Source organism: Sinorhizobium sp. NFACC03 (assembly GCF_900103435.1).
Classification (GTDB): domain Bacteria; phylum Pseudomonadota; class Alphaproteobacteria; order Rhizobiales; family Rhizobiaceae; genus Ensifer.
This window is the reverse complement of record NZ_FMXF01000035.1, coordinates 1-57,671: the sequence shown is the minus strand read 5'-3', so window position 1 is coordinate 57,671 and position 57,671 is coordinate 1. Positions and strand designations below refer to the sequence as shown.

47 protein-coding genes and 1 riboswitch (1 of these 48 running past the window's edge) are annotated in these 57,671 nt (G+C 63.0%); of the genes, 17 read left to right on the top strand and 30 right to left on the bottom strand.

Translation table 11 applies throughout. The features are described 5' to 3' along the window. From BLU35_RS29515 to BLU35_RS29485, 7 genes are all read right to left on the bottom strand, one after another. Window positions 1-1,476, bottom strand: partial view of an ABC transporter substrate-binding protein gene (locus tag BLU35_RS29515; protein ID WP_093235707.1) — the 5' portion only. Its footprint begins 69 nt before the window's first position; 1,476 of the gene's 1,545 nt are visible here — the first part of the coding sequence; it begins with the start codon at window positions 1,474-1,476; the stop codon falls past the left edge of the window. A gap of 31 nt (window positions 1,477-1,507) precedes the next feature. Continuing rightward, window positions 1,508-2,365 carry a serine hydrolase gene (locus BLU35_RS29510; protein WP_093235706.1) on the bottom strand — a complete coding sequence of 286 codons (858 nt, stop codon included), beginning with the start codon at window positions 2,363-2,365 and terminating at the stop codon, window positions 1,508-1,510. A 1-nt stretch (window position 2,366) separates the two neighbouring features. Then, window positions 2,367-4,010: an ABC transporter ATP-binding protein gene (locus BLU35_RS29505; RefSeq protein WP_093235705.1), complete on the bottom strand. Its 1,644-nt coding sequence runs from the start codon at window positions 4,008-4,010 to the stop codon at window positions 2,367-2,369. Beyond that, complete coding sequence (locus BLU35_RS29500; RefSeq protein ID WP_093235704.1) at window positions 4,007-4,825, bottom strand: ABC transporter permease; 819 nt, start codon at window positions 4,823-4,825, stop codon at window positions 4,007-4,009. Before BLU35_RS29500 ends, BLU35_RS29505 begins: the two co-directional genes overlap by 4 nt. After that, entirely contained in the window at window positions 4,822-5,766 is a 945-nt protein-coding gene (locus BLU35_RS29495) for an ABC transporter permease (RefSeq protein WP_093235702.1), read from the bottom strand. Before BLU35_RS29495 ends, BLU35_RS29500 begins: the two co-directional genes overlap by 4 nt. Window positions 5,767-6,000: 234 nt before the next feature. Beyond that, on the bottom strand, window positions 6,001-6,903 hold the full coding sequence (locus BLU35_RS29490) for a LysR family transcriptional regulator (RefSeq protein ID WP_093235716.1): 903 nt from the start codon (window positions 6,901-6,903) through the stop codon (window positions 6,001-6,003). Between the two features lie 156 nt (window positions 6,904-7,059). After that, window positions 7,060-7,446, bottom strand: a complete 387-nt coding sequence (locus tag BLU35_RS29485; RefSeq protein WP_057251743.1) for a BRA0787 family protein — start codon at window positions 7,444-7,446, stop codon at window positions 7,060-7,062. A 395-nt stretch (window positions 7,447-7,841) separates the two neighbouring features. On the opposite strand from BLU35_RS29485, the gene BLU35_RS29480 reads away from it, so the two are divergent. Continuing rightward, the gene (locus tag BLU35_RS29480) at window positions 7,842-9,059 is read left to right on the top strand and encodes an SfnB family sulfur acquisition oxidoreductase (RefSeq protein WP_093235701.1); all 1,218 of its coding nucleotides are present in this window, start codon (window positions 7,842-7,844) and stop codon (window positions 9,057-9,059) included. 80 nt (window positions 9,060-9,139) lie between these two features. Then, window positions 9,140-10,537, top strand: a complete 1,398-nt coding sequence (locus BLU35_RS29475) for an LLM class flavin-dependent oxidoreductase (RefSeq protein WP_093235700.1) — start codon at window positions 9,140-9,142, stop codon at window positions 10,535-10,537. 87 nt (window positions 10,538-10,624) lie between these two features. Here the strand turns inward: BLU35_RS29475 and BLU35_RS29470 are convergent, their stop codons facing one another. The 7 genes from BLU35_RS29470 to urtA form a co-directional block, all read right to left on the bottom strand. Further along, a complete protein-coding gene (locus tag BLU35_RS29470) occupies window positions 10,625-11,854 on the bottom strand; it encodes an acyl-CoA dehydrogenase family protein (protein ID WP_093235699.1) in 1,230 nt (409 codons plus the stop codon). Window positions 11,855-11,955: 101 nt separating this feature from the next. After that, a complete protein-coding gene (locus tag BLU35_RS29465) occupies window positions 11,956-12,414 on the bottom strand; it encodes an RrF2 family transcriptional regulator (protein ID WP_093235698.1) in 459 nt (152 codons plus the stop codon). A gap of 313 nt (window positions 12,415-12,727) precedes the next feature. Further along, complete coding sequence (gene urtE / locus BLU35_RS29460) at window positions 12,728-13,423, bottom strand: urea ABC transporter ATP-binding subunit UrtE (protein ID WP_093235696.1); 696 nt, start codon at window positions 13,421-13,423, stop codon at window positions 12,728-12,730. A 35-nt stretch (window positions 13,424-13,458) separates the two neighbouring features. Further along, window positions 13,459-14,223, bottom strand: a complete 765-nt coding sequence (gene urtD, locus BLU35_RS29455) for an urea ABC transporter ATP-binding protein UrtD (RefSeq protein ID WP_093235695.1) — start codon at window positions 14,221-14,223, stop codon at window positions 13,459-13,461. Window positions 14,224-14,228: 5 nt separating this feature from the next. Next, complete coding sequence (gene urtC, locus BLU35_RS29450) at window positions 14,229-15,389, bottom strand: urea ABC transporter permease subunit UrtC (protein WP_093235693.1); 1,161 nt, start codon at window positions 15,387-15,389, stop codon at window positions 14,229-14,231. Next, window positions 15,386-17,002: an urea ABC transporter permease subunit UrtB gene (gene urtB, locus BLU35_RS29445; RefSeq protein ID WP_093235692.1), complete on the bottom strand. Its 1,617-nt coding sequence runs from the start codon at window positions 17,000-17,002 to the stop codon at window positions 15,386-15,388. Before urtB ends, urtC begins: the two co-directional genes overlap by 4 nt. Before the next feature lie 179 nt (window positions 17,003-17,181). Then, entirely contained in the window at window positions 17,182-18,474 is a 1,293-nt protein-coding gene (urtA, locus tag BLU35_RS29440) for an urea ABC transporter substrate-binding protein (protein WP_093235690.1), read from the bottom strand. Window positions 18,475-18,824: 350 nt separating this feature from the next. Between urtA and BLU35_RS29435 the strand changes: the two genes are divergently transcribed. Next, on the top strand, window positions 18,825-20,174 hold the full coding sequence (locus tag BLU35_RS29435; protein WP_093235689.1) for an adenylate/guanylate cyclase domain-containing protein: 1,350 nt from the start codon (window positions 18,825-18,827) through the stop codon (window positions 20,172-20,174). Between the two features lie 15 nt (window positions 20,175-20,189). Here BLU35_RS29435 and BLU35_RS29430 read toward each other — a convergent pair whose 3' ends face one another. Continuing rightward, window positions 20,190-22,124 carry a DUF5054 domain-containing protein gene (locus BLU35_RS29430; RefSeq protein ID WP_093235687.1) on the bottom strand — a complete coding sequence of 645 codons (1,935 nt, stop codon included), beginning with the start codon at window positions 22,122-22,124 and terminating at the stop codon, window positions 20,190-20,192. Between the two features lie 11 nt (window positions 22,125-22,135). Next, window positions 22,136-23,176: a LacI family DNA-binding transcriptional regulator gene (locus BLU35_RS29425; RefSeq protein WP_093235686.1), complete on the bottom strand. Its 1,041-nt coding sequence runs from the start codon at window positions 23,174-23,176 to the stop codon at window positions 22,136-22,138. 230 nt (window positions 23,177-23,406) lie between these two features. On the opposite strand from BLU35_RS29425, the gene BLU35_RS29420 reads away from it, so the two are divergent. The 8 genes from BLU35_RS29420 (at window position 23,407) to BLU35_RS29385 (ending at window position 34,237) form a co-directional block, all read left to right on the top strand. After that, entirely contained in the window at window positions 23,407-24,768 is a 1,362-nt protein-coding gene (locus BLU35_RS29420) for an extracellular solute-binding protein (protein WP_093235684.1), read from the top strand. Window positions 24,769-24,884: 116 nt separating this feature from the next. Continuing rightward, window positions 24,885-25,793 (top strand): carbohydrate ABC transporter permease, encoded by a 909-nt coding sequence (locus BLU35_RS29415; RefSeq protein WP_093235683.1) that lies wholly within the window; start codon window positions 24,885-24,887, stop codon window positions 25,791-25,793. Further along, window positions 25,793-26,623 (top strand): carbohydrate ABC transporter permease, encoded by an 831-nt coding sequence (locus BLU35_RS29410; RefSeq protein ID WP_065373233.1) that lies wholly within the window; start codon window positions 25,793-25,795, stop codon window positions 26,621-26,623. Before BLU35_RS29415 ends, BLU35_RS29410 begins: the two co-directional genes overlap by 1 nt. A gap of 13 nt (window positions 26,624-26,636) precedes the next feature. Beyond that, complete coding sequence (locus BLU35_RS29405) at window positions 26,637-27,740, top strand: ABC transporter ATP-binding protein (RefSeq protein ID WP_093235682.1); 1,104 nt, start codon at window positions 26,637-26,639, stop codon at window positions 27,738-27,740. A 7-nt stretch (window positions 27,741-27,747) separates the two neighbouring features. After that, window positions 27,748-29,151 carry a CehA/McbA family metallohydrolase gene (locus BLU35_RS29400; protein WP_093235681.1) on the top strand — a complete coding sequence of 468 codons (1,404 nt, stop codon included), beginning with the start codon at window positions 27,748-27,750 and terminating at the stop codon, window positions 29,149-29,151. A 185-nt stretch (window positions 29,152-29,336) separates the two neighbouring features. Then, window positions 29,337-32,723, top strand: a complete 3,387-nt coding sequence (locus BLU35_RS29395; protein ID WP_093235680.1) for a hybrid sensor histidine kinase/response regulator — start codon at window positions 29,337-29,339, stop codon at window positions 32,721-32,723. After that, on the top strand, window positions 32,716-33,639 hold the full coding sequence (locus tag BLU35_RS29390) for a response regulator transcription factor (protein ID WP_286161661.1): 924 nt from the start codon (window positions 32,716-32,718) through the stop codon (window positions 33,637-33,639). The genes BLU35_RS29395 and BLU35_RS29390 overlap by 8 nt, the downstream gene beginning before the upstream one ends. Window positions 33,640-33,736: 97 nt before the next feature. Then, window positions 33,737-34,237 carry a hypothetical protein gene (locus BLU35_RS29385; protein ID WP_093235677.1) on the top strand — a complete coding sequence of 167 codons (501 nt, stop codon included), beginning with the start codon at window positions 33,737-33,739 and terminating at the stop codon, window positions 34,235-34,237. 43 nt (window positions 34,238-34,280) lie between these two features. On the opposite strand, the gene BLU35_RS29380 is transcribed toward BLU35_RS29385, so the two are convergent. Then, window positions 34,281-34,892: a glutathione S-transferase family protein gene (locus tag BLU35_RS29380; RefSeq protein WP_093235676.1), complete on the bottom strand. Its 612-nt coding sequence runs from the start codon at window positions 34,890-34,892 to the stop codon at window positions 34,281-34,283. Between the two features lie 91 nt (window positions 34,893-34,983). Between BLU35_RS29380 and BLU35_RS29375 the strand changes: the two genes are divergently transcribed. Next, complete coding sequence (locus BLU35_RS29375; protein ID WP_093235715.1) at window positions 34,984-35,703, top strand: helix-turn-helix transcriptional regulator; 720 nt, start codon at window positions 34,984-34,986, stop codon at window positions 35,701-35,703. A 79-nt stretch (window positions 35,704-35,782) separates the two neighbouring features. Here BLU35_RS29375 and BLU35_RS29370 read toward each other — a convergent pair whose 3' ends face one another. Continuing rightward, window positions 35,783-37,108: a dicarboxylate/amino acid:cation symporter gene (locus BLU35_RS29370; RefSeq protein WP_093235674.1), complete on the bottom strand. Its 1,326-nt coding sequence runs from the start codon at window positions 37,106-37,108 to the stop codon at window positions 35,783-35,785. 228 nt (window positions 37,109-37,336) lie between these two features. Between BLU35_RS29370 and BLU35_RS29365 the strand changes: the two genes are divergently transcribed. The 3 genes from BLU35_RS29365 (at window position 37,337) to thiC (ending at window position 42,708) form a co-directional block, all read left to right on the top strand. After that, complete coding sequence (locus BLU35_RS29365) at window positions 37,337-39,205, top strand: sensor histidine kinase (RefSeq protein ID WP_176907486.1); 1,869 nt, start codon at window positions 37,337-37,339, stop codon at window positions 39,203-39,205. A gap of 3 nt (window positions 39,206-39,208) precedes the next feature. Continuing rightward, window positions 39,209-40,573, top strand: coding sequence for a sigma-54-dependent transcriptional regulator (locus BLU35_RS29360; protein ID WP_093235673.1), 1,365 nt, complete (start codon window positions 39,209-39,211; stop codon window positions 40,571-40,573). A gap of 95 nt (window positions 40,574-40,668) precedes the next feature. Continuing rightward, window positions 40,669-40,797, top strand: a riboswitch (TPP riboswitch). A 90-nt stretch (window positions 40,798-40,887) separates the two neighbouring features. Continuing rightward, a complete protein-coding gene (gene thiC, locus BLU35_RS29355; RefSeq protein ID WP_093235671.1) occupies window positions 40,888-42,708 on the top strand; it encodes a phosphomethylpyrimidine synthase ThiC in 1,821 nt (606 codons plus the stop codon). Window positions 42,709-42,762: 54 nt separating this feature from the next. Here the strand turns inward: thiC and BLU35_RS29350 are convergent, their stop codons facing one another. From BLU35_RS29350 to BLU35_RS29335, 4 genes are all read right to left on the bottom strand, one after another. Then, entirely contained in the window at window positions 42,763-43,284 is a 522-nt protein-coding gene (locus BLU35_RS29350) for a hypothetical protein (RefSeq protein WP_176907484.1), read from the bottom strand. Window positions 43,285-43,676: 392 nt separating this feature from the next. Continuing rightward, the gene (locus tag BLU35_RS29345) at window positions 43,677-44,927 is read right to left on the bottom strand and encodes a Zn-dependent hydrolase (RefSeq protein WP_093235668.1); all 1,251 of its coding nucleotides are present in this window, start codon (window positions 44,925-44,927) and stop codon (window positions 43,677-43,679) included. A gap of 29 nt (window positions 44,928-44,956) precedes the next feature. Continuing rightward, window positions 44,957-46,132 (bottom strand): M20 aminoacylase family protein, encoded by a 1,176-nt coding sequence (locus BLU35_RS29340; RefSeq protein ID WP_093235667.1) that lies wholly within the window; start codon window positions 46,130-46,132, stop codon window positions 44,957-44,959. A gap of 3 nt (window positions 46,133-46,135) precedes the next feature. Then, window positions 46,136-47,341, bottom strand: a complete 1,206-nt coding sequence (locus BLU35_RS29335) for a diaminopropionate ammonia-lyase (RefSeq protein ID WP_093235666.1) — start codon at window positions 47,339-47,341, stop codon at window positions 46,136-46,138. Window positions 47,342-47,502: 161 nt separating this feature from the next. Here BLU35_RS29335 and BLU35_RS29330 point away from each other — a divergent pair, with 161 nt between their 5' ends. Both BLU35_RS29330 and BLU35_RS29325 read left to right on the top strand, forming a co-directional pair. Then, the gene (locus BLU35_RS29330) at window positions 47,503-47,985 is read left to right on the top strand and encodes an Lrp/AsnC family transcriptional regulator (RefSeq protein WP_093235665.1); all 483 of its coding nucleotides are present in this window, start codon (window positions 47,503-47,505) and stop codon (window positions 47,983-47,985) included. Window positions 47,986-48,229: 244 nt separating this feature from the next. Continuing rightward, complete coding sequence (locus tag BLU35_RS29325; RefSeq protein ID WP_093235664.1) at window positions 48,230-48,679, top strand: pyridoxamine 5'-phosphate oxidase family protein; 450 nt, start codon at window positions 48,230-48,232, stop codon at window positions 48,677-48,679. Window positions 48,680-48,729: 50 nt separating this feature from the next. Here the strand turns inward: BLU35_RS29325 and BLU35_RS29320 are convergent, their stop codons facing one another. From BLU35_RS29320 to BLU35_RS29285, 8 genes are all read right to left on the bottom strand, one after another. After that, window positions 48,730-49,566, bottom strand: coding sequence for a universal stress protein (locus BLU35_RS29320; RefSeq protein ID WP_093235663.1), 837 nt, complete (start codon window positions 49,564-49,566; stop codon window positions 48,730-48,732). 268 nt (window positions 49,567-49,834) lie between these two features. Beyond that, window positions 49,835-51,079 (bottom strand): Gfo/Idh/MocA family protein, encoded by a 1,245-nt coding sequence (locus BLU35_RS29315; protein WP_093235661.1) that lies wholly within the window; start codon window positions 51,077-51,079, stop codon window positions 49,835-49,837. An 81-nt stretch (window positions 51,080-51,160) separates the two neighbouring features. Then, complete coding sequence (locus BLU35_RS29310) at window positions 51,161-52,180, bottom strand: LacI family DNA-binding transcriptional regulator (RefSeq protein WP_093235660.1); 1,020 nt, start codon at window positions 52,178-52,180, stop codon at window positions 51,161-51,163. After that, complete coding sequence (locus tag BLU35_RS29305) at window positions 52,177-53,133, bottom strand: ABC transporter permease (protein WP_093235659.1); 957 nt, start codon at window positions 53,131-53,133, stop codon at window positions 52,177-52,179. Before BLU35_RS29305 ends, BLU35_RS29310 begins: the two co-directional genes overlap by 4 nt. Then, window positions 53,130-54,122, bottom strand: coding sequence for an ABC transporter permease (locus BLU35_RS29300; protein WP_093235657.1), 993 nt, complete (start codon window positions 54,120-54,122; stop codon window positions 53,130-53,132). The genes BLU35_RS29305 and BLU35_RS29300 overlap by 4 nt, the downstream gene beginning before the upstream one ends. Next, complete coding sequence (locus tag BLU35_RS29295; RefSeq protein WP_093235656.1) at window positions 54,122-55,627, bottom strand: sugar ABC transporter ATP-binding protein; 1,506 nt, start codon at window positions 55,625-55,627, stop codon at window positions 54,122-54,124. The genes BLU35_RS29300 and BLU35_RS29295 overlap by 1 nt, the downstream gene beginning before the upstream one ends. Window positions 55,628-55,792: 165 nt before the next feature. Further along, window positions 55,793-56,818 carry an ABC transporter substrate-binding protein gene (locus tag BLU35_RS29290; protein ID WP_093235654.1) on the bottom strand — a complete coding sequence of 342 codons (1,026 nt, stop codon included), beginning with the start codon at window positions 56,816-56,818 and terminating at the stop codon, window positions 55,793-55,795. Between the two features lie 399 nt (window positions 56,819-57,217). Next, window positions 57,218-57,671 (bottom strand): transposase (locus tag BLU35_RS29285; RefSeq protein ID WP_143033017.1); only part of this gene is annotated, 454 nt, incomplete at its 5' end.

Here is a 57,671-nt window from a genome sequence, read left to right as displayed (position 1 = left end):
TGTGGCGCCCCAGATGTCGACCATGTCGTACATGAAGATGCCGGGGACCTCGTCGAGCATCAGTTGATGGAACTCATCGAAGATCGCCTGACGCTTGGCCTGGTCGGCCTCGATGTAGGCCGCCTTCATCAGCTCGACCGCCTTCGGGTTGTCCCACATCAGCGAGGCGTTCTTGTCCTTGTTGCCGACATAGAAGCTGTACATCAGCGCGGGATCGAGGCGCGGCGAGACCGACTGCGAGATCACCTGGTAATTGCCGGAGCGACGGCGATCGACCTGAGTCGCATAATCGAGCACCTCGATCTGCACGTTGAGGCCGACCTGCTGCATCATCGCCTGGGCGACGACGGCGGCCGGGAAGCTTGGCACGTTTCCGCGCTTGTTGGCGATGATGGTAATCTGCTCGCCCTTGTAGCCCGCATCGGCAAGGTTCTTCTTCGCCTTTTCGAGGTCCATCGGAATCTTCTTCTTCTGGACGTCGGAATAGAAGACCGAGTCAGCCGAGACCATTGACGAATTGGCCTCACCGGTCCCGTTGGAAACGGCGGCGACGAGCTGGTCGAGGTCGAGTGCTTCGGCCATGGCGCGGCGCACCGCCACATTGCTCAGCACCTTGTCGCGGGTCTGGAAGTAGAGCAGGTTCTTGCCGTTGTTGCGGTGCACGATGAGCTGCATCGTGTCGCTGTCCTTGAACTCGGCGATGAGATCGGCCGAGACCTCAGCGGTATCGAGCGCGCCCGAGAGCAGACCCGTCTTCACCGTCGAGGCATCCGGGATTACCATGAACTTGATGCCGTCGACGAGCGGCCGCTTCGAGCCGACCATGCCATCGGGCTTGCCATCATTGGCGGGCGAGACGTAGTCAGCGTTCTTCTCGAGCCGGACATACTCGCCCTTCTTCCATTCCGCCCACTTGAACGGGCCGGTGCCGATCGGCGCGACGAAGGCGCTATCAGCGCCGACAGAATCCTGTGAGACGATGCCGGTGTAGCCGCATTCCGGCCGGGCCATGAGGCCGAGGAAGACGGCAGACGGCTTCTCGATGCTCATGGTGACGGTGGAAGCATCGGCTGCGGCAACGTTCGTCACCTTGATCGACTTGCTGCCATCGAAGTCGCCGGCGCAGGTCCACTTGGTCTCCGGCTTCATGTAGCGGTTCCAGTTCCAGACCACGTCTTCGGCGGTCAGCGGCTTGCCGTTATGGAACTTCACGTCGTCGCGCAGCTTGAACGTATAGGTCAGGCCATCGGCCGAAACCTCGAAGCTTTTCGCGAGCAGCGGCTTCACTTCGCCGTTCTCGGCATAGCCGACGAGACCCTCGACGATGTGGAAGATCACCGAGTCGGTGTTGCCGTCGCGGTTGACGCCGGGCTCGTTGCTGCGGATGTCCGAGCTTTGCGCCACCGTGAGGTCGCGGGCATGGCCGAGCGTGATCGCGCTCATCAGCATTGTGCCGGCAAGAAGTATGGTTTTCATGGGTTCCTCTCTCTTGTTGTTGGTTGTCGGTTCAAAAGTCGCGCCAGCAGGCCTGCGACAGCTTGCCGATCGTTTCGAGCGCGATGGTGTAGCCGGGCGTACCGTCAGGCATCAGCACCGGCACGCCGTCGGTAAAGGCAGCGATGGCGTAGAGGGGCTTGCCGTCGCGATAGACGACGCCGGCATCCATGCGGCCGCGTTTTCCCCGACCGCCCTTGCAGGCGGCCACCACCTCGAAGGGAAGCCGCGCACGAATGCCGTAGCGCAGAACCTGGTTCTTCAGCGTCTGCAGGGCGAATGCCGCGAGCTCGAAGGAGATGCCGAGCCTGACCGCTGCCGCGGCGTCTTCCTGAGCGGCCAGGATCAGCTCCAGCAGCATTACCTGGTCGGCCGCCGTCGTGGTCGTCACATCGGCCAGCGAATGATCGGGTCTCAGCGCCAGTGGCGGAATAAGGAAGCGGTGGTGCGTTCCCGCCATGCCGAGCGCCTTGCAGTAGCTGTCCACCTCCTCGAGCGTCAGCCGTTCGAACACCATCTTGGTGCAGACATTGTCGCTCAACACCATCATGCCGACGATGGCGTCGCGGAGCGAAATGACGATGCCCGGCGTCAGGTAGCGGAACATGCCGCTTGCCACTTCCTGGGCGAGGCGTTCCGCGTAGGTGATCCGCTCATCAAGATCGAGCCGCCCGTCAGCCACAGCCTTCAGCGCCGCCATCATGATCGATGTCTTGCGGGTGCTGGCGGATGGCGTTTCTTCACGCTCACCACGACCGATCGTTTCCCCGGTTTGCAGATTGCGCACGAGGAAGCGCGTGACAAAGGGCTGGGCATCGGCAATCGCGTTCAGTTCCGCTGAGATCGCGCCGGTCTTGATTTCGTTGCTCATCTCAGGCCTCCAGCCGCCATTTGAGGGTGACGCCACCGGTCTGGTTGAGATCGAGCGCCGGGATCGCGGAGAGGAGCTTGCGGGTGTAAGTCTCCTGCGGCGCGTCGAAGATCCGGTCACGGTCGCCTTCTTCGATGATGCGGCCGTCCTGCATGACGATGACCCGGTCGGCGACCTGCTCGACGACGCCGAGGTCGTGGCTGATGAACAGGCAGGAGAAACCGTAGCGCTTCTGCAGGTTGGAAAAGAGCTCCAGTACCTGCGCCCGGACCGTGACGTCGAGCGCGGAGACAGGCTCGTCGGCGATCAGGAACTTCGGCCGCCGAGCGATGGCGCGGGCAATCGCCACGCGCTGGCGCTGGCCGCCGGAAAGCTCATGCGGGTAGCGGTTGGCGAAATCGGCGCCGAGACCGACTTCCTCCAGGGTTTCGAGCGCGCGGCGGCGCCTGCCCGGCGTTTCGAGATCCGGCACCAGCCGCAGGGCTTCCTCGACGAGCGCCTGGATGGTCATGCGCGGATCGAGCGAGGAATAGGGATCCTGAAACACCATCTGGCAGTTCAGGCGATAGTCGCGCCAGTCGGCACTGCGCTCGCGGCCCTGGAATAGGATCTTTCCTTCCGTCTGCTCAACGAGGCCGGCGATAGTGCGGCCGAGCGTCGTCTTGCCGGAACCGGAACCGCCGACAAGGGCCACGACTTCGCCGGCATGGATATCGACGCTGACGCCGTGCAGCGCCCGCTTCGGTTCGTGCCTGCGAAAGAGCCCCTTGCGACCGCGGTATTCGACCACGATGTTGCGTGCCGAGACCATCGGCGTGCGCGTCAGGTCGAGCTTGCGCGGCGCGCTTCGGAACGGCAGCGAGGAAAGCAGCTTGCGGGTGTAGGGATGCCGCGGCGCCTGCAGGATCTCTTCGGTCAGACCCTGCTCGACGACGACGCCCTTTTCCATGACGACGAAACGGTTCGTGTAGCGGGCGACCATCGGCAGGTCATGGCTGATCAGAAGCACCGCCGTGCCTTCGGCCTGGGTGAGTTCGACCATCAGCTCCATGACGTCGCGCTGGACCACGGCATCGAGCGCCGTCGTCGGCTCGTCGGCGATCAGCAAGGCCGGTTTCAACAGCATCACCGAGGCGAGCATGATGCGCTGGCGCATGCCGCCGGAAAACTCGTGCGGATAGGCGGCCAGCGCCCGCTCGGGCTCGCGGATGCCGACCCGCTTCAGCATCGAGAGGATCGCCGCGCGGCGCTCTTCGACCGACATCTTGGTGTGCAGGATCAGCCCCTCTTCGAGCTGCCGGCCGATGGTCATCGACGGGTTCAACGAGGTCATCGGCTCCTGGAAAACGACGCCGATCTCGCCGCCGCGCAATTGCCGGAGGTCGCGATCCTTCATGCCGAGCACGTCGCGGCCCCGGTAGAGGATCGTGCCACCGCCATGGCGGACGGCCGGCGGGATGAGGCCGACGATCGCTCGTGTGGCGAGCGTCTTTCCGGAGCCGCTTTCGCCGACGATGCCGACGATTTCGCCCGGCGCGACTTCGAAGCTCACATCCTTGACCACCTGGTTGCCGGAATGGGCGACGGCAAGCGAGAGGCCCCGGACGCTGAGAAGGGGTGCGCTGAGAAGAGATTTTCCGGTCATTTCAGGCCTCGCATGCGGGGGTCGAGCTTGTCGCGCAGCGCATCACCGAGCAGGTTGATGCCGAGCAGGGTGAGCGCGATGCAGAGACCGGGGAAGAAACCGAGCCAGACGGCCTGTTCGATGAAGGGGCGGCCGGCGGCCAGCATGTTGCCCCAGGTCGGCGCCGGTGGCGGCACGCCGAGGCCAAGGAAGGAAAGTGCGCTTTCCGACAGGATCGCCCAGCCGAACATCGAGGTGGCAAGCACCGTGATCGGTGCCACGCAGTTCGGCAGGATATGGCGCAGCATCGTATAGATCTCGCCATTGCCCATGACGCGCGACGCTTCGATGAACTCGCGCTCACGCAGTGAAAGGACTGCGCCGCGCACCACGCGCGCCATAGACGGCGTATAGGCGATGCCTAGCGCGAAGATGATGCCGTACTGGTTGGCGCCGAAGACAGCGAGCAGGCCGAGGGCGAGCAGGATGCCGGGGAAGGCCAGCAGCGCGTTGTTGATCGCCATGATCACGCCATCGACCCAGCCGCGGGCATAGCCGCTGACGATGCCGATGAAGGTACCGCAGACGACGGCGAAGGTGACGGTCAGGAAGCCGATCCAGACGCTGGCGCGGGCGCCGACCATCAGCCGGCTGGCGACATCGCGGCCGAACTCGTCGGTGCCGAGCCAGTGCGCCGCACCGGGTGCAGCGAGGCGCGAGGTGAAGCCGAGCGCCATCGGATCATAGGGCGTCCAAATGAGACCGATGAGCGCGATGACGACGAGCAATCCGATCAGGCCGCCGCCGATGACGCCATTGAAAGTGAACTTTCTCATTCTGCCACCACCCGCGGATCGAAGAGAGGATAGAGAAGGTCGACCACGAGGTTGACGACGACATAGGAGAAGGCGACGAGCAGCAGGCAGCCCTGGATCACCGGATAGTCGCGCTGGAAGATCGCATCGACCATCAATCGGCCAAGGCCGGGGATGGTAAAGACCGTCTCGATGACGGCAATGCCGCCGAGCAGGTTGCCGAGGATAAGGCCGATCATCGTCCAGGTGGGTCCGAAGGCATTCTTGAAGGCGTGGCGCCAGAGAACGGCACTCTCCGAAAGACCCTTGGCGCGGGCGTGGGTGATGTAATCGAGTCTCAGCACTTCGAGCGTGGAGGCACGCGCCATGCGAATGATCACGCCCATCTCGTGGATGACAAGGGTCATGACCGGGAGGACTAGATAGAGAAGCCCGGCCTTCCAGTTCTCGGTGATCGGCACATAGCCGACCACCGGCAGCCAGCCGAGCTTGAGGCCGAAGGCGAGCAGCAGAAGCAGACCGAGCCAGAAGGTCGGGATCGACAGAAGCACCGTCGCCGAACCGACCAAAGCAAGATCGGTCAGGCTGTTCTGCCGCCAGGCGGCGATGACGCCAGCCGGTACCGCAATGAGGCTTGCGAGAAACACGGCGATCACGACGATCTCGGCGCTCACCATGAAGCGGCTGAGGACCAGATGCAGCACCGGCTCGCCGGTGACGATCGACGTGCCGAAATCGCCGGAGAGGATATTGCCGGCCCAGATGACGAATTGCTCGGGGATGCTGCGGTCAAGACCGAGCTCCGTGCGCATCGCGGTAATCTGCTGCGGCTCGGCCATGTCGCCGAGCATCAGTGCTGCCGGATCGCCGGGAATGAGGCGGATGAGCGTGAAGACGGCCACCGAGACGATAACGATCGTCGGTATCGCCATCACGAGGCGATTGAGAATGAACTTGATCATGGGTTCCCCGTACTGAGGCAGGCCGCACGCGTTACCGCGATTCTCCCGCCCGTCGGCTCTTGTTGATGGAACTATGATCGATTGGAAAAAATCGCGCAATATTATGAGTAATCGTCATACCTCTATGACAAGGACATGACACGTCGGGCGAGCGGCGATGGATCGCTCGACGAACAGGATACTGAATATAAAACAAGGCATTACTTGCTGCCCTGGGCCGAGGCGACCCACCGTCTACAGGTCGTGGACGGCGGCGACCTGACGCTTCAGGCAATCGATCATGGCCTGGGCCGCAAGCGACAGTGGAACGCCGGCCGCGGTGGCGACGCCGAAATCCTGGGTGAGATGCGGCGAGAAACGACGGATCTCGATCGGCAGATGCCGATGCAAACTGGCAAAGAAGCTGCTGATGATCGCGACCCCGAGGCCGTAGGCAGCATAGGCGCAGGCCGAGCTGTTGCTGTGGGTCTCGATCTTGACCTTCTGCGGCACGCCGGCATTGCGGAAGATCTCGTCGAGCATGACGCGCGTCGGCCGGCGCCGGCCGATGAGGATCAGCGGCACCCCGCGCAATTCCTTGGGCGTGATGGTATCGAGCGCAGAGAGCGGATGCCCCTTTTCCATCACGCAGACGCTGACGCCTGTGGCGACCGGCTGCATTTCGATGCCGGCGCTGAGTTGCCCCTCATACCGCAGAAAGCCGAAGTCGATGATGCGCTGCTCCACCAGCCGCGCGATCGCGACGGTCGTATCGAAGAAAGTCTCGATGCGCACGCCCGGAAAATCCTTGGCATAGTCGGCGAGCATCGCCGGCGCGAAAGTCTCGGACATGCTATTCGGCAGGCCGATGCGCACGACCTCTGGCCCGACGGCGCCGCTGCGCAGATCCTGCGCCAGATTGGTGAAGCGGTCGATGCCCAATAGAATGTGTTCGGCATCCTCGGCGAGTTTCATCGCCTCCGGCGTCGGGATCAACCGGCCCTTGTCGCGGGCAAAGAGCGTCAGCGACAGGTCTTCCTCGAGCTGCTGCAACAACCGGCTGACACCGGACTGGCTGAGGCCCATGGTCTTGGCGGCAGCAATCGTCGATCCGGTCGCAAGAAGCGTGCGCAGCACTTCCAATTGTCGAAAATTCACGCCGCCCCCGGTTCGTTCGAACATCCGCTAGCTCCCGTGTTTACGGGAAGGCGATCCGGCAAGAAAGGGGTGCGACACCGAGCGTAGCGAAATCGATCGCCGAGCGGCTCGCCATTGATGAGGAGCGCGCGAACGCGCTCCTCAGGGATTCACCGATCAGGCGTTGGCCTGCACCGGATGGTTGAAGCGCTCGGCAAAGACCTCGATCGAGCCACGGCCGAAGCTGCGCAATTGTCGGCGCGTGAGAACAGCCATCACGCGTGCCGCCGTCGAGACGGTCATAGCGTCGAGCGGACCTTCACCGCTCCAAGGCTTGTTCAGCCGGTCCGTGACGATGCCGAGGAGGTTCGCCGGCATGATGTCGGTACAAGGTTTCATCCAATCGAAGACTTCGCTGATCGGAAGCAGCTTACCTTCGAACGCAACGAACGGCTCGGGCATGTTTGCGCCCCAGTCGTCATAGGCCTCCAGAGCATCGCGAAACAGGTTCTGCAGCGTGATGGAGGCGTGCCCTTCATGTAGAGCAGGCAGGAAATTCGTCATTTGTGTCTCCTTCAGTGGTTAAGGCCGGGAAACGCGAATGGCCAATTCTGTCAGCATGTGTTTGTGTTCGTGCCGGGTGGCCGATACTCTGTGGCCACGCGACTGGTTAAACTGCAGGCGATGACGCAATGCGCAAATCGGGTGATAGTTCCCTGAGCCGCAGTCAATTTTGGCGGGAAATCGGCACGCATACACGTCGCGCGCCGCGACCAAGGTTTCCCCTCGCGGCCTCCCCCCGACTCGATATTAACGATCCCGCCCCAAAGGTAAACACCGGGTCGCCATTGCGGCAGAAACGAAAATCTAAAATCGATAATTTCTATAGAATATACTATCTTACCCGGCTCTGCCAGATAATTCACTGATATGCACCTCAATCGATAGGGAGCAGTCACATGGGAACGATCTCGCGGCTTTCCGAGAAAACACGAGCCCCGGCGCACCGGATCGAGAGCGAGGAGGAAGCGCTGTCGATCGCCCGCGAATTGGCGGCGGAATTTGCGAAGAGCGCCAATGAGCGGGATACGGATCGCATCCTGCCCTTCGACGAACTCGATGCGCTGGCCCAATCCGGCCTGCTCGCGATCACCGTGCCGCCGGAATATGACGGCATCGACGTCTCCAATGCGGTTCTGGCGGAGATCACCGCCATCCTCTCGGAAGCAGACAGCTCGATCGGCCAGATCCCGCAGAACCACTTCTACATTCTGGAAGCGCTGCGCACCGATGGCACCGAAGAGCAGAAGGCGTTCTTCTTCGGCCGTGCGCTTGCCGGCGACCGTTTCGGCAACGCCCTTTCCGAGCGCGGCACGAAGACCGTCGGCGACTATGCGACGCGGTTGACGCCTGATGGTCCCGGTTTCCGGCTGAACGGGCGCAAGTATTATTCGACCGGCGTGCTGTTTGCCGAATGGATCGTGGTCTTCGCTCTGGATCCAAACGACAAGCTGACCATGTCGTTTTTGCCGCGCGGCGCCGAAGGATTGCAGATCATCGACGACTGGGACGGCTTCGGCCAACGCACGACCGGCAGCGGCACGACCGTGCTGCAAAATGTCTATGTCACCGCCGATGCGGTGGTGCGCCATCACCGCGGCTTCGAGCGCTCGACGACGATCGGCTCCGTCGGCCAGATCATTCATGCCGGCATCGACCTCGGCATCGCCCGGGCGGCCTTTGCCGAAACCCTCAATTTCGTACGTGATCATGCGCGACCCTGGATGGACAGCGGCGTTGAGCGCGCTGCCGATGATCCCCTGACCATCGCCCGCATCGGCCAGCTCGCCATCCGCCTGGAGGCGGCAACCGCAACCGTCGAACGCGCCGGAAAAAAGGTCGATGTCGCCCAGATCAACGGCACCGAGGAGAGCGTCGTCGAGGCAACGCTTGCCGTTGCTGCGGCGAAGGTCCTGACGACCGAGATCGCCTTGGAAGCGAGCAACACGCTCTTCGAACTCGCCGGAACCGCCTCGACGAAGATCGGCCTCAACCTCGACCGGCATTGGCGCAACGCCCGCACCCATACGCTGCACGACCCGGTGCGCTGGAAGCATCACGTCGTCGGCAACTACCACCTGAACGGCGTCAAGCCGCCGAAGAACGGCGCACTTTGATCCCATTGACCGCGCACAAGCGGCTCGAGGCGTGACCAACGCTTCGGGCAACGCATAAACCTTGCCCGAAGGAGAACTCCATGAGTCGCGAAATCCGGCTTAATGCCTTTGACATGAATTGCGTCGGCCATCAGTCGCCGGGGCTCTGGACCCATCCGCGCGACCAGTCCTGGCGCTACAAGGATCTCGACTATTGGGTGCATCTGGCAAAAACGCTCGAGCGCGGCAAGTTCGACGGCCTGTTCATCGCCGATGTGCTCGGCGTCTACGACGTGCTGAACGGCAATGCAGATGCGGCACTTCGCCATTCGGCCCAGGTCCCGGTCAACGACCCCTTACAACTGGTACCGACGATGGCCTATGAAACGGAACATCTGGGCTTCGGCCTGACGGCGTCGCTTTCCTTCGAGCATCCCTACACCTTCGCCCGCCGCATCTCGACGCTCGACCATCTGACCAAAGGGCGGATCGGCTGGAACATCGTCACCTCCTATCTGAACAGCGGCGCCCTCAATGTCGGCCAGGCGCAGCAGACGCGTCACGACGACCGCTATGATCTCGCCGAGGAATATCTGGAGGTCTGCTACAAGCTCTGGGAAGGCAGCTGGGAGGAGGGTGCCGTCGTGCGCGACCGGGCAACCGGCATCTTTACCCATCCCGACAAGGTGCACCCGATCAATCACCGCGGCCGCCACTTCACCGTCCCCGGCATCCACTTGAGCGAGCCTTCGCCGCAGCGTACGCCCGTGCTCTACCAGGCTGGCTCTTCGAGCAGAGGCAAGGACTTCGCCGGGGCTCACGCCGAATGCATTTTCGTCGCCGCGCCCTCAAAGACCGTATTGAAACGCTATGTCGCCAACATGCGGGAAGCGGCAGAGCGCGCCGGCCGCAACCCGCGCGAAATCCTTGCCTTCAATCTGCAGACGGTGATCCTCGGCGAAACCGATGCCGCGGCGAAGAAGAAGTTCGACGAGTACCGCAAGCACATCTCCTATGAGGGCGCTCTGGCGCTGATCTCCGGTTGGACGGGCATCGATTTCGGCCAGTTCGCCCCGGACGAGCCGCTGCGCCACCGCTACACCAATGCGGTGCAATCGGCCGTCGAGACCTTCACGACGATCGATCCGGATCGCGTGTGGACGGTGCGAGAGATGGCCGACTGGGTGGGCATCGGCGGCTTCGGACCGGTTTTCGTCGGCTCGCCCTCGACCGTTGCCGACCTCATGCAGGAATGGGTCGAGGAGACCGATGTCGACGGCTTCAATCTGGCCTATGCGGTAACGCCCGAGACTTTCGAAGACGCCGTCGATCTGCTGATACCGGAACTGCAGAAACGCGGCGTCTACAAGGCCGACTATCGCGAAGGCACGCTCAGGGAAAAACTCTTCGACGCCGGGCCAAGGCTCGTGGCGCCGCATCCGGGCGCCGGCTATCGGGACATCGGCGGAACGAAATCGGCGATCGCGGCTTCCGCTTAGGGCGGGGCCATCCAAGAAACGCCGCCGGGACCTGGTCCAGGCGGCGTTTTTCTTTCAGGCCGAGGCAATCGCGCCTGCGGGGCAGGCTCAGCTATAAAGGCTTACCGGCGGGATCCGGCCGTTCAATGCGAAATCGCCAACCTCGCGCGCCTTGTAAGCGACCGGATCGTGCAGCGTGTGAGTGCGGACATTGCGCCAGTAGCGGTCAAAGCGATAGTGCCCTGCCGTGGCGCGTGCGCCCATCAGCTCGAAGACCTTCGTCGTCACGTCGAGCGAGACATGGGTCGAGTGCACCTTGGCCGCATAGGCCTCGATCGCCGCTTCGCCGCGCGTCTCGGCCGTCACCGACCTCCCCTGCGACAGTGCCGCCTCGACCGAAGCTGCGGCCACATCGGCCAGCGCGACCGACGCCTTCACGCTCGCCTGGAGTTCCCCGATCCGTTCGAGGATATAGGGGTCATCGCCGGCGCGTTCGACACCCGATGTCACCCAGGGACGTGTCGTGGTGCGAACGTAGTCGAGGGCCGATGCAAGCGCACCTTCCGCCGTGCCGAGGTAGAAATTGACGAAGACGAGCTGGATCAGCGGCGTGTTGAACGTCGCCTGCACCGCTGGCGGATCGGAGGGGTCGGCAAGCGGCAGGATGAAATCACGATCGTAGACCGGGAAATCACGGAACTCGACGCTACCGCTGTCCGAGAGGCGCTGGCCGATATTGTCCCAGTCGTCGTTGGTGATGTAACCCGGCCGGTCGGTCGGCACGACGAAATTGGCAATTTTACCCTCGATCGCAGCGTTGACGTTAATGCGGTCGGAGACATGCGCGCCGGTCGAAAATGTCTTGCGGCCGTTCAGCACATAGTGGCCACCACGCCGTTCCAGCGTGAGGCCGGGATCGCGCGGGTTGACCGCGGCACCCCAATAGAGCTGCCGCTCGACGGTCTCCGCCCCAAGCACCCAGGCCTGCTTCGGATCGGCAGCGGCCCAGTAGACATATTGGCTGTTGACGTAGTGGTAGCCAAGCAATTGGCCGATCGAGCTTTCGCCGCGCGCGATGATGCGCACCAGCCGCAGCCCGTCGACCCAGCTCAAGCCCGCACCGCCAACCTCCGGCGAATGCAGCGCGGTCAGAAGACCGGCCTGACGGAGCGCCTCGACCTCTTCCCGCGGCGGCGCTCCGACGCGGTCGAGTTCGGCGCCACGGCGGGCAAGATCCCTAGACAGCGTCTCGGCGCGGGCAAACAGCTCCCGCCGTTTTTGATCGTGTGCGCTGTTGTCGGCCGCCACCGGCTCTTTGAGGAAATGTACGTTGCTCATCCGCCTCTCCATGGTTGAGGCGAAATAATGCACATATTATATAGATAATAACAGCAATCTAATTCCACAGCGGCGCGGCCGTTGGAAATGTCCTACCCGCCTCAGCCCGCCTCGGCATCGCGCGACGCCACGATCTCTGAGGCGTTGTCATTGGCGGCGAACTGCTCCAGCGTCATGTTGTCGAGGATCGAGGCGATCGCGTCGCGAACATTGCTCATCGACTTGCGCACATGACAGTTGACCGGATCGGCGCAGTCGTCGCAGGCCTCAAACGCGGTGCGGCTGGCACAGCGGATCGGCGCCAAGGGCCCATCCAGCGTCCGGATGACCTGGCCGATGCGGATGTCGGAGGCTGGTCGAGAGAGAGAATAGCCGCCGCCCGGGCCCTTCTTCGAGCGCAGGATTCCGGCATTGCGCAGTTCGAGAAGGATCGCATCCAGGAACTTCTTCGGAATATTGTTCCGCGTGGCGATCTCGGTGATGAAGGCGGTCTCTCCTGGCTCCAGTTGAGCCAGGTCGACAAGGGCCTTGAGCCCGTATTTTCCTTTTTTGGTCAACATGTCACTTCGCTTTCGTGAACAAGAAGGCCGCCACAATTCCGCTCCTCAGGCATTTGCCGGAGGCAACGGGTTGTGACGGCCGCACTCTTTCGCTTAGGATGTCCTACACCCAAACCGCACCATTCTCAAGAAATTACGGAAGTTACTGCATAGATTTAGTGCGCTTTCTTGGCGCTTTCATGGCAGAGACGGCGATTTCTCATAAATGAGCCTTCGGTAGATTGAGGTTCGGTCCGCGGCGCCAGCACCTGCGCACGCGAACGGTGGCGCCGCTTGCAGGACACCTGACACCAGAGATGCCGGTAGCGGGTGATCAAACCGTGAGATGTCGTCGGGCCTCGGGCGTATCCAACGTCTCTGGCGGCCCCTCGTGCACCACGGCGCCGCGATCCATGATGTAGACGTGATCGGCGAGTCCCCGGCAGAAATCCAGATATTGCTCGACCAGCAGGATCGCCATTCCGGTCGAATCCCGGAGGTAGCGGATCGCCCCGCCGATATCCTTGATGATCGAAGGCTGAATGCCCTCGGTCGGCTCGTCGAGCACCAGGATCTTCGGCCGCGTCACCAGCGCCCGGCCGATCGCCAATTGCTGCTGCTGCCCGCCGGAGAGGTCGCCTCCGCGACGCCCGAGCATCGAACGAAGAACCGGAAAGAGATTGAAGACGTCCTCCGGTATCGAGCGATCGCCCCGCTTCAGCGGGGCGAAGCCGGTTTCGAGATTCTCCTTCACCGTGAGCAGCGGAAAAATCTCACGGCCCTGCGGCACGTAGCCGATGCCTTCCTTGGCACGGCGGTAGGGCGCCATACCCGCGAGTGCTACGCCGTTGAAGCCGATCGCGCCGGCGCTAACCGGATGCTGACCGGTAACGGCCCGGAGCAGGCTCGACTTGCCGACGCCGTTGCGGCCGAGCACGCAAGTGATCCTGCCCATCTCGGCGGTGATCGACACGTTGCGCAGCGCCTGCGCGGCACCGTAGTGAAGATTGACGTTTTCGACGCTCAGCATGGCGCGCCCTCCTATGACGTTTGCTGGATGGGGCATTACCGGCCGAGATAGTTCTCGATGACCTTCGGGTCGCTGCTGACGAAGTCGATCGAGCCTTCCGCCAGCACCGCGCCCTCAGCAAGGCAGGTAACCTTGACCCCCAATTCGCGGATGAAGCCCATGTCGTGCTCGACGACCACCACGGATCGGGTCTTTGCGATCTCCTTGAGCAGAACCGCAGTCTCGGCCGTTTCCGCATCCGTCATCCCGGCGACCGGCTCGTCGACGAGCAGCAGTTCCGGCTCCTGGGCAAGCAGCATGCCGATCTCCAGCCACTGCTTCTGGCCGTGCGAAAGGTTGGCGGCGAGATCGTCGCGACGCGTAGAAAGCCGGACGGTCGCAAGGATTTCCTCGATCCGGGCCTTGTCCTCGGCCGTCAGCCGATAGAACAGGGTCGCGAAGACGCCTCGTCTTCGGTTCAAGGCGAGTTCAATATTGTCCCACACCGTATGGCTTTCGAAGACCGTCGGCTTCTGGAACTTTCGGCCGATGCCGAGCGAGGCGATCTCAGCCTCGTCCTTCTTCGTCAGGTCGATCCCGCCCTTGAAGAAGATCTGCCCCTCGTCGGGTCGGGTCTTGCCGGTGATGATGTCCATCATCGTCGTCTTGCCGGCCCCGTTCGGGCCGATGATCGCCCGCAGTTCGCCGGGTTCGATGACGAAGGAGAGCGCGTTCAGCGCCTTGAAGCCGTCGAAGGAGACGGAGACGCCATCGAGATAGAGAAGGCTGGTCGGTTTGGTCTGGCCGATCGTCTGGTTCATGTCGCCTACTCCGCCGCCATGGGTTCAACAGCAAGATTGTCCGGCGTTTCGTCCGCCCGCGCCCTACGCTCAGCACGCCGGCGGGCGAAATAGGCGCTGGCCGTTCCGACGACGCCCTTAGGCAGGAACAGGGTGACGAGCACGAAAAGACCGCCGAGCGCGAAGAGCCAGAATTCCGGGAAGGCTGCGGTGAATATGCTCTTGCCGCCATTGACGAGGATGGCGCCGACGATCGGGCCGATCAGCGTGCCGCGCCCGCCAACCGCCGTCCAGATCACCACCTCGATCGAATTGCCGGGTTCGAACTCGCCGGGATTGATGATGCCGACCTGTGGCACGTAGAGCGCGCCGGCGATGCCTGCCATCATTGCCGAGACGGTGAAGGCGAAGAGCTTGATGTGCTCCACCCGATAACCGAGGAAGCGGGTCCTGCTCTCCGCATCGCGCACCGCCACGAGCACCTTGCCGTATTTGGAACGCACGATCGCCGAGGTGAGAATGAGGCAGAGCGCCAGCATCAGCGCCGAGGCAGCAAAGAGTGCTGCACGCGTACCGTCGGCCTGGATGCTGAAGCCGAGGATATCCTTGAAATCGGTCAACCCGTTGTTGCCGCCGAAGCCCATATCATTGCGGAAGAAGGCGAGCAGCAGCGCATAAGTCATCGCCTGGGTGATGATCGAGAGATAGACGCCGTTGACGCGCGAGCGGAAGGCGAACCAGCCGAAGACGAAGGCAAGTAAGCCCGGAACCAGCACCACCATCAGTGCGGCGAACCAGAACATGTCGAAACCATACCAGAACCAGGGCAGCTCCTTCCAATTGAGGAACACCATGAAATCCGGCAGCAGCGGATTGCCGTAGGAGCCGCGCGCGCCGATCTGGCGCATGAGATACATGCCCATGGCATAGCTCCCGAGCGCGAAAAAAGCGGCATGCCCAAGCGAAAGAATGCCGCAGAAGCCCCAGACAAGATCGAGCGCCAGCGCCAGCAGCGCATAGGTAAGATACTTGCCGAACAGCGAGACCAGGTAGGTCGGCACGTGCAGCGGATGGTCGGGCGGCGTCAAAAGGTTGAGCGCCGGAACGAGGATGGCCAAGCCGACAAGGATCGCCACGACGACGAGGATGCTGCGGTCCAGCGATTTCATCAGAAACGAGGTGATCATGCTTCGACCGCCCTTCCCTTGAGTGCGAAGAGCCCGCGCGGTTTCTTCTGGATGAACAGGATGATCAACACGAGCACGAGGATCTTGCCGAGCACGGCGCCGGCATAGGGCTCGAGGAACTTGTTGAGGATGCCGAGCGAGAAGGCGCCGACAAGCGTGCCCCAGAGATTGCCGACCCCGCCGAAGACGACGACCATGAAGCTGTCGATGATGTAACCCTGGCCGAGATTGGGCGAGACATTGTCGATCTGCGACAGCGCCACTCCTGCCATGCCAGCGATGCCGGAGCCGAGTGCAAAGGTCAGAGCGTCGACCAAGGGCGTGCGGATGCCCATGGATGATGCCATGCGACGGTTCTGAGTCACGGCCCGCATCCGCAGGCCCATCGATGTCCGTTTCAACAGGAACAGCAGAGCGGCAAAGACGGCCAGCGCAAAGACGATGATCCACAGCCGGTTCCAGGTGATCGTCAGCCCGCCGAGATCGAAGGCGCCGGACATCCAGGAGGGATTGCCGACCTCACGGTTGGTCGGCCCGAAGATCGAGCGCACCGACTGCTGCAGGATCAGCGACAAGCCCCAGGTGGCAAGCAGGGTTTCCAGCGGGCGGCCATAGAGGAAACGAATGACGCCGCGTTCGATTGCAAGGCCGACGGCCCCGGTGACGAGAAAGGCAAGCGGCAAGGCGATCGCCAGCGACCAGTCAAAAAGCGCGGGATAGGAATTGCGCACGACCTCCTGCACCATGAAGGTCGTGTAGGCGCCGAGCATGACCATCTCGCCATGGGCCATGTTGATGATGCCCATGACGCCGAAGGTGATGGCAAGCCCGATCGCCGCCAGCAGCAGAACGGAGCCGAGCGACAGGCCGTACCAGACATTCTGGCCGGCGCTCCAAAGCGCCTGGGTCTGTTCGATGCGGGCGATCGCCGCCTCGATATCGGGTTTGAGGGAAGCATCGGCAGTGGCCAGCGCGGATGTCAGAACGGCAAGCCCGTTGCGCCCATTGCCCTCGGCAAGGAGTGTTATCGCCTGGCGCTTTTCATCGTCGCCTCGCTCCGACAGGAGGAGCGTCACGGCTCTCGCCTCGTCGAGAACCCTGCGAACTGTTGCATCCTTTTCGGTCGCAATGGCCGTCTCGATCGCATCGAGCGCATCGGCATCCGGCGTCTGCAGCATCGACTGCGCCGCCTTCAGTCGGGCCCCGGCGTCATCGCTGAAAAGGGTCAGGCCGCCGAGCGCGCTACGAACCGCGCGGCGCACGGCATTGTTGACCTTGACCTTCTGCATCGCCGCTTTCGGCGCTTCGCCGGCTTCCATGCCTGTCGCGGGATCGACGAGCAACAGGTCCGCGCCTTGCGCCTTGACGAGGAAGACCTTGCCGTCGGACTTGCGCTGGTAGAGTTCCCCCTCGCCCAACGCCTCCAACACGGGAATGACTTTGACATTGCCGGTCTTGGCGAGCGCCGAGATCCGCTCGTCCATATCCGAGAGTTTCGCGGCGCCGAGCTGGTCGACCAGCGCGCCAAGGTCGTCCGCCGCACGCAGACCGACCACGTGGGTCGATATCAACAGGCACAGCGCAACAAACAGGATCTGCAGAATTCGGTACATTACCCTCTCGCTCGGGTCTTGCCGTGTCGCGTGGGCGACGGGCGTTTCGGTCGAGGATTTCACGTTAAGATCCCTCCGCCCGGCCGCATCATCGGACGGAGGGATGCTTGCCCCCGGATTTCGTCATGCAAGGATTGGCCGGGCGGACTGCCCGCCCGGTCTATGACTCGGTGACGAAATCAGGAGCCTTTGCCGCCGCATTTGCCGGTGGCGACGTTGAAGTTGCCGCACGACATCGGCGCGCGCCAATCGGAGATCAGGTCCTTGGAGTCGGGCAGATAGTCGGACCATTCGTCGCCGACGACGAGCCCGGGGGTTTCCCAGACGGTCTCGAACTGGCCATCGCCCTGGATCTCGCCGATCAGCACCGGCTTGGTAATGTGGTGGTTCGGCATCATCGTCGAATAGCCGCCCGAAAGGTTCGGCACGGAAACGCCTATCATCGCGTCGAGGACCTTATCCGTATCGGTGGTGCCGGCCTTCTCGACGGCCTTCAGCCACATGTTGAAGCCGATATAATGCGCTTCCATCGGGTCGTTGGTCACGCGCTTGTCGTTCTTGGTATAGACCTTCCAGGTTTTGATGAACTCGGCATTGGCCGGTGTGTCGACCGACTGGAAATAGTTCCACGCCGCGAGATGTCCGACCAGCGGCGTGGTATCGAGGCCGGCGAGTTCCTCTTCGCCAACCGAGAAGGCGACGACCGGGATATCCTCGGCCTTCACGCCCTGGTTCGCCAGTTCCTTGTAGAAGGGTACGTTGGCGTCCCCGTTGATGGTCGAGACGACGGCGGTCTTCTTGCCGGCCGAACCGAACTTCTTGATGTCGGAAACGATCGTCTGCCAATCGGAGTGACCGAAGGGCGTGTAGTTGATCATGATGTCTTCGGGCTTCACGCCCTTGGAGATCAGATAGGCCTCGAGGATCTTGTTGGTCGTGCGCGGATAGACATAGTCGGTGCCGGCGAGCACCCAGCGCTCGACGCTTTCGTTCGCCATCAGATAATCGACGGCCGGGATCGCCTGCTGGTTCGGCGCGGCACCGGTATAGAAGACGTTGCGCTGGCTTTCCTCGCCCTCGTACTGGACCGGATAGAAGAGGATCGAATTCAGTTCTTCAAACACCGGCAGCACCGACTTGCGCGATACCGAGGTCCAGCAGCCAAAGACCGCCGAAACCTTGTCGACCGAGACCAGCTCGCGCGCCTTTTCGGCAAAGAGCGGCCAGTCGGACGCCGGGTCGACGACGACGGCTTCAAGTTTTTTGCCGAGCAGGCCGCCCTTCTTGTTCTGCTCGTCGATCAGCATCAGCATGGCATCTTTCAGCGTCGTCTCGGAGATCGCCATGGTGCCGGAAAGCGAATGCAGGATGCCGACCTTGATCGTGTCATCGGCGGCGAAGGCGCCGTTGAACGCCGTCGTCGACAGGACGGCAGCCAGGAATGCGCCGGTGACGCTTGCCTTGATATTCATCTGATGGAACCCCTCTCGTTCTGGAGCAACTGGGCTTTCGGTGCTTTTTAGCCGTTGCTTGAGGGGATCATCGGACAGCCACGCTGCACTGCACATACGTCATTCTACGTAGGCGCCGGGGGCAAAGAGGAACGGCCGACGATGGGAAGGCCGAAGCTCACGCACAATTGCGCCGTCATGCTTGACCTTACCACCGTTGGAAGCTCTAGAAACGGACAAGCCAACGGCATCGGACCGAGCGATCGCGTCACGGAATCGACGTGAATCGACTGTCAGCAAAGGCTGGCAACGACAGCAACGGTCGTGCTTGCGCCGAGGGCAGGGTGTTTCAAATCTCGGGGCCGACAGGCATGACGTCTTCATTGCATTCCCATTGGGACTTCGCCCGCGAGATGCGTTCGATCCTGCTTCGCTTCGTCGCTTTCGCCATCCTGCTCGCAAACCTCCTGCTCGGCGGCAACGAGGGCGCAGAACGGATGCACGCGATCGTCGTCGTCAGCTATCTCGCGATCAGCATCGCCTCCGTGGCGACGGCCCGCTACCTGCCTGGCCGTTCGAGGCTGAAGACCTTTTTCGTGGTCCTCGACGCCCTGTTGGTCGCGCTGCTGCTCTATGCACACATCCTCGCCGGGCCGGTAACGGAAAACCACAATCTGACGACCACGGGCCTGGTCGTCGCCTTTATCCTGCTCGTCCATGTCGGCCTGCAGCTCGAACGTCGGCTCGTGCTCATCTTTTCAAGCATCGTGCTCGTTGCCTGGGTGGCGATGCTCGCAACGACCGCCGCGAGGCATCAGGCCGCCGGCACGCTTTCCCTGCTCGGGTCGTTCTTCAACCAGGATCTCGGCCTGACTGTCAGCTTCGGTTTCACTGCCTTTGCCATCTATCTTCTCGCGCGCGATCACGACCGCACCCGAAAGGAGGCGCTGAAAGCGGATCAACGACGCCAGAACCTCTCCCGGTTTTTCTCGCCGCTGGTGGTCTCGGCGCTGCAGGAAAAAGGCGATGCGCTCGGCCTCGAACGCCGAGACGCTGCGATCATGTTCGTCGACCTGCGCGATTTCACCCTATTTTCCGAGACAGCCCCTGCTCCTGAACTCGCCTTGGTCCTGGCGGAGTATCGTCAGCTCGTCTCGCAGACGATCTTCGAGCATGGCGGCACGGTGGACAAATTCATTGGCGACGGTGTGATGGCCGTCTTCGGCCAGCCGAGGCCCATGGACGACGACGCAGACCGGGCGATGGCCTGCGCGCTTGATCTCGTCGACGCGCTCAACGACTGGAAGAACCACAATGCGCTAAACGGCCACCCCGCCCTCGATGCCGGCATCGGCCTGCATCACGGCAAGGTGGTCGGCGGTGTGCTCGACAGCGGTTGCCACAGCGAATTCACCGTGATCGGCGATGCGGTCAATGTCGCCCAGCGCCTGGAAAGCCTGTCCAAATCGCTCGACGCGCCTTTGGTGGTATCGGCCGCGCTGATGGCGCGCCTCGGGGCCCCCGTTCCGCCCGCCAACTGGGTGGCGCAGAACGACGTCTCGCTACCCGGCCGCAGGGTCCCTGTCGATGTCTGGTATTTGCCCCGCCACGCCGGCGGCATGTCCGCCGCGTCGACGTCCCCCTATGAGAGCGGCACCATGCAAACCGCTCTCAGGGGACCGGTTTTCCAATCAAACGATACCGACACCCGCCCGGGATAGTCCATGCCTCGTCGCTTACCGGCCACCGAGGCTGAGCTTGAAGCGTGTGGTGAAATCGCCGCCCCACCACATGGGAAAGTTGGTGCCCCACTTGTTGTTGTGGATGTTGAAGCGAACCCCTTCGGAGTAGTCGGGTAGATCCTTGCAGAAGGCCATGAACGGCCAGGTCTGAGGTGCGGCGAGCGGCGTGTCGAGGTTCTCGACCAAAAGTTCTGTGCGCTCTTCCGTTCGCCCGCGGACAGCCGTGACCGCCTGAAGTTGGGCACCGCCGGCACGGGCGAAATTGTCGGTCGCGTGCCACAGGCCCATTTTGCGCACGCTCCATGCGGAACGGCCCTCGGGCGTGAACGACAGGAAACTTGCTTCCGGGATACGGTTGGCATTCTTGCCGTAGAGCGTCAGCCGGATTTCCAGGCCCGTGTCTCCGACTGAAAAGTCCAGTGCGATTTCAGCCGGCGAGCCGAATTGCTCGACCGCCTCGGCCGGCATTGCCGCGACGATCGACGTCGCCGTTGTGCCCCGAAGCTTGGGTGAATAGGTTTGCGAACGGGCCTCCGCGACCTGGGCAAGCCCGGGCTTGTCATGATCGAGCACCGCCCAGTCCATCCAATGCGTCAGGTAGGTATCCATGTGACGGCGCACATCGCCGGCATCATAACTTTCGTAGCGATAGGCGATCAGCGAACCGTTGGCGCCGCGGATCGACCGGCCGTCTGGCGCTGTCAGCGCGGCAACGTCGCCCGTTACCGGATCGAGGTCGATGACCCAGCCGCCAACTTCAAGTCTTGCTGCAACACTGCCGGGTTCAGGCAGCGCCGGGACGGCAAGCTCGGCAAGCGCCGCTTCGGCGCGCGCGGCATCCTCCGCATCCAGCTCCGCAACGGCCTGGTCGAGATAGGCGCGCTGCTCCGCCCAGGATGCCTCCGTATAGTGGAAACGAGGATCCGTCTTTCGCGCCGCCTCGAAAGCCGGGCGCGCCCAGGCCTTTTCGTCGCGCAGGAAAGACTTGATATCGACGCCGCAGGTGTGTTCGGCAACCAGCGCCAGCTTGCGCCCGAAGGCCTGACGGCTCGCCGTCATCCGCTCCTCAGCGAAGCGACCGTAGAGCCGCTGCAGTGCGAGATAGCGGGAGATCTTTTCCGGATCGGTGCCGCTGCCGTGGATCCAGCTATCGCCGAGTTCCTTTTCCACGACCGGGAAGCGCTCGCGCGCTTCCCACATCAATGCGCCGTAGTCCTCAAGCGTCGCGGCGCGCACGCTGGCGCCGGACTCGTGCTTCAGGATCTCGCGATAGGCTTCGGCCGTCTGCGACACGCTCTGCGGTCCGATATTGTCGCTCGTATGGGCGAAGCTCAGTCCGTCGGAAATCCCCTCCGGGAAATAGGTCTCGCCATAGGAGCGCTGGTACATGACGACAATCTCCTCGCCGCCGGGCGCCCGCCAGCGGAAAACGTCAGGGATCTCCGGCGGCGGTGAGGCCGAGTTCACGCCGATATGCAGGAAGCGGATGCCGGCCTCGGCCAACAGCGGCACCATGCCGAGCGTATGACCGGGCACGTCGGTCATCTTGGCAGCGATCGTCTTCAGGCCAAAGCGGCGATCAAGCTCCCGCGCATAGGAAAGCCCAGCGCGGAAAAGGTCCGGCGACATCAGCTCAGTATGGGTGGTGAAGGGTAGCGCGTGCCAGCGGATCAGGCCGCGCTCGATCGCCTGCTCCAGCCGGGCGACTTCCTCTTTCGAACGTGAGTTGAGATGGTCCCAGATGAGCCAGGCGCCGGTCGTCCAGATGAACTGCGGCTCGTTCGGGTTCTCGGTGTAGAAGTGCGCACCGGTTTCGATCGCCTGCGGAATGAACCGCTCGTGATACTGCTTACGGATCTTCTCGGCGTGATCGGTGAAGCCGATGTCGAGATGGGTCTTGAAGACGACGTGGATGCGTTTTTCGGTCATGTTCGCTACCTTCAGCCGACAGTGCCCCGCACGATCAGGCGGGTATTGAGTGTCTCGGTAAGCGGCTCGGCATCGGGTGCCCTGAGCCGCATGAGGATGAGGCGGACGAGCGCGCGCACCCGTTCCTCGAGGTCGATACGCACGGTGGTGAGGTTGTAGCTCTTCCAGTGCGCCTGCGGGATGTCGTCGAAACCGACGACCTTGACGTCGTCGGGCACCGAAAGGCCGAGCTCGTGGCGCAGCGCGTCGATCGCACCGAAGGCGCCGACGTCGTTGGCCGCGAAGATCGCGTCCGCACCATCGCCGATCCGGAAGAGGTCGAGCGTCGCCTGATAGGCTGTGTCATAGGTGTAATCACCCGCAAGCACGATCGGCGCATCCATGCCGCGTTCGGCGAGCGTCTCCTTCAGCGTGCGCTCGCGCTCGGCATTGGCGAGTGACTGCGCCTTGCCGCCGAGGTAGGCGATGCGGCGCGCGCCGTAACCCTGAAGCAATGCAACGGCCTGCTCGATGCCGTTCTTCTGTCGGACAAGCAGCCGATCGTAGAGCGTGCCCGAAGCCGCGCCCGCGAACTGCTCGACGTCGTCGTAGATGACGTAGATCGGCACGGCGCGATCGAGAAAACCACAGAGCACATCAGGCAGGATGTTCTCGGTAAAGGCGATCACCGAGTCCGGATTGAAGCCGCGCATATAGGTGAGCAGCCGCGGATCCATGCTGAAATCGGCCTTCACCTTGAAGAGCAGCGTCGCGAAGCCTTCTGCCTGAAGCGCGGTCGTCAGCGCGTCGATCTCCTGGCTCTCCCAGGGACTGCAGACGTCGGGCACGATCATGCCGACGAGGTGCGAACGTCCGGTCACCAGCGAGCGCGCCGCCATGTCGGGCGTATAGTTCAATTCGCGCGCCACTTGCAGGATGCGGTCACGCTTCTCCGGCTTCAGCGAAGCGTTCGGGTTGAAGGCCCGGGACACCGCCACGCGGGAAACATTAGCCGCGCGCGCCACCTGGTCTGCGGTGGCTCGGGCGGCTTTCTTGTCGGTGCGTTCGTTCATCTATCCGTCACAAAATGAAAACGTGTTCAATCTCAAAAGAGAGCAACTCGCCGAATTCGTCAAGCGGAATAAGAATTCCCGCAACAATCGCAGAAAGAACGTATGGTCCATGTTGACAAAGATGAAAGCGTGTTCATTCTTGGCCTGTCGGGACAGTGGACCTGGAGGAGGGCCGGACTGTCGCAGCCAGACACATGGGTCCTTGATGAGGACCACCGGGAGGAGAAAACATGCGTACCAGGTTTCATTCCCTTTTGCTCAGCGCAGCCGCGGCCATCGCCTTTGCCGCGCCGGTGAGCGCCACCGAACTCAACATCACCTGCCGCTGCATCATCGGCGGCGTAAACAGCGGCATGGCCGAGTGGATCGAAAAGAAGGTCATTCCGGCCTTTACCGAGAAGATGAAGGCCGAAGGCAAGGACGTCACCGTCAAGCTCACCCAGTTCGGCGGCGAGGACGAACAGCTGACGCAGCAGCTCGCGCTCGATTTCTCCACCGGCGCCGGCCCTGATGTCTCCGGCTTCGACGGCTTCCTGATCCCGAGCTTCGTCCAGGGCAATCTCCTGAAGTCGCTCGAGGAAGTGGCCGGCCCAGACGTTCCGAAGTGGGAGGGCTGGCAGCATATCTCCGACGGCACCAAGGCGCTGATGAGCTACCAGGGCAAGCCCTATGGCATCGCGCTCGGCACCGACGCCCGCATGATCTTCGTGCGCAAGGACCTGTTCAAGTCGGCCGGCCTCGATGCCGACAGCTGGCAGCCGAAGTCCTGGGATGAGTTACTCGACGCCGCCCGCAAGATCAAGGCGGCCGCCCCCGACAGCTTCCCGTTGCAGCTCAACGCCGGCGTCTCCATGGGCGAGGCGACCACGATGCAGGGCTACTGGATGGCGCTGCTCGGCACCGGCGAACAGGTCACCGACGACAGCGGCAAATATATCGTGTCGAGCCAGGGCATCCTCGACACGCTGAAGCTCTACAAGACCATCTATGTCGACGACAAGCTCGGCGACCAGCGCGCGCAGCTGCTTGCCGACGGCCGCAACCGCACCTTCGCCAATTTCCGCGATGGCAAGACTGCGATGCTCGTCGAGGGCGACTGGTTCTATCGCTCGGTCACAGCACCCGGCGCCGAATTCGCCGTCGCCGATCGCGACAACACCATGACCTGGAAGAAGATGCCCGCCGCAGCACCCGGAAAGGGCTTACGCGGCCAGGATTTCGTCACGATGTCCGGCGGCACCGGCTTCGTCATCAATCCGCATACGGACGCGCCTGCCGAATCCTGGGCGCTGCTCTCGTTCATGAACAGCAAGGAGCAGCTCGACGCGTTCCAGGAAATCCAGCCGGCCATCCGTATCCGCGACGACGTGGCGATCCCGAACTCGCCGTTCCTGACGGAAACGGCAACGACGCTGCTGCCGATCACCACGGCCCGTCCGAACGACGCCAATTACAACAAGGTCTCGACCGAGATCCAGCGCATGACCGAAAGCGTCGTTTCCGGCGAGCTCTCGCCCGAGGACGCGATGGCCCAGTACAAGGCGGCCGTCATCGCCATCGTCGGCGAAGAAAACACCGTCAGCACGCTCTAAAGCCAATGCGGGATGTGGCCGCAACGGGGCCCTCATCCCGCTTCGATCCAACGACAGAGCGCCCGGCTGCCATCCGTGGCCGGGCTCCCGATCCAGGATATGGGCATGAAACGCGCATGAAGAAATTCTCCCTGCTTTCGACGCGCGCCGGCGCGCTTTTCCTGGCACCGGCCACGGCCCTCGTCGGGGTCTTCGTCATCGTTCCCTTCTTCTGGGTGATCTTCGTTTCCTTCACCAACCGCACACTGCTCGGCCGCACGGCCGTCGACCCCGATTTCGTCGGCCTGCAGAACTATTTCGCGCTCTTCAATCCGGCGACCTTCTTTACCCGCGGCCAGTTCGGGTTTTCGCTGATCCTGACGATCCAGTTCGTGCTGCTCTCGGCGCTGATCGGCCAGGCGCTGCTCGGGCTGCTGCTCGCCTGGCTCAGCCAGACGGTCACGCCGACGCTCAAATCCTTCCTGCAGACCGCGGTCATCGCCGCCTGGATCCTGCCGGAGGTGGTGATCGGCTTTGCCTGGTTCGCGTTCCTCGATTACGACAACGGCACGCTCAACATGATCCTGCGCGGCCTCGGTCTGCCGCCGGGCGATTGGCTGCTGCAACAACCGTTCTGGGTGATCGTGTTCTTCAACACCTGGCGGGGCGCCGCCTTCTCGATGATGCTGTTTAATTCGGCCTTCCAGTCGATCCCGCCGAGTTATTTCCAGGCAGCCGATGTCGCGGGCGCCACCTCGTGGCAGAAGCTGCGCGACATCGCGTTGCCGCTGATCCGCGGTCATGTCGTCACCGATCTCATTCTCATCACCATGTGGACCTTCAACGTCTTCACGCCGTTCCTGCTCACCCACGGCGGTCCGTCCTACCGCACCGAGATTCTCTCGATCTACACCTACCGCATCGCCTTCAAGGATTTCGAGTTCGGCAAGGGTGCTGCCGTCGGCGTCGTCATCATGCTGATCAACCTGGCATTCGCGCTCGTCTACCTCCGCCTTGCCCACAGGAAGCCGGTGGAGGCGGAATGATGCGCAAAGCTCCCAACATCTTCGTAAGGCGCACGGTCTTCTCCGCTGCCGCCACCTTCCTCGGCACTGTCTTTGCGCTGCCGCTCGTCTGGTTCGTCTTTGCGCCGTTCAATGCGCGCGCCGAACTCGGGCTTGCCATCCCCTCGCCCTTCACATTGTCGAACTTCACCACCGTCTTCCAGAACACCTTCGCGATGCAGGCTTTGCTCAACAGCCTCATCCAGGCAGCAGGCGGCGTTGTGCTGGTCGGTGGGGCGGCAACGCTTGCGGCCTATGCGCTGTCGCGCTCGCCGATCCCGGGCAAGGGCGCCGTCACCTATATCCTGCTGTTGTTCTCGTCAGTGGTTTCAGGCTCGGCGGCGATGGTGCCGATCTTCCTGATCATCTCGGCCGCGGGCCTGATCGACACCCATCTCGCCGTCATCCTCGTCTTTGCCGGCGGCCTGCTGCCGACGGCGATGTTCATCCTCAGGGACTTCATCGACGCCATTCCGCGCTCCTATGAGGAAAGTGCCATGGTTGCGGGCGCTTCGCCGCTCCAGGCCTTTTTCGATGTCGCGCTGCCGGTCATTCGGCCCGGCATCGTCGTGGTCGTCGTCTGGGCCTTCGTCAACATCTGGGGCAGCTTCCTGATCCCCTTCATCCTGTTGCGCAGCGACAAGCTGATGCCTGCCTCGGTCGCCATCTACTCGTTCTATTCGGAAGCCGGAACGCCGATCGTCACACTGCTCGCCGCCTATTCGCTGATCTATTCGCTGCCGGTCATCGCCCTCTATCTCTTCGTGAATTGGAAATTCGGTTTCCGGTTCTTCGGTGGCATCAAGTCGTAATCGGAAACCCGCCATGGCCTCTGTCGAATTCCAGAACATCTCCAAGACCTTCGGCGCTTTCGTCGCGGTGCCCGATATCAGTTTCCAGATCGCTGACGGCGAGTTCATCTGCCTGCTCGGCCCGTCGGGCTGCGGCAAGACGACCAGTCTCCGCATGATCGCCGGCCTTGAAACGCCGAGCTCCGGCCGGGTGATGATCGGCGGCAGGGACGTTACCTACCTGCATCCGAAGGACCGCGGCATTTCCATGGTCTTTCAGGATTATGCGCTCTATCCGCACATGAACATCGCCGACAACATCGCCTATCCCTTGAAGGTGCGCGGCGAGCAGGAGACCAAGCGCCACGCCCGCGCCAAGGAGGTGGCCGACGTCTTAAAGATCGGCGATCTCCTGAAGCGGTTGCCGAGCCAGATTTCCGGCGGCCAGCAGCAGCGCACGTCGCTGGCGCGTGCGTTGGTGTACCCGAGCGAAGTCTATCTCTTCGACGAGCCGCTTTCGAACCTCGATGCCAAGCTGCGCCTCGAAGCCCGCGGCTTTCTCAACCATCTGCAGCGCGACATGGGCATGACCGCCGTCTACGTCACCCACGACCAGGCCGAAGCCATGGCGCTCGCAACCCGCATCGCCGTCATGGATAAGGGACGGATCGTGCAATTCGCTCCGCCGATCGAGATTTATCGCCGGCCGGCGACCACTTTCGTCGCCAATTTCGTCGGCAACCCGCCGATGAACCTGGTTCCGGTCGAGGCGTCCGTAGGCGACGGCGCGCTGCATCTGCGCGCCGACGGCCTGCAGCTCGCACCGATCGAACTTACCGACGGCATCGCCAAGGCGGCGAGGGCCGGCAGGATGACGCTCGGCATCAGACCAGAGCATCTGCGCATCGCCGCGGCAGGCGACCAGAATGTGGTTTCCGGCGAACTCTTCGCCAACGAAAACATGGGGCCGGAAAGCCTCGTCACGTTGGAGCGCGGCGACAACGGTCGCGTCACCGCGCGCATCTTCACCGACGACGAGATCAAGGTCGGAACCTCAGTCCATCTCGCCTTCGACGCCAGGCACATCACCCTCTTCGACGATAGCGGCGCCCGCATTCCCGCGGCAGACGAACGCTGAGGCCGCCATGCAGGAATTTTCGGTGCGGATCACCCGTAAGCATCAGGCTGCCGATCCCTATTTCTATCTGCCCTTCGAGGTGCCCGAAGGTGTAACGCGCATCGACGCGACGCTCAGCTATCCGAAGTCAGAGGCATGCATCATCGATCTCGGCGCGCTTGATCCGCGGGCGACCGAGTATCCGACCAGCCAAGGTTTTCGCGGCTGGAGCGGTGGCGCGCGTGACCGTTTCTTCATCGCCACCGACGACGCCACGCCCGGCTACATTCACGGCGAGATGCCGCCCGGCCAGTGGAAGGTCATGCTCGGCCTCTACAAGATCCCCGAAGAAGGCGCCGAGGTTCGCGTGACGGTCGATTTCGACAGAAGCCCGCGCTCCATCGTGCCGCAGCCGGAAAGAACGTTCCCCGTACGCAAACAGTCCGGATGGTATCGCGGCGATCTGCACTGCCACACCTTCCACTCGGATGCGGCTGGCTCGCCCGAACTGCTGCACGCCGCCGCCAAACAGGCGGGTCTCGATTTTCTTGCGGCCGCCGACCACAACACCATCACCCAGCGGCGCTACTTCCATCCGCATTCCTCCGCCGACCTCGTCTTCATCCGCGCCATGGAAATCACCACCGCCGTCGGCCACGCCAATGTCTTCGGCGTCGACGACTGGATCGATTTCCGCATGACGAGACCCGAGCACGCCCATACGCTCGAACGTCTCGTGCATGAGCGCGGCGGCCTGCTCTCGGTCAACCACGACAAGCCGACCATCCCCTGGGATTACGATCTGCCTAAGATCGACTGCATGGAGGTCTGGCAATCCCATTGGCTTGCCTGGAACTGGGTATCGCTCGAGCGCTACCAGCAGCGGCTCGCCTCCGGTCTGAAGATCTCGGCGATCGGCGGCAGCGACTTCCATCAGCCGGCGCGATTGATGCCGGAGGGCCCCCTGGTGCTCGCCCGCCCGACGACGGTGCTCTTTCTCGAAGAACTTTCGGAAGAGGCCGTGCTCGGCGCGATGAAATCCGGCCACTGCTATGTCACCGAAGGCCCAACGGGACCGCATCTGGAACTCACCGCCAACGGCCAGCCCATGGGATCGACCGTCACCGGGCAAGTTGCGGCAGAGGCTTTGGTTCGCGGCGCCAAGGGCGACAAACTCGTATGGCTCGACGCCTCGGGCATTATTGGCGAACAAACAATCGAAGCCGACGACTGGACTGGGCGCTGCACCGGTTCGCCTTCTCTTTTCCTGCGTGCTGAGATCGTTGCTGTCGCGAGCCGAGACGCCATCGTCGCTGCTTTCCGCGAGGCGCTGCCCGGAAATAGCCTGCCGTGGCAACTCTCCAATGACGATCTCGCGCAGCGCGCGGTTCGCCGCGCCATCAGCAATCCAGTTTATTGCAGCCCCGCCTGACCGCCGAGGCCATCAGACCTCAAATGCGCCCGGATCACCGCATTCGGCTATCCCTATAGCCGAATCCGCTGGTCTCGCTTTTTCTTTGCTGCACCGCACATTTTCGCCACTGCAGCAATTTTAAGCAGAAAACATCTGTGCTAAGAAAAAAGGCAGCCCTCCCTTGACGGCACGTTAGGACCTCCATGGCGGCACGCCAGCGCATCATTCCCGTTCGGCGAGAATACAATCGCTGGGTCGCCAACCAGACGCTGGAAGACTATGCGCTGCGCTTCACCGCCAAAAGCGCGCGCCGTTTTTCCTCCGAACGCATTTCGCAGACAGCCATCGGCGCAATCTCCTTTCTGGCGCTGGAGGCGATCGGCGGCGCCATCACCATGTCCTATGGCACCACCAATGCGATCGTCGCTATTGTCGTTGCGAGCCTGATGATCCTGACGGTCGGCCTGCCGATCAGCCGCTATGCCATCCGCCATGGCGTCGACATCGATCTTCTGACCCGCGGCGCGAGCTTCGGTTATATCGGCTCGACGCTGACTTCGCTGATCTATGCGAGCTTCACCTTCATCCTCTTTGCGATCGAAGCCTCGATCATGTCAGGCGCGCTCGAGCTGGCGCTCGGCATCCCCTTGTGGATCGGCTACATCATCAGTGCCGTCATGGTCATCCCGCTCGTCACCCATGGCGTACGGCTGATCAGCAAGTTCCAGCTGGTGACACAACCCTTCTGGATCGTGCTGAACATCCTGCCTTTCGTCTTCATCGCCCTTGCCGACTGGGAGAAAGTTGGCGCCTGGCTCGCCTATTCCGGCATCCACCATGCGTCCGGCCCACCGGGCACGATCGCCTCGTTCGATCTCGTCGAGTTCGGTGCGGCGTCTGCCGTGATCTTCGCGCTGATGGCGCAGATCGGCGAGCAGGTCGACTTCCTGCGCTTCTTGCCGCCGGACGGGCAGCGCAAGCTGCATCACCGCATCGCCGTGTTCCTCGCCGGCTCTGGCTGGGTGATCGTCGGCGCGCCAAAACTGCTCGCCGGCTCCTTCCTCGTCGTCTTGGCGCTCTCGAGCGGCGTCCCCTCGACCAGAGCCGCCGATCCGGCGCAGATGTACTACACCGCCTTCGGCTACATGATCCCGTCGGAAACGGCGGCACTGCTTCTGATGGTCGCCTTCGTCGTCGTGTCGCAGTTGAAGATCAACGTCATGAACGCCTATGCCGGGTCGCTCGCCTGGTCGAACTTCTTCTCGCGACTGACGCATAGCCACCCGGGCCGCGTCGTCTGGCTGATCTTCAACGTTGCGATCGCGCTTCTGTTGATGGAGCTCGGCATCTACCGGCTACTTGAGGAAACACTCGGCGTCTTTTCGATCATCGCCATGGCCTGGCTGTGCACCATCTCGGCGGACCTCTTCGTCAACAAGCCGCTCGGCCTGTCGCCGCCCGGTATCGAATTCAAGCGTGCGCATCTTTACGACATCAACCCAGTCGGCCTTGGCGCCATGGCGATCTCGGCGACAGTGGCCCTGACGGCGCATTTCGGCGCCTTCGGTGAAATTGCCGCCTCGCTTGCCCCCTATATTGCCCTCGTCGTCGCCTTCATCGCCTCTCCGCTGATCGCCTGGCTGACCGATGGCAAATTCTACCTCGCCCGCAAGCCGCGCAGGAGCTGGGCCAACCGGACCGAGATCACCTGCTCAATCTGCGAACATCCGTTCGAACCGGAGGACATGGCCTGGTGCCCCGCCTATGCGGCGCCGATCTGTTCGCTCTGCTGCTCGCTCGACAGTCGCTGCCACGACATGTGCAAGCCGAAGGCGCGCTTCAACGCCCAGGTCGCAACCGTCGCCAACACCCTGCTGCCGCGCGCCATCACTGAAAAGCTGGCAACGCGCCTTGGTCGCTATGCGATCTCGGCGATCCTCTCGATTGCCGGCATAGGCCTGATCCTGGCAATGATCGCGCATCAGACCGCCGGCGCTTCTCCGGAAAGCGCCGCGGTGGTCGAGCGTACCGTCGCCATCGTCTTTTTCGTCTTTGCCGTGCTCGCGGGCATCGTCTCTTGGTTCTATGTGCTCGCCCATGACAGCCGCGTGGTGGCCGAAGAAGAATCCTCCCGCCAGAACACGCTGCTACTGAAAGAAATCGCCGCCCATAAGAAGACCGATGCGGCCCTGCAGCAGGCGAAGGAGACGGCGGAGGCCGCCAACCGCGCCAAGAGCCGCTACGTCGTCGGTCTCAGCCATGAGCTCAGAACGCCGCTCAACGCCGTGCTCGGCTATGCCCAGGTGCTTGAGCGCGACGAGACCATACCGCCGGCGCGACAGGGCGCGATCAAGGTCATCAAGCGCAGCGCCGATCATCTCTCCGGCCTGATCGACGGGCTGCTGGATATCTCCAAGATCGAGGCCGGCAAGCTGCAGGTCTATTCCAACGAGATCAACATTTTCGATTTCCTCGACCAGATCGTCGAAATGTTCCGGCCGCAGGCGCAGGCGAAAGGCATCGCCTTTGAGCATGAGCGCGCCGCCAGTCTGCCGCGTTATGTGAAAACCGACGAGAAACGCCTGCGCCAGATCCTCGTCAACCTTCTCTCCAACGCACTGAAATTCACGGAGCGTGGCGGCATTCGCCTGGAGGTCGCCTATCGAAGCCAGGTGGCGACCTTCACCATAGCCGACAGCGGCCGCGGCATTGCCGACAAGGATCTGCCACGCATCTTCGACCCCTTCCAGCGCGGCGAGGCAGAGCATCAAGGCAGCATGCCAGGCCTCGGGCTGGGCCTGACGATCACCCGGCTTTTGACGCAGACGCTCGGCGGCGAAATCGCCGTCACGAGCACGCCTGGCAAAGGCACCACCTTCCGCGTCCGGCTGATGCTTTCGGCCGTCGACCGACCGGCGCTCGCGGCACCCGTCCGGCGCGTCACTTCCTATCTCGGCTCGCGGCGCACGATCGTGGTCGTCGACGACAATGCCGATCATCGCACGCTGATGCGCGAGATCCTGGTGCCCATGGATTTCACGGTCTTCGCAATCCCATCCGGGGCCGATTGCCTGTCCCTCCTTGCGGGCGTCAGCCCTGACCTCTTGCTGATCGACATCTCGATGCCGGGCATGAACGGCTGGGAACTCGCCGCCAGGCTGCGTGAAGCAGGACAAACGGCGCCGATCATCATGCTGTCGGCCAATATCGGCGACGGCTCGACCACCGGCGCCTTCACCGGCCACAACGACACGCTCGCCAAACCCTTCGTCGTCGGCCAACTCGTCGACAAACTTGCGGTGCATCTCGCCTTGACCTGGATCCACGAAGACGAGGAACAGCCGCCTCATGCCGCGCCAACGGTCCGATCGATGACGCGTCCGGATCTTCATCATGTGCAGGAACTGATCCGCCTCGGCGAGATCGGTTACATCAGGGGCATCGAGGCCAAGCTGACGGAGATCGCGCTCGCACCCGAACACCAATCCTTTGTCGAGGAGGCGCGGACCTATGTGCAGGCCTTCGATCTTTCCGGCTACGACGCCTTCCTCAGGAACAACCCCCAAGAAGGAGGCGACGCCCGTGGCTGAGACCTATGACCGCCGCGACATCGTTCTGCTCGTCGATGATTCGCCGGAAGCTCTCGGCTTCCTGACCGAAGCGCTGGAGCAATCGGGCTTCTCCGCGCTGATCGCAACGTCGGGCAACGCCGCGCTTTCGATCGCGGAGCGCATTACTCCCGACGTCATTCTGCTTGACGCGGTCATGCCGGGCATGGACGGGTTCGAAACCTGCCGGCGCCTCAAGGCCAACGCCGCCGTCGGCCAGACGCCGGTACTGTTCATGACCGGATTGACGGAGACCGAACACGTTGTTCGTGCGCTAGAGGCGGGCGGCGTCGACTATCTGACCAAGCCGATCAACATCGACGAGCTTCGGGCCCGTATTCGCGTCCACCTCTCCAACGCCCGTTCGGCCCAGAGCGCGCGGGTCGCGCTCGATGCGGCCGGAAGGCACCTCCTTGCCGTGCGCGCCGATGGCGGCGTCTGCTGGTCGACACCGCAGGCAACCCGACTCGTGAATGCCGCGACCGGCCGAGACGATGGTCTGTCGACCGTTACCAGGCGTATCGCAAGCTGGATGGAAAACCGCACACGCGGCGCGTCATCGCGCGACGAGAGCTTTGCCCTCGACCAGCCCGGCCAGGCGGGCCTGCAGATATCGTTTCTCGGCGCGATCGGACCGAACGAATACCTCTTCCGTTTGACGGCAGAGAACCGGCTGACGGACGACGAAATGCTGCGCCAGCATTTCGCGCTGACACAGCGGGAATCCGAGGTGCTGCTCTGGATCGCCAAGGGAAAGGCGAACCGCGACATCGGCGAGATCCTGGGCCTGAGCGCGCGTACGGTGACCAAGCATCTGGAACAAATCTATGTGAAGCTCGGCGTCGAGAACCGGGCATCGGCCGCCGTCAAGGCAACGCAGGTTCTGCACGGGATCTGAGGCGACGAACGGAACATCTGCCACGCTGACACGTTCGGCTGGTGACCTAGATGCCCACTGATGTACTATTGATGCCGCTGAACGGAGGGTTGCATCCATGCCCCGATGGCTGTTGCTTGTCGTCATGACCGCATGCGCCGCCGGCGTTGCGCGCGCGGACGAGGGCGCGTTCCTGAAGTCCTTGGGCGGGAGCTGGGCGGGCAGCGGCGTCGTCCGTATCCGGACCAATATGTCGCCAGTCAACGTATCCTGCAGCTTCAACTCCGAGGCAACCGGCCTCGCGCTGTCGATGGCCGGTGTCTGCCGAGGCATGTTGCTGATCTCACGCTCCATCGACGCGAAGCTGCGCTATACAGGCTCAACCTATAGCGGCTCTTATCTCGGCCCTCGCGGCGGGCGTGCCGGGCTCGATGGCAGTCGCCGCGGCGATGCGATCAATCTCACCATCCGCTGGGCTAAGGAAGTCAACGGCGACCGCCGCGCCGACCTGACCGTACGCAAGATCGGCGCCGACGGCATGCAGCTGACGACGGTTGATGTCGACCCAGCTTCCGGCAAGCGGGTGGTGACGAGCGAGATCAACCTCAGGCGAAAATAGCGGAGGAAGTGCCGCCCTCTCCGAGAGCGGCCACTCAGCGCAGTCAGGCCGCGGCCGCGGTGCGAGTGTCATAGTCGGTGGTCCATTGCAGCGACGGGCGCTGCCCGCAGCGTTCGACCCACGCCTTGACGACTTCGCTGTCCGGTGTCGCTGCAGGATACCAGGCAAAGGGCGAATGCAGCAGCAGGTCGACCGCCGAGTAGTGTTCGCCCATCAGATAGGGCCTGTCCTTCAGCGCGTTTTCAAGGCGCTGTGCCATCTGTTCCGGACCGCGGAAGGTGGTATCCAGATAGGGGTGCGAAAGCCCCGCCGCCTGCATGATCAGCACCGGCTCGACGACGCCGGCGTACCAGGCAAGCCAGCTCAGATAACGGCCGCGCTGCGGGTCGCCGACAGGCGGCGCCAGCTTCTTTTCCGGGAAGAGATCGGTCAGATACTGAATGATCGCAATGCTTTCCCACAGCACGACGTCGTCATGGACGAGCAGCGGCACCTTGCCTTCCGGATGCGGGTTCGCCGGGTCCTTCCGGCCACTGCCGTCGCCGCGGGTGATGTCGACGATCTTGATTTCGACCTTGTCGAGGGCGTCGAGTTCGCGAAGCAGCGTGATGATGCGCGACGAGCGCGAGCGCGGGGCGTGAAAGAGCGTCAGCATGATGAAGTTCCTCGGTTGCGTTTGCGAATGCGAAACCTATACAGTTGCCCAACTGTCAGTTTCCGTCAGTAGGCTTCGTCTATCTTCAGTCATGGCCCGTAGTGATCGTTTGTTCCGCCTGCTGCAGGCGCTGCGCACCCTCCCTTCCCCAGTAACGGCCGCTCGGCTCGCCGAAGAGACCGGTGTGTCGTTGCGCTCGCTTTACCGGGACATCGACAGCCTGCGTGCCGCCGGCGCCGTCATCGATGGCGAACGGGGCTTCGGCTACCGGCTGACGGAGGACATCGCCTTGCCACCCCAGACCTTCACGCGGCTCGAAATCGAGGCGCTGGTGCTTGGCCTCGCCGAAGTGCAGCACATGGGCGAGCCTGATCTCGCGGCAGCGGCGGGCGCGGTGCTTTCGAAGATCACGGCGACACTGCCCGACCGGGTGCAGCGCCAGGCGCTGCACGCCGCATCGCAGGTCTATCGCTTCGAGCGCCGGGATCCACCGGTGGCCGATGTCAGCCTGATGCGCGAAGCCTGCTGGCAGGAGCGCGCGGTCGTCATCGGCTATGTGGACGCTGGGCAACAGAGGACCGACCGGCAGGTGCTGCCGCTGGCGATCGTCTATCTGGAGCGGGTGCTGGTGCTGCTCGCCTGGTGTTGTCTGAGAGAGGACTACCGCAAATTCCGCGTCGACCGCATCGCCGATGTCCGTATGACGGAAGAGAGTTTCCGCCCGCGCCGGGTGCCTATGCTTAGGGAGTTCATCGCCTACTTGAACGGTAGTGCGCCCGACCGGCCGAAGATGAAGCTGAGCGGGCGATGAGCCCAAACGACGACGCGGCCCGTGTTTCCACGGGCCGCGTTCGGACTGCGCTTAGGCAGTCATGCCTTGGGAGGCAACCTTATTCGGCCGGCTGCAATGCCGGCTGCGGAAGGGCGGCAGGCGCGCGACCGCCGAGGACAGCTGCCATCTGCGCTTCATCGAGTTCACCTTCCCACTTCGCAACGACGATCGTCGCGACCGCATTGCCGACGAAGTTGGTGAGCGCACGGCATTCCGACATGAAGCGGTCGATGCCGAGGATCAGCGCCATGCCGGCGACCGGAACGGCGGGAACGACCGAGAGCGTTGCGGCCAGCGTGATGAAACCGGCGCCGGTGATGCCGGCAGCACCCTTGGAGCTCAGCATGGCGACGAGCAGCAGCAGCACCTGGTCGCCGAGCGACAGTGGAATGTCCATGGCCTGGGCGATGAAGAGGGCCGCAAGCGTCATGTAGATGTTGGTGCCGTCGAGGTTGAAGGAGTAGCCGGTCGGGATGACCAGGCCGACGACCGAGCGCTTGCAGCCGGCCTTTTCCATCTTGCTCATCAGGCCCGGCAGTGCCGCTTCCGACGAGGATGTGCCGAGAACCAGCAGCAGTTCTTCCTTGATGTAGCGGATCAGCGCGATGATCGAGAAGCCATTGTAGCGGGCGACGGCGCCGAGAACCAGGAAGACGAAGAGGAAGGACGTCAAGTAGAAGGTGCCGATCAACATCGCCAGATTGGCGATCGAGGCAACGCCGTATTTGCCGATGGTGAATGCCATGGCGCCGAAGGCGCCGATCGGAGCGGCCTTCATCAGGATGCCGACGAGCTTGAAGACCGGCAGCGTCAGCGCGTGCAGGAAATCGACGACCGGCTCAGCCTTGTTGCCGACCATCGCCAGCGCGAGACCGAAGAGCACGGAGATGAACAGCACCTGCAGGATGTCGCCATCGGCAAAGGCACCGACCAGCGTCGTCGGGATGATGTTCATCAGGAAGCCGGTGATCGTCTGCTCATGTGCCTTCTCGGCATAGGTCGTCACGGCCTTGACGTCGAGCGAGGCGGGATCGATGTGCATGCCGGCGCCCGGCTGCACGACATTGGCGACGATCAGGCCGATGATCAGCGCGAGCGTCGAGAAGGTCAGGAAGTAGATCATCGCCTTGCCGGCGACGCGGCCGACCTTGGCGAGATCGGTCATGCCGGCAATACCGGTCGCGACCGTCAGGAAGATGACCGGCGCAATGATCATCTTGACAAGGCGGATGAAGGCATCGCCGAGCGGCTTCAACTCGGTGCCGAGCGACGGATAGAAATGGCCGAGCAGGATGCCCGCCGCGATCGCCGCCAGCACCTGGACATAGAGATGACGATAGAAAGGTGTCTTGCCGCGCGGTTCCGCGGATTGGTCGATAATCATGATATCCTCCACTGGACCCAGTCCGGCGTCATGCCGGGCCTCCCGGGTCAATTTCCGATGCGCGACAGCTCGGGCTGTCATGAGGATGTCATTTGCAACGGGCGTGCCAATTCTCTGCGGCGAGAGCCAAGCCCTTGAATCGACGTGGATGTTTCGTTCATACGGTTCGACACGCACAAAGAGTTGAGCGGATTTCCGCACAGGTCACCTGGAAGTCTGAGCGAAAAAATGCACAATCGCGCCATGTTCAATGCCTTATCCGCCCCCCTCAATCTGGCAGATCTCGACCGGTCGATGCGCCGCACCTGGCTGGTGTTCGCCGGCTTCGCCATCGCCCTGCTTGTCGCCGCCCTCCTGCTTGCCGGCGAATATGGGCGCAACCGGGCACTCGAAACGGTCGATGCCCAAAGCCGGATCGATGCCAATCTGAAGGCGTCGCTGTTGCGCGCCGTGCTCGAACGCCAACGCTCGACGCCGCTGGTGCTGGCCGACGACGTCGAAGTGAAGGCAGCGCTTTCGACCCACAACGATCAGGCGCTGCAGCGGCTGAACGAGAAACTGCAGGCACTTGCCGCCAACACGGACGCCGCCGTCATCTATGTGATCGGCAACGACGGCGTTGCGATCGCCGCCAGCAATTGGCGTGAGCCGACGAGCTTCGTCGGCAACGACTACGCCTTCCGCGAATATTTCCGCATGGCGATGCGCGACGGCAAGGCCGAGCACTTCGCCATGGGCACCGTCAGCAAGCGGCCGGGTCTCTACATCTCTCGGCGGGTCCAAGGCCCCGGTGCCCCGATCGGCGTCGTCGTCGCCAAGCTTGAATTCGACGATGTAGAAGCTGAATGGCTCGCTTCCGGCAAGCCTGTCTATGTCACCGACCGGCGTGGCATCGTACTCATTACCAGTTTCCCGTCCTGGCGCTTCATGACGACCAGAACCATTCCGCGCGACCGGGTGGCCGCGATCCGCGACAGCCTGCAATTCGGCGACGCCTCGCTGCTGCCGCTGCCGTTCCGCGACATCGAACCCACGAGCGACGGTTCCAGCGAATTGCGGGCGCTACTGCCGGGCGACAGCGAGCAACGATTCCTGCGGGTCGAAACCATGGTTCCGACCACGAGCTGGCGGCTGGAGCAATTGGCGCCATTGGATGGTGCGGTCTCGGCGGCAACCCGCGAGGCCCGGCTGATTGCGCTGGCCGTGATCGTGCCGCTGCTCGCGCTTGCAGCCTTTCTCCTGCGTCGCCGCCAGGCCCTGACCTTGGTTGCGACAAGGGAGCGTGCTGCACGCGATGAACTGGAGCGCCGCGTGGCGGAGCGCACCCATGACCTCAGCCTTGCGCGCGATCATCTCGAAACGGAGATTGCCGACCACCGGCGCACCGGCGAGAAGCTGCAGGCGGTGCAGCAGGAACTGGTCCAGGCAAACCGGCTGGCGATCCTCGGCCAGGTGGCCGCCGGCGTCGCCCACGAGATCAACCAGCCGGTCGCGACCATCCGCGCCTATGCCGACAATGCCCGCACCTTCCTCGACCGGGGGCAGCAGCAAACGGCGGTCGAGAACCTCGTCAGCATTGCCGAGCTGACCGAAAGGGTCGGCACGATCACAGACGAGCTCCGCAGCTTCGCCCGCAAGGGCCGCTTCGTCGCAGAGCCGACACCGATGCGCGAGGTGATCGAGGGCGCCTTGATGCTCTTGCGCAGCCGCTTTGCCGGCCGCATGGATGCCATCGTCATCAACCTGCCGGAAAACGGGCTCAGCGTGTTCGGCAGCCGCATCCGTCTTGAACAGGTCCTGATCAATCTCCTGCAAAATGCCTTGGAGGCACTCGGCGAGCGCAGCGATGCCGAGATCCGCGTGCGCTGTGAGGAAGGTCCCTCCGACACGGTCTTGCTTGTCGTTTCCGACAACGGCCCCGGCATCCCACAGCATATCCGCGAGGACCTGTTCACCCCCTTCAACACCTCGAAGGACGAAGGGCTCGGCCTTGGACTCGCCATCTCCCAGGAGATCGTCGCCGACTATGGCGGCGAGATATCAGTCGAAACCAGCGACAAGGGCACCGTCTTCACGGTTCGCCTGAAGAGGGCCTGAGCGATGCAGCCGTCCGTCTGCCTCATCGACGACGACAACGATCTGCGCAAGGCGATGACGCAGACGCTGGAGCTTGCCGGTCTTGCCGTCACCTCGCATGCGAGCGGCGCCGAAGCGCTCGAGACCCTCGACGCCAATTTCGACGGCATCGTGGTCAGCGATATCCGCATGCCCGGCATCGACGGCCTGGCACTCTTTCGCCGCATCGCTACCTTCGACAAGGACCTGCCGGTTATTCTGGTGACCGGCCACGGCGACATCCCGATGGCAGTTCAAGCGCTGCAGGATGGCGTCTACGACTTCATCCCAAAACCTTTTGCCGCCGACCGACTGGTGCAGAGCGTGCGCCGCGCGCTCGAAAAGCGACGGCTCGTCATGGAGAACCGCGCGCTCAAACGGGCGGCCGAAACGGCCGGCAGCAGCCTGCCGCTGATCGGCCAGACGCCGGTCATGGAGCGCTTGCGCCAGACGATCCGACACATTGCCGATACCGATGTGGATGTGCTTGTCGCCGGTGAAACCGGCAGCGGCAAGGAGGTCGTTGCGACGCTACTCCACAATTGGAGCCGGCGCCGCGACGGCAATTTCGTGGCGCTGAACTGCGGCGCGCTACCGGAAACGGTGATCGAAAGCGAACTCTTCGGCCACGAACAGGGTGCCTTCACCGGCGCCCTGAAGAAGCGTGTGGGCCGTATCGAACACGCGAGCGGCGGCACGCTATTCCTCGACGAGATCGAGGCGATGCCGCCGGCGACCCAGGTCAAGATGCTGCGCGTTCTCGAAGCCCGCGAGATCACGCCACTCGGCACCAACCAGGTGCGCCCCGTCGATATCCGCGTCATCGCCGCCGCCAAGATCGACCTCAGCGACCCGGCCCAGCGCGGCGACTTCCGCGAGGACCTTTACTTCCGGTTGAATGTCGTGACGCTGTCGATCCCGCCGTTGCGCGAGCGCCGCGATGATATCCCGCTGCTCTTTTCGCACTTCCTGACGCGGGCGGCGGAGCGCTTCAGGCGCGACGTGCCTCACGTCTCGCCGGCAGTGCAGCAACACCTGATGACCCATGCCTGGCCCGGCAATGTGCGCGAACTCTCACATTTTGCCGAACGCGTGGCGCTCGGCGTCGAAGGCCCGCTGGGACAGCCGGTTGCGCCAGCAGAACAGCCGGGTTTCGCGCTACCGGAACGGCTCGAACGCTACGAGGCAGAGATCCTGAAGGAAGTGCTTCGCGCCCAGCGCGGCGACGTCAAGGCGACGATCGAGGCGCTCGGTATTCCGCGCAAGACATTCTACGACAAGCTCCAGCGCCACGGCATCAACCGAGCCGACTATGCGGAGCGCGGCGTTCCGGAAAAATCCGGCAGCTAACTCTCGTCGGCGGCCAAAATACACCCAGAAATTGCATCTTTGTCGACGGGCGAATTCGCGCTTGACGACCCGTGCCGTTCGATGGCTATCTCTTGGGCATTCACCAGGGGGGTCCCGCAAGGGGCTGAGATTCTGCTGGATGGCCGGCTTACCGGCTGTGGCGCAGTGACCCGTTGAACCTGATCCAGTTCATACTGGCGTAGGGACGGTGCAGATATCGAAGCCAGGATTCCGTGCGTCCAGCACCTGGCGGAGCGTCTTTCATCCTTCCGGCATCAGAACTGGGTCTCCAATCGCAAACTTGGAGCCTCGTCATGAATATTGCCACAAAGCCCACCCCTCTCACGGTCACCCAAGGCCCGCTTCCCGCCTCCCGCAAGGTCCACAAATCAGGCATCCTCCACCCGGATATCCGCGTGCCGATGCGCGAGATCGCGCTGCACCCGACCTCCGGCGAGCCGCCGGTTACCGTCTACGATTCCTCCGGCGCCTATACCGCCGACGATGCGGAGATCAGCATCGAGGCGGGGCTGCCGCGACTCCGTCGCAACTGGATCGTCGGGCGCGGCGACGTGGAAACCTACGAGGGGCGCATCGTCCGTCCTGAAGACAACGGTTTTGCCAGCGGCGACCGGCTGACGCCGACCTTCCCGTTCCAGCACGCGCCGCTCAAGGCGACTGGCGGCAAGGCGGTAACGCAGCTTGCCTACGCCCGCGCCGGCATCATCACGCCGGAGATGGAGTTCGTGGCGATCCGCGAGAACCTCGGCCGCGATGCGGCACGCGCGATAGCTCGCGACGGCGAAAGCTTCGGCGCCCATATCCCCGACCATGTGACACCGGAGTTCGTGCGCCAGGAAATCGCCAGCGGCAGAGCGATCCTGCCCGCCAACATCAACCATCCGGAATCCGAGCCGATGATCATCGGGCGGAACTTCCTGGTGAAAATCAACGCCAATATCGGCAACTCCGCTGTCACTTCGTCGATGGCCGAGGAGGTCGAGAAGATGGTCTGGGCGACGCGCTGGGGCGCCGATACGGTTATGGACCTTTCGACCGGCCGCAACATCCACAACATCCGCGAATGGATCATCCGCAATTCACCGGTGCCGATCGGCACCGTGCCGCTCTACCAGGCTCTGGAAAAGGTCAATGGCATTGCCGAGGACCTCAACTGGGAGGTCTATCGCGACACGCTGATCGAGCAGGCCGAACAGGGCGTCGATTATTTCACCATCCATGCTGGCGTACGCCTGCACTACATCCCGCTCACCGTCGATCGCGTCACCGGCATCGTCTCCCGCGGCGGCTCGATCATGGCCAAGTGGTGTCTGCATCACCACAAGGAAAGCTTCCTCTACGAGCATTTCGAGGAGATCTGCGACATCTGCCGCGCCTATGACGTCTCCTTCTCGCTCGGCGACGGCCTGCGCCCCGGCTCGATCGCCGACGCCAACGACGCCGCGCAATTCGCCGAACTGGAGACGCTCGGCGAACTTACGAAGATCGCCTGGGCCAAGGATTGTCAGGTGATGATCGAAGGCCCCGGCCACGTGCCGATGCACAAGATCAAGGAGAACATGGACAAGCAGCTCGCCGTCTGCGGCGAGGCGCCGTTCTACACGCTCGGCCCGCTGACGACCGACATCGCACCGGGCTACGATCACATCACCTCCGGCATCGGCGCTGCGATGATCGGCTGGTTCGGCACCGCCATGCTCTGCTACGTCACGCCGAAGGAACACCTGGGCCTGCCCGATCGCAACGACGTCAAGGTCGGCGTCATCACCTACAAGATCGCCGCCCACGCCGCCGATCTCGCCAAGGGTCACCCGGCCGCCCAGGTGCGCGACGACGCTCTCTCGCGCGCCCGCTTCGAGTTCCGCTGGGAGGACCAGTTCAACCTCTCCCTCGACCCGGAGACGGCCCGCAACTTCCACGACGAGACGCTGCCGAAGGAGGCGCACAAGGTCGCGCATTTCTGCTCGATGTGCGGCCCGAAGTTCTGCTCGATGCGGATCTCGCACGACATCCGCGCCGAGGCACAGAAGGAGGGGCTGGAGGCAATGGCCGCGAAATACCGCGAGGGTGGCGACCTCTATATGCCGGTCGCTGAGGTCGAAGCTCAGAGTTAAAGCGCACACGTCGGGAGGGACGCCTCGTAGTCCCTTCCGACGGCAAGGCGGATGCTAGGCCCTGGGGGAATAGCTTGCCCCCTTATCGGTTGAACGATATGTAAGGTTCACGCAAAAGTCGCCGCCGGCGGACCCGTCATTCACGCCAAGCTGCCGTCCTCTGCGGCGCTCTTGCACGACGACGAAAAAAACGCCGTTTACGAGGAGAATGACTTGAGGACACGCCTGCTGAGACTGACGGCCCTGTCGATAGGCGGCCTTGTGGCACTCGCTGGAGTTCTGCCACGCCTCGACGACAGCGGGAGTTTTGCCACGGGTTTTTCCTGGATTTCCGCCGCCCATGCGGACGACGATGTCGGCGGCGGGAATGGTGAAAATGGCACTGATGGCAGCGACCAAGGTGGCGAAAACGTCGGGAGCGGCGGAAGCAACGGCACAGAGGGTGGTGGCGATGGGGGTGGCGGCGATGGGGGTGGTGGCGATTGGGGCACCGGTGACGGCAGCGGCGTAGGCGGCGTTCCCGGCGGTACCGGCGCAGGCGGCGGAGGTGCTGCCGTCATCGACAGCGATAGCCACAGCGAGCCCCACTCATCCTTGCGCGACTCACGGGATTACGGACCAAGCGGCAAGGTCTGGCACGGCGGCAGCAATTTCCTTAACCTTTTCCGCCAGACGCCGGAAAGGCGCTTCGAACGGAGCCAGCCTGAATCGTCTGCCCGGCAGAAGACCGTTGACACGAAATGAGAGCCTTGAAGACAGGTCAACTTCGTCGCAACGGAGGGGGACCTACGCCATTTCTCGAAGCCGGACTCCGGATGTGCGTGTAGGAACGGGTTCTGACCCGCGAGAACCAGCTCAGCCGGCGTCAGAGCTTTACATTCGAGAAATGTCTATCCCGATCACGACCTGCCGGAGTGTGGTGGCGGAGTTACGGATACAGAGCATCGTCTTTCTCGCCGCGCGTGTTCCTAACTGCCTTTCCAGCCGCTGCAAGCAATCCGCTCGACGACATCGAGCAGCACATTCGCCCCGGCAACCAGATCATCCGCCTCCGTGTGTTCGCGCGGATTGTGGCTGATGCCATCGCGGCTCGGCACGAAGATCATCGCCGTCGACGCGATGCGTGCGATCATCTGCGCATCGTGGCCGGCGCCCGAAGTCATGCGCCGGCTCTTGAGGCCTCGCGCCTTCGCCGAAGCCTCGATCGTGGCGACAATGCCCAGATCGAAGGCGACCGGCTGGAAACGCGCAAGGCGCTCGACCGATATCTCGACACCCTCTTCAGTGGCGACACGCAGGAGGAAATCCGCAAGCGCCGCTTCGAGCCCCTGTAGCCGATCCTCATCCGGGTCGCGCAAGTCGACGGTGAAGGTTGCGCGCGACGGGATGACGTTGATCGCATCCGGCTCAAACCGCATGGTGCCAATGGTCGCGACGCTCGGAGCGTTCGAGCGGGTTATATGATCGCGCAGGAAAAGGCCGATGCGGGCGGCCGCAAGCCCGGCGTCACAGCGCATCGCCATCGGCGTCGTGCCGGCGTGATTGGCGACACCGTCGATGGTGATACGCTGCCAGGAGATGCCCTGCAGGTTCTCAACGGCACCGATTGCGAAACCTTCCCGCTCCAGCACCGGCCCCTGCTCGATATGCAGCTCGACATAGGCATGAGGCTTGAGGAAGCCCGGCTCGGCGTCGCCGGCATAACCGATCCGTTCGAGCTCCTCGCCCAGCACCGTGCCATCGGTACCGACGGTGGAGAGCGCCGCCTCGACCGAAAGACCGCCGACATGGACCAGCGAGCCCAGCATGTCCGGTGCGTAGCGCACGCCCTCCTCGTTGGTGAAGGCGGCAACGACGATCGGTCGGGCCGGCGCCACGCCGCGCTCTCTTAACGTCTCGATCACTTCGAGCGCGGCAAGCACGCCGTAGCAGCCGTCATAGATGCCGGCATCGATGACCGTATCGATATGCGAGCCGAGCATGATGGGCTCCACGTCAGCGTTGCTCTCGCCGCGCCAGATGCCGAAGATGTTGCCAATGCGGTCGACAGCGACGTCGAGCCCGGCAGCCTCTAGCCAGGCGACGAAGCGATCGCGGCCAGCCTTGTCGTTGTCCGAACCGGCCAGTCGGGTCAATTGCCTTTGGGCATCGCGACCGATTTCGCCAAGCTCACGGATTCGCCCGGTCAGGCGCGCGGCGTCGATGGTATGCAATGGCATCTCCGTCCTGCTTTCATGCGGATTTCGGGTCATGGCCGGGGCTCAGTCGGCGCCAGTCTCTGCCGGATGATTTCGGCGTGGTAGCGGGCGCCGAAGATCAGGCCGTCATCGTTGAAGTCGTAACGCGGATTGTGCAGCGGCGCCGATGCCTCGCCATTGCCGATGAAGACGAAGCAGCCCGGCACATGGTCGAGGAAGCGCGCGAAATCTTCCGAACCGGTCATCGGTTCAGCGGCCGTCGCGACATTCTCAGGCCCGAACACCGCTTCCGCCGCAGCAAAGGCGTGGCCGGTCAACGCCGGGTCATTGATGAGCGGCACGAACTCGCGTGTGTAGCTGACCTCGACCTCGCAGCCGTAGGCATCCGCCGTGCCCTTGGCGATCACGCGCATCTCCGCCTCGATTTTGGCGCTGACCTCCGGACGGAAACTGCGGGCGTCGCCGAGGATCCGGGCGAGGCCGGGCAAGGCATTGCGCGTGCCGTCGGTCAAGAGTTCAGTCACCGAGACGACGCCGATATCGGTCGGCGAAAGGCGCCGCGAGACGATCGTCTGCAGATTGACGACGGTAGCGCAAGCCGCGACAAGCGTCTCATTGCCCCAATGCGGCCGCGCCGCATGCCCGCCAACACCCTTCAGCACGATTTCGAAATTGTCCTCGGCCGACATGATCGCACCGACACGGGTCTCGAAGCGGCCGACCGGCAGCCCCGGCATGTTGTGCAGGCCGTAGATCTCGTCGAAGGGAAAACGTTCCATCAGGCCGTCGTCGAGCATCGCAAGCGCGCCCTTGCCCCACTCCTCGGCCGGCTGAAAGATGAAGCACACCGTTCCGTCGAAGCCGCCGTCTTCGGCCAGCAGTTTCGCAGCGCCAAGCAGCATGGCCGTGTGACCGTCATGGCCGCAGGCATGCATGATGCCGGGCCGGGTCGAGCGATAGGACTGCTCTCCCTGCTCCAGTATCCGCAGCGCGTCCATGTCGGCGCGAAGGGCGATGGCGCGATTGCCACTGCCGCGTTTTAGCCGGCCGACGACACCGGTGCCGCCGACGCCTTCCACCACTTCGTCGAGCCCGAATTCCCGAAGCTTCGCCGCGACGAAGGATGCGGTGCGCTGCTCCTCGAAACCGAATTCCGGATGCGCGTGCAGGTCACGGCGCCAGGCGGTCATATCCTCGACAAGCCGATCAATGTCCATTCCCACCATGGGTCACCCTCTTTCGTTCGGTGTGTTCGCGACGGTCTCAGGCGACAGACCCACCAAGGCGACATAACGCTCGGGATCCGTGGCCCCCTCGGTATTGATAACGAAGACGCGCGACTGTGCGGTCAATCCGAGCGCTTCCCGGAGCGCCGGATCACGGGCAACCGCCAGAAGCCCGGCCAGCCCGACGCCACCGCTTTCGCCTGACACGATCGCCTGGTCAGCCCCCTTCGGGCGCGCGAGCCGGTTCATGACCGAAACGGCGTCCTCTTCATCGACGGTCATGAAGGCATCGGCCACGCGGGACAGGATACGCCAGGCAACGAGCGACGGCTCGTAGCATTCGAGCATCGCCATGATGGTCGGCTCGCCATGTGGCACCTTGACGGGTTGCCCGGCCTTGGCGCTTTCGTAAAGGCAGGCGGCCCGCCCGGGATCGACGACGACGAAATACGGACGCTCCGCTCCATAGCGCAAGGCCAGATGTCCCGCGGTGGCGGCGGCAATGCCGCCGACGCCTGCCTGCACGAAGACATGGGTCGGCGGCGCTTTCATCTGCCGCAACGCCTCGCCAAGCAGCGCCGTGTAGCCCTGCATCACCAGGCCGGGAATGTACTCGTAGCCGGGCCAGGATGTGTCGGAAACCACGGTCCAGCCATTCTCGCCGCACACCCGCGTGGCCTCGTGGACAGAATCGTCATAGGTGCCGGCCACACGAACGATCTCGGCGCCATAGTGAGCGATCGCCTCGATGCGTTTCTCGCTGACGCCCGCATGCACGAAAATTACCGATCTCGCACCGACGAGCCGGGCGCCCATGGCGACGGACCGGCCATGATTGCCATCGGTGGCGCAGCCGAAGGTCATCGCCCCGGCAATCGCCCGGACCTCGGGCTGATCGAGGTCATTGAGATCGAGGCTGCGCCCGAGACGCCGTTCCGCCTCTTCGATCACCAGACGGATCACAGCATAGGAGCCGCCAAGCGCCTTGAAGCTTCCGAGCCCCAGGCGATGGCCTTCGTCCTTGACGAAGACACCGGCAACGCCAAGCTCGCTGGCCAAGGCGGGCAAGGCATGAAGTGGCGTCGGCCGATGATCGGCGCGCCGAGCCAGTTGCGCCTCGACGTCAGCGGCGGCTGCGAGCGACAGCATATCCGCATCCTCGGACAGCAGATGGTGACCGAAATCGGCATGGGTATTGGCAAGGAACATGATGCAATCTCCGTAGACCTGCGAAAATCTATTTCATCACGGACGAGAAATGCGCTCTAAATGGTCGGCACCAATGCAAGTTTGTAAAGCTGATCAGGTCGTCAACGAGCGCCGTATTCCGCTTTCGGCCTGCTCCAGACACAGGAACCGACAGGCACCAGATGGCCCCTTCGAAAAAACCAAAGGTCGAACTGGATCGTTTCGACCTCGCGATCCTCGCCATTCTGCAGAAGGACAACACGACGCCGCAGCGCCAGATCGGCGAAGCGGTCAACCTGTCCGCTCCGGCCGTCCAGCGGCGGATCAAGCGCATGGAGGAAACCGGCGTCATCCGCGCCAATGTCGCGCTGATCGATCCGGTTAGCGTCAACCAGGCGCTGACGATCCTGGTGGAGGTCGAGGTCGAAAGCGAGCAGATCGCGCTCCTCGACGCGGCGAAGGCGGCATTCACCGCCGCGCCCGAGGTGCAGCAATGCTACTACGTGACCGGCGATGTCGATTTCATGCTCGTCGTCATCGTGCCGACCATGGCCGAGTACGAAGCGTTCACGCGGCGGATGTTCTTTGGCAATGCGAATATCAAGCGATTCCGGACCTTCGTGACGATGGATCCGGTCAAAGTCGGCCTGTCGGTGCCGATCTAGAGTGATGCCACGAACGGCGCCGTTTAAATGGCGTTGTTCCACTACTTCCAGCCCGCGAGCGCCTTTTTCTCCGCTTCCGCATCAAGCGGCTGGCCGGCGCCGATCGATGTCAGAAAGGCGTCGACGGTTTCGAGCGACGAGGCAGGCGCGTCCGAAATCGACGAGACTTGAGCGAGATCAATGCCAGGATACCTGGACGGCGGAGACTGACGGTCGGACGATCTTTTTAGAAGAGGAGAGCCTCATGTTGATCAGAGAAATGACGCGACAGGAATGTCTCGACCTTGTCGCTGAGAACCATATCGCCCGCCTGGGCTGTACCCGAGATGGCCAGCCCTATATCGTTCCCATCCAATATGCTTTGGCCGCCAACCGGCTCTACAGCTTTTCGATGCCCGGGCAGAAGATAGACTGGATGCGCGCCAATCCGCGTGTGTGCGTACAGGTCGACAAGGCAACGGACCGGCAGAATTGGCGAAGCGTCGTCATCCACGGCCGCTACCAGGAACTGCCGGACACCAAGCAATGGCATCGCGAGCGCATGAATGCCTGGTCGCTTCTCGAACAGCGCATCAACTGGTGGGAACCGGGCGGCCTGAAGCCCGGTGAACAGCCGGTTGCAGGCGCATCGCCGCATCTCTTTTTCGAAATCGAGATCGACGATGTGACCGGACGTGCCGCCTCTGCCAGCTAACGATTGTCGGCGCGCAGGCAAATGCTGCGCGCCGTTCCGGGCTCTGCCGGTCAATGCGCCATGAGCACGGGGACCACGGCGTTTTCGAGCATCGAACGGGTAACGCCGCCAAAGACGCGTTCACGCATTCTGGAGTGCCCATAGGCACCCATGACGATCAGGTCGGCCGCAACATCCGACGCGAACCGATTGATCACGTCGTCGACCCGATGCCCTCCGCTCGGTAGTCTCTCGACGGAGACAGAAACGCCGTGCCGGGCGAGATAACCGGCGATATCGGCGCCCGGTTCCTCACCGTTCTTGCCATAGGCGGAACGGGGGTCGACCATCGTGACGTAGACGGTCTCGGCTCCGATCAGCAGATCGAGCGCTTCACGCACCGCGCGCGCGGCTTCCAGCCTGGAGTTCCAGGCGAGTACCACGGTCTTCGGATCAAGCCGCACGGTCTTTCCCCTGGGCATGATGAGGACTGGGCGCGCGGAGCTGAACAACGTCCCGTCGATGGTGCGGGCGCGCAGTTCCGGGTCCAGCATCAGGCCATCGCCGACCAGCGTCAGGTCGGCGTAACGCGCACGCTCGCCGATCTCGTCATGGGCCCAGGCGACCTCGGTATATTTCGTCTCGACGCCGAACGAGATGCCTTCCTTCGTGAGAACATCAACAGCTCTTTCCGCACGGGATTCGAGTTTGTCGACGTCACGCTGCCGCTCGTTCAGCCAATCAATGGAGATGGCGGCGGCATAATCGCCGATCGGCGGTGAGGCGGCGAGCTTGACGATCAACAGGGAGAGGTGGGCGTTTGCGGAAGCACAGACCTGTGCTGCCGAACGCAGATGCTCCACGGAATGATCGACACCAACGACGGCGAGAATGGTCTTGTATGTCATCGGGTTTTCTCCTGGCGACCAGATTTAGGGTCTGGATCAGCGTAGGTAGAAGCCCGTGCGGCGGCATTGATCCCCGTCAACAAAGATCGCGGACATGGGCGTATAATTCCGAAAGAGTTTTGCCCTCACGCAGCCGCAGTCTTTCGCGGCGGCGAGAACAGGTGGATGGGCGCATAGCGCCGCCGATGACCTGCACGACCCAGAACGTGGCCCCGTCGTCTCGACACCTCTACGTTTGGTGATGGAGTTCGGGGAGGAAAGGCGGTCGTCAGGAACTCCGGCGCGCGACGACCGGCACGTAATGCTCGAGCTCCGGTGCCGGGAACTTGAGCGTCGCGTTGATTTCCGCCGAGCGGTAGAGGCCCATCAGCATCTCGACGACGGCGAGCCCGTCCTCGAAGGTTTCGAGCGGCTTTTCGCCCTTGCGGAAGCACTCGACCATGTGGCGGTTCTCATCGGTATAGCCATAGACACCGGCTTCGTCCTCAAGCACCGGCATCAGACCCTGCTCGGCGTTCTGCTTCTCGACAAGATCCTCGCCTTCGGAGCCCTTCACCTCGCGCGACATGAAGATCTTCAGGCCCGTGCTCAGCGAATTGTATTCGAGCGCATATTCCGGCCCGAGCAGTTCAAGCTGGATGCGCAGCCCGGCGCCGACATAGGCCCAGGAGGTGGTCGCCTCGATCATCAGTTCGTTACCGTGCTGGTCTTCGAGCGTCACCGTGGCGCGGGCAAAATCTTCCGACGGCCGGTTGCAGTAGTCCACTTCGTTGCCGAAGCGCTTGCGCAATTGTTCGGCATAATTGGGTCGCGTCCATTTGAGGTTGGCGACGGTGCCGTTGACGGCCTTGATTTTCAGTGAGTTGCGCGGTGCGCCGGGCGCCGTGAGCAAGTAGCGCGCCACCTCGACGCTGTGGCACATCATGTCGGAGAGCACGCCGCCGCCCTGCTTGTCGCCCTGCCAGAACCAGGGCTCGTGCGGGCCGGAGTGTTCCTCCGCGGCGCGCGCCAGATAGGGGCGACCGGTGGTCGAGGCGGCGCGCCGCCAGATGATCTCCTTGCCGCGCAGCACCGGCGTGCAGAACACCTGGTTTTCAAGATAGCCGTGGTTGAGGCCGGCGTCCTCGGCAAGCGATAGCATCTCGCGCGCCTCGGCAACGGTGCGGGCCAGCGGCTTCTCGCAGGCGACGGCAAACACCGTGCTTCGGCCATCCTTGACCGCCTTGTGCAGCGTACGCATGACGTCGAGGCGGGTGTAATTGGGCGAGAGTATCCAGATCGCGTCAACATCATCGGCCGTCAACAGCGCCTCCAGGCTCCCCTGGGTGCGGCAGGTGCCAAGACCAAGTGCGGCGACCTCCTTGGCAAATTTCTCCCGGTTTTCGGGCTTGCGGCTGAAGACGCCGGTGACCTCGACATTGCGCACACCGATCATCGATTTCAGATGAAAATGGGCGATGAAGCCCGATCCGACGAAACCCACGCGCAGCGTCTGCTTCGGTAGCTGTGTCATTCTGTTCTCCCGGTCTATCGGTTTTTGTACAAGCCGGATGCTGGCGGAATACCGCCCTCACGTTTCCTCATCCCGCTCTGGTCATTTCTTCGGCGGCGCGGTGCTGCCGCGAATGTTGAGGGCGGTCGGCAGCACGACGGCCGGTGCAGCGGCAACATCGTCGCCGGACAGGATATCGAGAAGCAGCGACATCGCCGTGCGACCGATATCGGCGCGCGGCTGGCTGACGGTCGTCAGCGGCGGATAGAAGGCCTTGCTCAGATAGAGATCGTCAAAGCCGACGACCGAAACATCGCCCGGAACATCGAGGCCGAGCCGCCTAAGCGCATGGATCGCGCCATAGGCCATCTCGTCGTTGGCGACAAAGATCGCGCTCGGCGGCTCCGCCAGATCGAAGAGCGCGGTGGCACAAGCCTCTCCGCTTTCGAGCAGGTAGTCGCCGCGCACTTCGTAACCCTCAGGGATCGGCAGACCGGCGGCTGCCATCGCGGCACGGTAACCGTCACGCCGGTGCATCGCCATCACCTCCGGCAATGGGCCGGCGATATGGGCGATGCGGCGATGCCCGAGTGCGATCAAATGTTCAACCGCCGAACGCGCCGCGGCAGAATTGTCGATCTGCACATGCGGAAAGCCTGCAGTTTCGATCATTTCGAGCGCTACGACGATGGGAAGGTGAGAAACCGCGGCGCTTTCGCCCGGCTGCGGCTCCGGCAGCTTGCCGGTCATCAGGATCATGCCGTCGGCATGGCCATCGCGCAGCATGTTGAAGTATTCGACCTCGCGATCCGGATCGTTCTCGGTATTGCCCATGAGAACGGCGTAGCCGGCCGCCCGGGCCGTCGCCTCCACGCCCTTGAGGATCTCGAGATAGAAGGGGTTGCCAACATCGCGCACGACGAGCAGCACCGACATCGACCGGCGTGTCCTCAGGTTTCTTGCGCTGACGTTCGGCCGGTAGTTCAACTCGCGCGCAAGCTCGTGGATGCGCTTGCGCGTCTCGTCGGTCACCAGGCTGGAGCCGCTGAGCGCGCGGGAAACGGTCGCGACCGAGACTCCGGCCCTCTCCGCAATGTCCTTGATTTTCGGCCGCTCGCTCATGCCCGCATCGCCCGCCCACGGCCGTAGAACAACATCAGGAGCAGCAGCGTCGCGCCAAACACCATCTGGCGGCCGGATTCGTCGATATTGACCGTCGTCAGGATGCCCTGGAGGATGACGAGCAGCAGGGCGCCCGCCATGGTGCCGGTGTAACCGCCCTTGCCGCCGGCGAGCGAGGTGCCGCCAAAGACGACCGCGATGATCGAGGAGAGCATGTATTGCTCGCCGACATTAGCGAAGGACGAGCCGGAATAGCCGAGCAGGCAGAGCCCGGCGATCGCGGCAAACATGCCCGAAATCATGAACAGACCGACGCGCATGAGGCGGACCGGGACGCCGGCCATATAGGCCGCATGTTCGTTCGAGCCGATCGCATAGATGCGGTGGCCGAAGACGGTGCGGTTCAACATGAAGGCCATCAACAGGCCGATCGCGATCCAGAGCCAGATGATACCGGGAATGCCGAGCGCGAAGGGTTGCGTGACGAAGGCCGAAAGCCCCGGCGCGGCCCGACCCGAAGGGATACCCTGGCGGATGACGACGAGCAGGCCCTGCAGCACGCCGAGCATGCCAAGCGTCATGACCAGCGGCGGTATGCGCAAAAGCGTCACCCCGAGACCGTTCAAGAAGCCGAAGAACGCGCCGGCCGCCAGGCAGGCCAGCATCGCCGGCAGGATACCGCCATCGGCGCCGTTCATGACGTTGCCGGCGATGATCGCCGACAAGGAGACGACGCCGCCGACCGAAAGATCGATGCCCTCGCGGCCACCGAGAATGACGACGTTCTGGCCGGCGGCAACAATGCCGAGCAGCGAGGCGACGATCAGGAGGCGAAGGATCTGGTCGGCCGAGGCAAAGCCGGGCGAAAGGCTTTGACCGAGATAAAGCAGCGCGACGATGAGGATCAGCGCAACGACCAATGGTTGTTTGAAGAAGGTGGTAACCGCAGTCATGCACGTGCCCTCCGGCCGGCAAGCACGCCGGCCATCAACACCAGGAGAATGGCAAGGCCCTGGACGAAGTTTTGCCATTCCGAAGGCGTGCCCATGAAGAAGACCAGCGAGTTGACGAGGCCGATCGTAAGAGCGCCGAGCAGCGAACCAACCACCGTCGTCCAGCCGCCGGCGAGCGCACTGCCGCCGAGCACGATCGCCGCGACGCTGTAGAGCGTCATCTTGCCGCCGACGAGCGGATCGCCGCTGGCCGTATCGCCGGTCAGGCAGAAGGCCGCGAGCGCCGAGAAGAGGCCGCTGAGCAGGTAGCCCCTAATGCGGACAGCCACGACCGGCAGCCCCGTCTGATAGGCGGCCTGCTGGTCATCGCCGACGGCCAGCAGTTCGGTCACGATACGGGTGCGCGACAGGAGATAGAGCAGCACGGCGAGAGCCGCGAGCACGTAGAAGACGAACGGCAGGCCGAGCAGGCGTCCGCCATAGGTGCGCCAGAAGAGCGCCGGCGCCGGCGTACCGGCGACCGGCATGACGTAGAGCGCCAGGCCGGTGAAGAAGATGCTGGTGGCGAAGGTGGCGACGATCGCCTGCAGGCGAAGGGCTGCGACGACGAGGCCGTTGACCAGGCCGCAGGCAAGGCCGATCAGCAGCCCGAGCGCAAGCGCGAGCAGCACCGCACCGGCACCGCCGCCCCAGCGCTCCATCAAAACGACGATCGCCACGTTGACCAGCGACAGCGTCGCGCCGGCCGAGAGGTCGATGTCTCCGGCGGACACCACATAGGTTTGGGCGATCGCCAGCATGATCAGCGCCATATAGGTGCTGAGAAGTCCAGTCAGCGAGCGGAAGCTCAGGCTGTTCGGCGAAAAGACACCGTTTAGCGCCAGCAGTGCAACGACGATCACAAGCGCCGGCAGGAAGGGGTAGCGCTCCAGCCAGGAACGGAGGCCGCCCGCCCCGGAAGTTCGCATGTCGGTCGTTGTCGATGTCATCACGCGGCCTCGTATGCAGCCTGGTAGAGATTATAGCGGGTGCGATCGTCACCGGTCAGTTCGCGTGTCACCGAGCCGCCGTTGAAGACGAGGATCCGGTTGGCATTGCCAAGCAACTCGGCGTCCTCGGACGAATAGAGCAGGATGCCCAGCCCTTCGGCGGCAAGCTGCCGGATCAGCGCGAAGAGATCGGCCTTCGCCGAGAGGTCGATGCCCTTGGTCGGATCGTCGAGCAGCAGCACGTCGGGCCGGTCGATCAGCCAACGGGCGATGATCACCTTCTGCTGGTTGCCGCCGGAAAGCGAATTGATCGGATGGAACAGGCTCGCGAATTTCGTGTGCATCGCCTCGAGCGCCGGCATCGCCTTGTTTTTCAGGCTTGAGGGCCGCGCAATCATCAGCCGGTCGCGGAGATAGTGGATCGGCGTGACATTCTCGATGATTGGGCGGCCGCTGATGACCCCGTCACGGCCGCGGTCGCCGGAGACATAGGCGCAGCCGCGCCGGATCGCATCGCGCGGGCTCTTGGCGTCATAGCGTTCGCCGCCGATCGTCACCTCACCTGACGTCAAGGCGCTTGCGCCAAAGATCGCTCTCAGCAGCGCCGACTGCCCCTGGCCGTGCAGGCCACCAAGGCCGAGGATCTCTCCCCGTGCCACCTCAAAACTGACATCGCGAAAGCCCTTGCCGGATAGATTTCGGACCGAGATCGCCGCCTTCGCCCGGGTTTCCACCACCGCTGGCGCCGAGGACCGGGCCGCCGGCATGTCGCTGGCACCGCCGACCATCAGCCGGATCACCGTTGCTGGATCGGTATCGGAGAGCTTGAGCGTCTCGATGGTCTCCCCGTCGCGGATGATCGTCACGCGATCGCCGATCGCGGTGATTTCGTCCATTCGGTGCGAGATGAAGATGACGCCGCGCCCTTGCGCCTTGAGGCCACGCAGGATTTCGAAGAAGCGATCGACCTGGGCGCGATCGAGCGCCGAGGTCGGCTCGTCGAAGATCAGGATCGGTGCTTCACTGGCGAGCGCCTTCATGATTTCGACCAGTTGCCGCTGGTCGGCCCTAAGATTGCCAACGAGCGCCTCCGCGTGGAAGCCTTCGCCGGCGACCTCGGCGAACAGCGCGATGTAACGCGCCGCCCGCGCCTTCAGCGCCCGCCGGTCGATGAAGAAGCCGGCCTTCACCGGCAGGGCGGAGAGGCAGATGTTCTCTTCGACCGAACGATGGCTGGCCAGGCTGAGTTCCTGATAGAAGATGCCGATGCCGGCAACGCGCGCGGCTTGCGGCCCGGAAATCGTCACGGGCTTGTCATTGATCAGGATCTGGCCGCCGTCGGGGCGCACGCTGCCGGCGATGACCTTGCAGAGCGTGCTCTTGCCGGAGCCGTTGGAGCCCATCAGCACATGCACCTCGCCGGCGGCGACTTCGAGATCGCCGCGGCGTAGCGCCAGCGTTGCGCCGTAAGCCTTGCTCACGCCGTTCAGTCTCAGTTTCGACATCGGCTGTCGTCCACCATTTTGGTTGCTTGCTGCACCACCTCAAGCCGCGCCTTGGCGGACTCCGCTGCAGCTGATTTCATGCCCGCTACGACCCTGCCCTTGGGAGCCGTCGACGGCATTGGCCGCCGGGCAACTCAGATGCGAGCTGCCCGGCGAAACCAGAGCTTACTTGAACAACGCCGTCGCGTCGTCGATCGAAAGCGCGTTGGTGTAGGAGTAATAACCCGGCTTGCCGTCGAGCTGCTTGGCCGCGTCCGCAAGGTTCTTCGAGTCGATGAACGGGATCGGCAGATAGATGGCGTTCTTGTACTGCCCCGCCGTTGCCGGCTCCTTCAGTTCCTTGCCCTGCAGCATCAGCACCGCGACGTTGAGCGCGCTCGCCATGACGCCGGGCGGGTTGACGGTCGCGCCGGAGTTCAGCTTGTCCTTCACCCAGAGGTCGATGAAGTCCTTGCGGATTTCGCCGGTCGCGGCGATCTGGCTGGTCTTGCCCGCATCCATGATCGATTTCCAGGCGCCGGCCGCCATGCCGTCCTGCACGACGACGCCGTTGATGTCAGGATAGGTCGCAAGGATGTTCTGCATCGCCTGCTGGCCTTGCGCCTGATCCCAGTTGGCGTTGACTTCGTTCACCACCTGGATATCCGGATAGTCCTTGAAGACACCCTTGTAGCCGGCGACGCGCATCTCATTGGCCGGATGGCCGGCGACGCCGTTGATGGCAACCACCTTGCCCTTGCCGCCAAGCGTGTCGGCCAGCCACTTGGCGCCCGCCGCACCCCAGGCCGTCTGGTCGATGCCGACATAGGTCGCATCCGGCGAGGAAACCTCGGCATCCGTCGCGATCACCAGGATGCCGGCTTCCTTCGCCTGGGCGAAGATCGGATCGAAGGCGGTCGGGCTGTTGGGGTTGATGATGATGGCGTTCACGCCCTCGGCGATGAAGTTGCGCACATGCGCAATCTGCCCGGGCACGTCGACATTGGCACTCTGGACCGAGACTTCGACGTCGACGCCTTTTTCCTTCCACTTCGCCGCGGCCTCCTTGGCCTCGTCGATCATCTGCGTGCGCCATTCGCTGCCGACCCAGCCGTTGGACAGGCCGATCTTGAAGGTCTCGGCATTGGCGAAAGAAGCGGAAGTGGCAATGGTTGCGACAGCGCCAAGCGCCGCAGCGATAAATTTCTTCATAAGATCCTCCCAAATCTTGCGAAACCTATCAAGCCAGAAAATGTAATCGATTTCAATGGGAGTTTTCAGGGATTCTTAGAGAGGATTCTCTTATGTTCGTTTGCAAGGTCTTTAGTCATGACTGTTTCCTTTCCGGTCTTGGCGACGAAAGCACATGCGTGGAGCTGTTGAACAAAGGAGGGGACAGGGCATTTTGACGACGGCTGGCATACTCTTATGCGCGGATTGGGTACCGCATTTCCGTGTGTTCGTCTGGGGCTGCCTCTGTCTAATTTCGGGCTTGGAATTATCCGCCACATAGGGTCCGCGAGGGTTCCCCACCGGAGCCCTGTCTCCATCTTTATCCAACAGCAGATGACTACAATTTTTCGGTTAAGCGTTGCTCTTCAAGCTATCGGCTCAGGGCTTTGCTGTAGGAGCGACCTCCTGCCCGATCGCCCACAGGAACGCTGCCATTTCTCGGGCAATGGCGGTGACCGCGACCACTTTCTGCTTGCCGGCCGCCATCAGCTTGCGATAGCGAGCGCAAAGCCTCACCTGGCCTTTCCAGGCTATCTCACGAACGGCCCTTGGAAGGCTCTCGAGCCGCGCCTGGATCGTCGGGCTCACACGCGTGGGGAAGCGATATGTCCAGGCGCCTTCTATGAGGACCCGACGCGCCCTTGCGTTGCCCGCCTTGGTGATCCCGCCGCGTTTGACCCGTTCGCCCGTTGAGCTCTCCGACGGCACGAGACCGAGATACGCCATCAACTGACGGGGATTATCAAAGCGCCTGACGTCGCCGATTTCGACGACAAAGGTGACCGCTGTCATGAATGCAACGCCGCGCATCGCTTGGTAGGCGGCCACAACC

Excerpts from the sequence above, each read along its gene's own strand:
- BLU35_RS29360 (WP_093235673.1), top strand. The coding sequence starts at position 39,209 with ATGCAGCCGTCCGTCTGCCTCATCGACGACGACAACGATCTGCGCAAG.
- BLU35_RS29505 (WP_093235705.1), bottom strand. The coding sequence starts at position 4,010 with ATGACCGGAAAATCTCTTCTCAGCGCACCCCTTCTCAGCGTCCGGGGC.
- BLU35_RS29305 (WP_093235659.1), bottom strand. The coding sequence starts at position 53,133 with ATGACTGCGGTTACCACCTTCTTCAAACAACCATTGGTCGTTGCGCTG.
- BLU35_RS29375 (WP_093235715.1), top strand. The coding sequence starts at position 34,984 with ATGGCCCGTAGTGATCGTTTGTTCCGCCTGCTGCAGGCGCTGCGCACC.
- BLU35_RS29435 (WP_093235689.1), top strand. The coding sequence starts at position 18,825 with ATGACGTCTTCATTGCATTCCCATTGGGACTTCGCCCGCGAGATGCGT.
- BLU35_RS29425 (WP_093235686.1), bottom strand. The coding sequence starts at position 23,176 with ATGAACGAACGCACCGACAAGAAAGCCGCCCGAGCCACCGCAGACCAG.
- BLU35_RS29340 (WP_093235667.1), bottom strand. The coding sequence starts at position 46,132 with ATGGTGGGAATGGACATTGATCGGCTTGTCGAGGATATGACCGCCTGG.
- urtB (WP_093235692.1), bottom strand. The coding sequence starts at position 17,002 with ATGTACCGAATTCTGCAGATCCTGTTTGTTGCGCTGTGCCTGTTGATA.
- BLU35_RS29500 (WP_093235704.1), bottom strand. The coding sequence starts at position 4,825 with ATGAGAAAGTTCACTTTCAATGGCGTCATCGGCGGCGGCCTGATCGGA.
- BLU35_RS29365 (WP_176907486.1), top strand. The coding sequence starts at position 37,337 with ATGCACAATCGCGCCATGTTCAATGCCTTATCCGCCCCCCTCAATCTG.
- BLU35_RS29495 (WP_093235702.1), bottom strand. The coding sequence starts at position 5,766 with ATGATCAAGTTCATTCTCAATCGCCTCGTGATGGCGATACCGACGATC.
- urtA (WP_093235690.1), bottom strand. The coding sequence starts at position 18,474 with ATGAATATCAAGGCAAGCGTCACCGGCGCATTCCTGGCTGCCGTCCTG.
- BLU35_RS29315 (WP_093235661.1), bottom strand. The coding sequence starts at position 51,079 with ATGACACAGCTACCGAAGCAGACGCTGCGCGTGGGTTTCGTCGGATCG.
- BLU35_RS29420 (WP_093235684.1), top strand. The coding sequence starts at position 23,407 with ATGCGTACCAGGTTTCATTCCCTTTTGCTCAGCGCAGCCGCGGCCATC.
- BLU35_RS29415 (WP_093235683.1), top strand. The coding sequence starts at position 24,885 with ATGAAGAAATTCTCCCTGCTTTCGACGCGCGCCGGCGCGCTTTTCCTG.
- urtE (WP_093235696.1), bottom strand. The coding sequence starts at position 13,423 with ATGCTGAGCGTCGAAAACGTCAATCTTCACTACGGTGCCGCGCAGGCG.
- BLU35_RS29320 (WP_093235663.1), bottom strand. The coding sequence starts at position 49,566 with ATGACATACAAGACCATTCTCGCCGTCGTTGGTGTCGATCATTCCGTG.
- urtD (WP_093235695.1), bottom strand. The coding sequence starts at position 14,223 with ATGAACCAGACGATCGGCCAGACCAAACCGACCAGCCTTCTCTATCTC.
- BLU35_RS29480 (WP_093235701.1), top strand. The coding sequence starts at position 7,842 with ATGGGAACGATCTCGCGGCTTTCCGAGAAAACACGAGCCCCGGCGCAC.
- BLU35_RS29510 (WP_093235706.1), bottom strand. The coding sequence starts at position 2,365 with ATGAGCAACGAAATCAAGACCGGCGCGATCTCAGCGGAACTGAACGCG.
- BLU35_RS29405 (WP_093235682.1), top strand. The coding sequence starts at position 26,637 with ATGGCCTCTGTCGAATTCCAGAACATCTCCAAGACCTTCGGCGCTTTC.
- BLU35_RS29410 (WP_065373233.1), top strand. The coding sequence starts at position 25,793 with ATGCGCAAAGCTCCCAACATCTTCGTAAGGCGCACGGTCTTCTCCGCT.
- BLU35_RS29300 (WP_093235657.1), bottom strand. The coding sequence starts at position 54,122 with ATGACATCGACAACGACCGACATGCGAACTTCCGGGGCGGGCGGCCTC.
- BLU35_RS29345 (WP_093235668.1), bottom strand. The coding sequence starts at position 44,927 with ATGCCATTGCATACCATCGACGCCGCGCGCCTGACCGGGCGAATCCGT.
- BLU35_RS29430 (WP_093235687.1), bottom strand. The coding sequence starts at position 22,124 with ATGACCGAAAAACGCATCCACGTCGTCTTCAAGACCCATCTCGACATC.
- BLU35_RS29330 (WP_093235665.1), top strand. The coding sequence starts at position 47,503 with ATGGCCCCTTCGAAAAAACCAAAGGTCGAACTGGATCGTTTCGACCTC.
- BLU35_RS29485 (WP_057251743.1), bottom strand. The coding sequence starts at position 7,446 with ATGACGAATTTCCTGCCTGCTCTACATGAAGGGCACGCCTCCATCACG.
- BLU35_RS29465 (WP_093235698.1), bottom strand. The coding sequence starts at position 12,414 with ATGTTGACCAAAAAAGGAAAATACGGGCTCAAGGCCCTTGTCGACCTG.
- BLU35_RS29290 (WP_093235654.1), bottom strand. The coding sequence starts at position 56,818 with ATGAAGAAATTTATCGCTGCGGCGCTTGGCGCTGTCGCAACCATTGCC.
- thiC (WP_093235671.1), top strand. The coding sequence starts at position 40,888 with ATGAATATTGCCACAAAGCCCACCCCTCTCACGGTCACCCAAGGCCCG.
- BLU35_RS29370 (WP_093235674.1), bottom strand. The coding sequence starts at position 37,108 with ATGATTATCGACCAATCCGCGGAACCGCGCGGCAAGACACCTTTCTAT.
- BLU35_RS29385 (WP_093235677.1), top strand. The coding sequence starts at position 33,737 with ATGCCCCGATGGCTGTTGCTTGTCGTCATGACCGCATGCGCCGCCGGC.
- BLU35_RS29335 (WP_093235666.1), bottom strand. The coding sequence starts at position 47,341 with ATGTTCCTTGCCAATACCCATGCCGATTTCGGTCACCATCTGCTGTCC.
- BLU35_RS29470 (WP_093235699.1), bottom strand. The coding sequence starts at position 11,854 with ATGAGCAACGTACATTTCCTCAAAGAGCCGGTGGCGGCCGACAACAGC.
- BLU35_RS29380 (WP_093235676.1), bottom strand. The coding sequence starts at position 34,892 with ATGCTGACGCTCTTTCACGCCCCGCGCTCGCGCTCGTCGCGCATCATC.
- BLU35_RS29295 (WP_093235656.1), bottom strand. The coding sequence starts at position 55,627 with ATGTCGAAACTGAGACTGAACGGCGTGAGCAAGGCTTACGGCGCAACG.
- BLU35_RS29475 (WP_093235700.1), top strand. The coding sequence starts at position 9,140 with ATGAGTCGCGAAATCCGGCTTAATGCCTTTGACATGAATTGCGTCGGC.
- BLU35_RS29325 (WP_093235664.1), top strand. The coding sequence starts at position 48,230 with ATGTTGATCAGAGAAATGACGCGACAGGAATGTCTCGACCTTGTCGCT.
- BLU35_RS29395 (WP_093235680.1), top strand. The coding sequence starts at position 29,337 with ATGGCGGCACGCCAGCGCATCATTCCCGTTCGGCGAGAATACAATCGC.
- urtC (WP_093235693.1), bottom strand. The coding sequence starts at position 15,389 with ATGATCACCTCGTTTCTGATGAAATCGCTGGACCGCAGCATCCTCGTC.
- BLU35_RS29310 (WP_093235660.1), bottom strand. The coding sequence starts at position 52,180 with ATGAGCGAGCGGCCGAAAATCAAGGACATTGCGGAGAGGGCCGGAGTC.
- BLU35_RS29400 (WP_093235681.1), top strand. The coding sequence starts at position 27,748 with ATGCAGGAATTTTCGGTGCGGATCACCCGTAAGCATCAGGCTGCCGAT.